This window comes from Paraburkholderia sediminicola (assembly GCF_046027825.1).
GTDB classification, from domain to species: domain Bacteria; phylum Pseudomonadota; class Gammaproteobacteria; order Burkholderiales; family Burkholderiaceae; genus Paraburkholderia; species Paraburkholderia sediminicola_D.
Genome location: NZ_JAQQDU010000037.1, coordinates 1 through 57,671, shown reverse-complemented (window position 1 = coordinate 57,671; position 57,671 = coordinate 1). Strand labels below are relative to the sequence as shown.

Sequence of the window (57,671 nt, the reverse complement as noted above, 5' to 3'; positions counted from 1 at the left end):
CCCAGGTAACCGAGCGCGACGCCGAGCGCGCCACCGATCAAACCCAATCCGACGAATTCAAGCGTAAACAGCGCGCGTAGCGTGGCCTGGCTGACACCCAGACAGCGCATCGCCGCGCAGCCATCCAGATGCCGGCGCATATACCGATGCGCGGCCATCGCGATCGCCACCGCCGCGAGCAGCGCAGTGAGCAGCGAGACCAGCGTGAGGAAGTGACTCGCGCGATCGAGCGTCTGACGCACTTGCGGCTGGCCGTCCTGCAACGATTCAAGCGCGACGCCGCGCATCTTGCCGCCGTCCACCTTGTCATGCGCGAATTGCGCGAAGCGCGCCACCGATGCATCCGTGCCCGCGACCAGCAACCGATAGGTCACGCGGCTGCCGAAGGTGATGAGGCCGGTCGACTGGACATCGTCGGCACGCAGCATCAACCGTGGTGAAAAATTGACGAACGAGAAGCCACGGTCGAGTTCGCGGGTGATGACCGCCCCGATCGTGAAGCTGCGTAATCCGACTTTAACGGTGCCGCCGACATGCAGCTTCAATGCGTCGAGCAGGGCCTGATCGACCCACACCGTACCCGGCGCCGGAATCGATTGCGTGGGATGGTCCGGTGCGCCCGGCGCCGACGCGATCCGCAACGCGCCGCGCAACGGATAACCCGGCGACACCGCCTTGACGGCGGCCAGCCGTGAGACCGGCTGCGCGCCGGTCGAGTTGATCATGCTGGGAAAGATCGCCGTGCTGGCGGTATTCAGACCGAGCGCCCGCGCTTGCTGCGCGAACTGCGGATCGACCGGATGATCGGCGCGAACGATAAAATCCGCGGCGATCATGCGCCGCGCATCACGCTCGAGCCCCTGATGCAAACGGTCAGCCAGAAAGCCGACACTCGACAACGCCGCGACGGCCAGCACCAGCGCCAACAGCAGCATCGTCAGTTCGCCTGCGCGCCAGTCGCGCGCCGTCATGCGAATGGCCTGGCGCAGCACATCCGCGCCACCCAACCGGCGCGTTGGCCGTGTGACCGCCCGCGCCGTCACACCCCTTACCGTATCGCTCAATCGTGCCTGCTCCTGGCAAACCGCGACACCATATGCGTCGCCATTCCGCGAAAACCGCCCTGCACCCCACGCCACAGCCGCGGCAACGCCCAGCCGGCCAGAATCAGGAAGCCCACCATCAACACCAGGAACAGGACCGGCACGAACAGCGCGAGCAGCATGCCGCCGAACACGAGACCGTCTTCAGCGGTCGAAGTCACGACATTCGACACCGGTTCCGGCGACAGATTGATCAGCGCGCGCGTGCCCGCTTTCGCCAGATGTGCAGTGCCCGCCAGCGTGCCGCCCGCGAGCGCCGCGACCGTCAGCAGCGCAGGATCGGCATGGCCGAGCGCGCCGGCCGCCAAGACGGCGCCGGCCGGAATGCGGATAAAGGTATGAACCGCGTCCCATAAGGAATCGAACGCGGGGATTTTGTCGGCGAGAAATTCAGTGACCGTCAGCACGCCGGCCACGCCGATTACCCACGGCGAAGACAGGGCGGACAGCGTATCGGGTAGATGGATGAGGCCAAGACGTGCGAACACGCCGGCCAGCAGGACTGTCAGATAGAGGCGCAGACCGCTGCCCCATGAGAGGCCCGCAGCGAGCGAAAGTGATTCAAGCATGGCCGCCTCCAGGCGCGCTGTGCGTGCCGGGCGCTTCGGACGGGCAAGGGGAAGGGAGTCGCCGCACCGAAGTCGTCAGACCCGCGCCAAGCCGGCCGCGCCAAATGGGCCGCGGGCAATTTCAGGTTGGATTCAATCCCATTATAGCCACGTTAATTCGCAGAACGCAGAGCGGCGAACAAATGGCGACCTCTAATGGCGAATGGTGCGGGTGTGCGCGGACACGATAATCGGGCCCACTAACGGGGCTCAATGCCCCGACGACAGCTTCAACCCGATCAACCCGATGACGATCAGCGATGCGCTCGCCACCCGCGCGACCGTCAGGGCCTCGCCCATCATGACGATACCGAAGATGAACGCGCCAACCGCGCCAATCCCCGTCCACACCGCGTAGGCCGTGCCTAGCGGCAGTTGACGCATCGCCATGGCGAGCAGAACAAAGCTGCCGAGCGCGGTCACGATCGTGAACACGGAGGGCCAGAGCCGGGTGAAACCTTCGGAGGTTTTGAGACCGGCCGCCCACGCGACTTCGAGCAAACCGGCAATCAGCAGAAGAATCCAGGACATGAGACAGCTCCATGATCAGATGGGGCCGTCCCCGTTTGTAGCAGATGCGCAAGGCCGTCCTTACGACCTGTAATTATAGCAAAATCGCGCGCCACCTTGCTGCGGCGAGCAGCCGCAAAGGCACAGCGGACGCCTCGGGCAGGCTCAAACCGCGCCCACCAGCCGGTACCCCACACCCGTCTCCGTGACGATATGCTCCGGTTGCGCCGGGTCGCGCTCCAGTTTCCCGCGCAGATGCGCCATATAGATACGCAGATAGTGATGGCTCTCGACATGCGACGGCCCCCATACGTCACGCAGCAGTTGCCGGTGCGTCAGCACACGGCCGGCGTGGCGCACCAGCGTCGCCAGAAGGCGGTATTCGATCGGCGTGAGATGAACGGCGACGCCGTCGCGGCTCACCTGGCGCAAGGCCAGATCGACCGTCACCGCGCCGAAGCGCACCAGCGGCGATTCATTTGCACCGCCCTGGTTGCGCCGCCGCATATGCGCGCGGATCCGCGCCAGCAGTTCGGAAACGCCAAACGGCTTGGTGAGGTAATCGTCCGCCCCGGCGTCGAGCGCGGCAACTTTCTCGGTTTCCTGGGTGCGCGCCGACAGCACGATGACCGGCAACTCACTCCAGCCACGCAGCTCGCGAATCACGTCGAGGCCGTCGGTGTCGGGCAAGCCGAGATCGACGATAACGAGATCGGGCTTGCGCGTCGCGGCTTCGACGAGACCTTGCTTGCCGGTCTCGGCGTCGTGCACGACGATGCCCTCGCCTTCCAGCGCGGTTCGCACGAAGCGGCGAATCTGCTTTTCGTCTTCGATCAGGACGACGGTGATGCTCGGGTCACTCATGGCTAGGCTTGGAAAGCAGGTTAGGAGTTGAATCGCGGTCGGGCAAAACGTCGGCGCCTTCGTCTTCCAGCGCATCCGGTGCTTCGGGCGGGGTTTCCACCGGCAAGGTGAACCAGAAGCGCGCGCCTTCGACGCGGCCGTCCGCGGACATCCGATTGAGCGCGCCGATTGTACCGCCGTGCGCTTCGACGATTGCGCGGCAGATCGCGAGGCCGAGCCCGATACCTGGCTTGGCCGACTCTTTCTCGCCGCGCGTAAATTTCTCGAACACACGCGCTTCCATGCCGGCCGGCAGGCCCGGTCCGTTGTCGTCGACCGTGACGCGTACGAATGACTTGCCGTCCGCGTCGAGACGTTGCGCGCCGATCGTCAAGGGTGTGTCCGGCGAGGTGTATTTGGCCGCGTTCTCGAACAGGTTCGAAAAGAGCCGCTCCATCAGCACGGCATCGAGGTGTAGCAGCGGCAAATCCGCGGGCAGCTTCACCTGCACCGGATGATTCGCCAGCACGCGTTTGCACGCCCGCAGCGCGGCGCCCACCGTTTCTTCGAGGAGCGTCCACTGCTGGTTCAGTTGCAGGCTGCCGGCCTGCAAGCGCGCCATGTCAAGCAGATTGGTGACGATGCCGGTCATGCGCAGCGCTTCTTCGTGAATCGCGTCGACCAGATCGTCGCCGGGTTGCGCACCGGGATGCGCCTCACGCGATTGCGCCAGCATCGACGAGAAGCCGACGATCGTCGTCAACGGCGTGCGCAGGTCGTGCGAAATCGCCGACAGCAGCGAATTGCGCAAGCGCTCCGATTCCATATTGACGAGCGCATCGCGCGCGATGTCGACGTAGTGCACACGCTCCAGAGCCAGTGCGATTTGCGCGGCGAATGCGTCGAGCATGCGCTGCTGCTCGGGCACATCCAGCTCGCGCTCGTCGCGCATCACGACCGCGAGTACGCCGCGCGTGCGCATCGGCGCCTTCAGCGGCAGGTACAGCGCGGCAGCGGCTGGCAGCGTATCGGTGCCGTGCCCGGCAGGCTTCTGCTGATCGTAGACCCATTGGCCGACGTCGATATCGAGCATCTCGCCTTCGAGCGTGATGGTCGCATCAGGGTCTTCGATCTTCTGCTTCACCTGATCGACGCTATCCGGCAACAGGATCGCGACGCGCGCGCCGAACACTTCGCTGACATGCCGGCTGCCGATGCCGACGATCTGCTCGGTGGTGAGCGCCGCCGCCAATTCACGCGCCATCGCGTACATCGCGCCAGTGCGTTGCTCGCGTCGCCGCGCCACACTCGCCTCGCGGCGCAGGCTCGAAGTGAGATGGCTGATGACGAGAGAAGTCAGCAGCATGCCGAAGAAGGTCAGCAGGTACTGCGTATCGGACACCGACAGCGACATGCGCGGCGGCACGAAGAAGAAATCGAACGCGGCCACGCTCATGAACGACAGCACGACGCCCGGCCCGCGCCCCAGCTTCACGGCCGTGAAAATCACGCCGAGCAGGTACAGCATGACGAGGTTGGTCAGATCGATATGGTCGATCAACTGGCTCGACAGCAGCGTGATAGCCGCGCAAATCGCCAGTGCGACACCGTAGGCGCGCGGCGGTGAACGGCGTTCGCGCGCCGTGCTCAGCGCCTCGCGCCACGCGTTGGCGGTCGTGTTCAGTAAGCGGCGTTGCTCAGCGCCGTCACGTTCCGACGACGCGCGAATCAGCGTGAGGTCGAGATCGCCCGCGCGTTCGGCAATGCGTTCGCCGAGCGGCCGGCGCAGCCAGCGCCTGAGGCCGGTGCGCGCCGAAGCGCCGGCGACCAGCTTCGAGACGTTGCGAGCCTGCGCGTAACCGATCAGTGCGGCGACCGCATCGGTAGCGGCGAGCGTCGCGGTTTCGGCGCCGAGTTCGGCGGCGAGCTTCAAGGCATTCAGCGTGCGTTCGCGGCGCGCGTCGGGCAAACGCTGCAGCGCGGGCGTTTCCACATAGACGGCGATCCAGTCGGCCTTCAGGCTGGCGGCGAGACGCGCTGCCGCGCGGACCAGCATCGGCGCTTCCGGACCTGGGCCGACGCACACCAGCAAGCGCTCACGCGCCTGCCAGATCCGCTGGATCGAACGATCCGCGCGATATTCCCGCATCTGCGCATCGACACGGTCGGCGGTACGACGCAACGCCAGTTCGCGCAGCGCGATCAGGTTGCCCTTGCGAAAGAAGTTGCGCACCGCGCGCTCGGCCTGCTGCGGCAAATACACCTTGCCGTCGCGCATCCGGTCGAGCAGTTCCTCGGCGGGCAGGTCGACCAGCGTGACTTCGTCGGCGCGATCGAATACGCGGTCGGGCACCGTCTCCCAGACACGAATGCCGGTGATCTGGCCGACCACATCGTTCAGGCTTTCGAGGTGCTGGACGTTGACGGTGGTGTAGACGTCGATGCCCGCGTCGAGCAGTTCGTAGACGTCCTGCCAGCGCTTCAGATGCCGGGCGCCCTGCACGTTCGAATGCGCGAGTTCGTCGACGAGAATCAGTTGCGGTTTGCGGGCGAGCGCGGCGTCGAGATCGAACTCGCCAAGCTTGCGGCCGCGATACTCGATAACCGCGAGCGGCAGCACGTCGAGCCCTTCGAGCAGCGCTGCGGTTTCGCTGCGGCCATGCGTTTCGGCGATGCCGACCACCACGTCCGCGCCTTCATCAGCACGGCGCCGCGCGGCCTGCAACATCGCATAGGTCTTGCCAACGCCCGCCGACGCGCCGAAGAAAATTTTCAGCCTGCCCCGCTGACGTTTTTCTTCGTCACGTTGCAGCTTGTCGAGCAGTTCATCAGGATCGGGGCGGTTCATGCTCAATGGTTTTCATAGTAAGGCGAGCGGCGGTGCTTGCATGGTGGCACGGCAGCAGCCGCACCGCAAATGGCAACGACAGCCACGCCGGTCACGCAAGCGATACAGGGTGCACCAGGCGGCACGCCGCAACAACAGCCGCGGACAAATGGCGAAGGCGGCACCGCATGGGCGCCGCCTCCCCGAATCACAGTCATCAACGGCGTTTATTGACGCTCAGCGACGCTCAACCGTGTTTCATCTCATCCAGTGCCAGGTTCAATTGCAGCACGTTCACACGCGGCTCACCGAGAATGCCGAACTGGCGGCCGCTCGTATAACGATCGACCAATGCCTGCACATCGTTCGTGGCGAGCTTACGCGCTTTAGCGACGCGTTCGATCTGGTACGCGGCGGCCGCCGGGCTGATCTCAGGATCGAGACCGCTACCCGAAGACGTCACCAGATCCACCGGTACCGGCTGCGACATATCCGTGCCGGCAGCCTTCAACGCATCGATGCGGCCTTTGATTTCGTCGGTCAGCGCCGGGTTGGTCGGGCCGATGTTCGAACCACCCGAGTTGGTCGCGTTATACGGGTTCGGGCTGGTGGCCGACAGACGGCCCCAGAAGTACTGCGGCGCATCGAACTGCTGGCCGATCAGCTTCGAGCCAACCACCTTGCCGTCCTGCTCGATCATGCTGCCGTTGGCCTGGTTGTTGAAGGCCGCCTGACCGACCGCGGTCATCACAGCGGGATAAGCAAGTCCGGTGACGGCGGTCAGTACCGCGAAGATCACGATCAGCGGACGGAACAGATTTTTCATGACAGGTAACTCCTTTTAAGCTGCCGCTTCTCAAACCCAGCCGAACGCGGCCAGCACCATATCGATCAGCTTGATGCCGATGAACGGCACGATGATCCCGCCCAGACCGTAGACCAGCAGATTGCGGCGCAACAGGATCGCCGCGCCCAGCGCCCGGTACTTCACGCCCTTGAGGGCCAGCGGAATCAGCAGCACGATGATCAGCGCATTGAAAATCACCGCCGACATGATCGCCGAGGCCGGCGTGGCCAGATGCATCACGTTCAGCGCGTTCAGTGCCGGATAGGTGGTCGCGAACGCAGCCGGGATGATCGCGAAGTACTTGGCGACGTCGTTGGCGATCGAGAACGTGGTGAGCGAGCCGCGCGTCATCAGCATCTGCTTGCCGATTTCGACGATCTCGATCAGCTTGGTCGGATTCGAATCGAGGTCGACCATGTTGCCGGCCTCTTTCGCGGCCTGCGTACCCGTGTTCATCGCCACCGCGACGTCAGCCTGGGCGAGCGCCGGGGCGTCGTTGGTACCGTCACCGGTCATCGCGACGAGCCGGCCTTCGGCCTGGTGCGCGCGAATCGTGGCAAGCTTCGCTTCCGGCGTGGCTTCGGCGAGGAAATCGTCGACGCCTGCTTCAGCGGCGATTGCTGCTGCCGTCAAGCGGTTGTCGCCCGTCACCATGATGGTCTTGATACCCATCTTGCGCAGTTCGGCGAAGCGTTCCTTGATACCGCCCTTCACCACGTCCTTCAACTCGATCACGCCGAGCACGCGTGCGCCCTGCTCGCCTTTCTCAGCAACCACCAGCGGCGTGCTGCCGCGACGTGCGACTTCGGCAACTGCGGTGCTGACTTCGTTCGGGAAACGGCCGCCATTCGCTTCGACGTAGTTCTTCACGGCGTCGGCTGCGCCCTTGCGGATTTCACGGCCCGGCAGATCGACACCGCTCATCCGCGTTTGCGCCGTGAAGGCGAGGAATTCAGCCTTCAGCGAAGCCATATCGCGTTGACGGATATTGAAGCGCTGCTTGGCCAGTACGACGATGCTGCGGCCTTCCGGCGTTTCATCGGCGAGCGACGAAAGCTGAGCGGCATCCGCCAGCGCTTCTTCGGTCAAGCCCGGCGCCGGCACGAACTGCGATGCCTGGCGGTTACCGAGCGTGATCGTGCCGGTCTTGTCGAGCAGCAGCACGTCGACGTCGCCGGCAGCTTCCACCGCACGGCCCGAGGTAGCGATCACGTTCGCCTGCATCATGCGGCTCATACCGGCCACACCGATCGCCGACAACAGCCCGCCGATGGTCGTCGGAATCAGACACACCAGCAGCGCGACCAGCGCGGTAATCGTGACCACATGACCGGCTTTTGCTGCTTCGACCGAGAACATCGAGAACGGCAGCAGCGTGGCGGTAGCCAGCAACATCACGATGGTCAGCGCGACCAGCAGAATCGTCAGTGCGATTTCGTTCGGCGTCTTCTGACGCTTGGCGCCTTCGACCATCGCGATCATGCGGTCGAGGAAGGCTTCGCCCGGATTAGCCGTGACGCGCACGACGATCCAGTCCGACAGCACACGCGTGCCGCCCGTCACCGACGAAAAGTCACCGCCCGACTCGCGGATCACCGGTGCGGATTCGCCGGTGATCGCCGATTCGTCGACCGACGCAACACCGTCGATCACTTCGCCGTCGGCCGGAATCACGTCGCCCGTTTCGACCAGCACAACATCGCCTTTACGCAGATCGGACGCCGTCAGAATGCGGATCGGCGACTTCGGATGCGGCTCGTTGAGCTTCTTGGCCATCACGTCTTTCTTCGCACTGCGCAGCGACGCTGCCTGGGCCTTGGAACGACCTTCGGCGAGCGCTTCCGCGAAGTTCGCGAACAGCACCGTGAACCACAGCCACAAGGTGACCGCAAGAATGAAGCCCGCGGGCGCCTCGGCCTGACCGCCGAGCGCGGCGATCCACAGAATGGTCGTCAGAATACTGCCGACGTACACGCAGAACATCACCGGATTGCGGAACTGCGTGCGCGGCGTGAGCTTCTTGAAGGAGTCCACGATCGCCGGGCGCACCAGCGCCGGGTCGAACATGGACCTGGTTGCATTATGTTCAGTCATTGAATCCTCGAATTTCCCGTTTGCGCCTATTCACTCGTTGGTTCGAACGGGCCGCCTTAATGGGCGCCCATCATCATCAGATGTTCGACACCAGGTCCGAGCGCGAGCGCGGGCACATAAGTCAGCGCGCCAACCAGCAGCACCGTGCCGAGCAGCAGCACGACGAACAGCGGGCCATGAGTCGGCAGCGTGCCGCCGGTCACACCGATGCGCTTCTTGGAGGCGAGCGAGCCCGCAATCGCCAGCACCGGGATAATCGTGCCGAAGCGGCCGAACCACATTGCGATCGCCGTGAGCCAGTTGTAGAACGGCGTGCTCACCGTCAGTCCGGCAAACGCGCTACCGTTATTGTTCGCGGCCGAGCTGAACGCGTAGAGGATTTCGGAGAAGCCGTGCGCGCCGGGGTTAGCGATACCCGCTTTGCCCGCATCGGTCAGCACCGCGATCGACGTGCCCACCAGCACCAGCAGCGGCGTGAGCAGCACCACGATCGACACCATCTTCATCTCGTACGCTTCGATCTTCTTGCCGACGTATTCAGGCGTACGGCCGATCATCAGGCCGGCTACGAACACTGCCAGCAGCGCGAACACGAGCATGCCGTACATACCGGAACCCACGCCGCCGAAGATCACTTCGCCGAGTTGCATCAGCAGCATCGGATAGAGGCCGCCGATCGGCGTCAGCGAGTCGTGCGTGTTGGCCACCGCGCCGCACGAAGCCGCCGTGGTTGCCACCGTGAAGATGCCCGACTGCGCAATACCGAAACGCGTTTCCTTGCCTTCCGCATTACCGCCCGACTGCAACGCATTCGCCGATTGATCGACGTGCAATGCGGCGATTGCCGGGTTACCGCCTTGCTCCGCGCTGATCTCGCCGAACACGCACACGGCGAACGCAATCGTCATCGCGGCGAGGACAGCAACGCCTTGCTTGCGGTCGCCGATCATGCGGCCGAACACGAGCGCCAAGGCTGCAGGAATGATCAGGATCGAGAAGATCTGCAGGAAGTTCGAGAACGGCGTCGGGTTTTCGTACGGATGCGCCGAGTTGCCGTTAAAGAAGCCGCCACCGTTGGTGCCGAGCATCTTGATCGCTTCCTGTGATGCAACCGGGCCCATCGCGATGGTCTGCGTCTTCACCGGCGTATCGACGGTGACTGCATTACCCTTGGCATCCTTCACCGGGTTGCCTTGCGCATCGAGCTTCGGTGCGGCATAGGTCGTGGTTTGCAGCGTCGGCACGTCCTGATACGACTTGAAGTTCTGGATCACGCCCTGGCTCATCAGCACCGCAGCGATAATCGCCGACATCGGCAGCAACACGTAGAGCGTCACACGCGTCAGGTCGACCCAGAAGTTGCCGATGGTTTGCGCCGTATGACGGGCAAAACCACGAATCAGCGCGATCACCACGACGATGCCGGTCGCAGCGGAGAAGAAGTTCTGCACGGTCAGACCGAGCATCTGCACCAGATAGCCGACGGTTTGCTCAGGCGTGTAATCCTGCCAGTTCGTGTTGGTCACGAAGCTGACCGCCGTATTGAACGCGCCGTCGACCGTCATCGGGCCGAACTGCTGCGGATTGCCCGGCAGCCAGCCTTGTACGCGCAGCAACACGTAAAGGAATAGCGCGCCGAGCGCGTTGAACGCGATCGTGGCGATGGCATAGTGCTTCCAGCCCATTTCCGTCGACGGATCGACGCCCGCGATGCGATACAACAAACGCTCGAGCGGGCCGCCGAAGCGGACCACGCGAGACGTGCCGTCCATCACGTTGGTCAAATAGCGGGACATCGGCACCGCGGCTGCCAGCAGCACGACGATGAAAAGGCCCGCTTGCAGGACATTGTTCGAGTTCATTCAATGTCCTCCGCGCGCAACAGCGCATAGACCAGGTACATAAACAGCAGCGCGGTAGCCGCGCCCGACAACCAGAGAATCCAGTTCATGAGCGAGCTCCCTGGCCACGCCGGAACTGCATCAACTTCTCGCAGCCGGCAATCAACGCAACGGTCAGCGCGAAAAACAGCACCATCCCCCCGACATACAGCACATCCATTTTTATTCCCCATTCACGGACTTTGGATAGGTGGAACGTTATGCCGATCCACGTAAAGGGCTGGTCAAAGGTTCGGGATGGGGTGTAAAAAACGCGTAAACGGAAAAGGCCGTTCCATCGTGAGATGGAACGGCCTTGTGTCGATGGGGCATGGGTTTGAGGGTTTTCGCGCCGGCCTCGCTACCACGCAACATAAACGTTATGGCGCTGTGGCGTTTACACCCGCACGATGCGCCGCCCTGCGCTCATGGCATGAGCGTTTACGGCAGCAAAACCGTCGAGCCCGTGGTGCGACGCCCTTCGAGGTCCGCGTGCGCTTTGCCGACGTCCGCCAGCGCATAACGCTGATTGATGCTCGTCTTCACCTTGCCCGACACCAGCACATCGAACAGTTCCGAGGACATCGCCTCGTAGTCGGTGCGTTTGGCGATATAGGTAAAGAGCGTCGGTCGCGTAAAGAACAGCGAACCGCGTCCGGCGAATTCCGACGAATCGATCGGCGGCAACGGTCCCGACGCATTGCCGAAGCTCACGAACATGCCAAGCGGCGCGAGACAGTCGAGCGAGCCTGTAAACGTGTCTTTACCGATCGAGTCATACACCACCGGCACACCCGCGCCGTTGGTGATCTCGCGCACACGCCTGGTGAAGTTCTCGCGTGTATAAACGATCGCATGGTCGCAGCCGTGCGCTTTGGCGATCTCGGCTTTCTCATCGGAACTGACCGTGCCGATCACCGTCGCGCCGAGTGCCTTCGCCCATTGGCAAACCAGCAGGCCGACGCCGCCGGCCGCGGCCTGGATCAGGATCGTGTCGCCGGCCTTCACCGGATACGTCCGGCGCAGCAGATACTGCGCGGTCAGCCCTTGCAGCATGACGGAGGCCGCCTGCTCGTCGGTCAACGCATCGGGCACCTTGACGGCATGCACCGCCGGCAACACACGCTCCTGGGTGTACGCGCCAGGCGGACGGGCCACGTAGGCCACGCGATCGCCCGCCTTGAGGCCGGTCACACCGGGGCCTATCGCGGTGACTTCACCCGCCGCTTCCATACCGAGGCCACCCGGTAACGGCAGTGGGTACAACCCCGTGCGGAAATACACGTCGATATAGTTCAGGCCGACCGCAGTCTGCCTGATGCGAATCTCGCCGGCGCCCGGCTCGCCCACTTCGACGTCGACCCATTTCATCACCTCCGGGCCACCGGTTTTGTCGAATCGGATTGCTTTGACCATCATGTCTCCCTGGTTCGTAATTTAGTTCGATCGTAAAGCACCGCTGCATGGGTCTAGACCTGCTGCGTGAGGCGTAAGGTCAGCACGTCGAGAATCATTCGCGCAGTCGAAATGTTAGTGGCACACGGAATGTTGTGCACGTCGCAGGCCCGCACCAGCGCGTTGATGTCCGGCTCGTGCGGCTGCGGCGTCATCGGGTCGCGCAGGAAGATCACCATATCTACCCGCCCTTCCGCGAGCTGCGCACCGATCTGCAGGTCGCCGCCATGCGGGCCGGACAACATGCGTTCGACCGTGAGGCCATGCGCGTCACCGATGCGCGTGCCAGTCGTGCCGGTCGCGACGATCTCGCAACGCCGGAGCGTATCGACGTATTCGCCGGCCAGTTTGACGATGTCGTCTTTCTTGTGATCGTGCGCGATCAGCGCAATGCGGGTGCTCATGACGTAAGACTCCTGAAACCGTTGTGATTGTCGTTGTTGTGGTGAGGGTGATGCCGGTGCTTAAAAACATGCTGTTTCAGAACGTACCGGGGTAAGCGCCGCCGTCGATCAGCCAGTTCTGGCCGGTGATGTAGCCGGCGTGCACGCTGCACAGGAACGCACAGGCACGGCCGAATTCATCGCGATTGCCGAAACGGCCGGCGGGGATCGTCTTCATGCGCTGCTTGCGCGCATCGTCGACGGAAATGTTTTGCGCCTTGGCTTGCGCCGCGAAGGTGGTGGCGATGCGGTCGGTGTCGAACAGGCCCGGCAGCAGATTGTTGATCGTCACACCCGTGGCGGCCACCTTGCTGCGCGCCAATCCCGCCACGAAGCCGGTCAGCCCCGAGCGCGCACCGTTAGACAGGCCGAGCACGTCGATCGGCGCCTTCACCGCCGAACTCGTGATGTTGACGATACGGCCATAGCCACGCTCGCTCATCCCGTCGATGGTCGCGCGGATCAGTTCGATCGGCGTCAGCATGTTGCTCTCCAGCGCGCGAATCCAGTCCTCGTGCGTGAAGTTGCGGAAGTCGCCCGGCGGCGGGCCGCCCGCATTGTTGACCAGAATGTCCGGCTGCGGACAGGCCGCGAGCGCTGCGGCGCGGCCTTCCGGTGTCGTGATGTCGCACGCCACCGTTTTCACTTCGACACCGCTTTGCTTGCGGATCTCGGCCGCGGTGGCCTCCAGCGTCTCCGCGGTGCGCGCGACGATCGTCAGGTTGACGCCTTCGGCTGCCAGCGCTTCCGCGCAGCCGCGCCCCAGGCCCTTGCTGGCCGCGCAAACCAGCGCGGTGCGTCCTGCGATTCCCATGTCCATGTGTAGCTCCTCTCGCCTAGTCGTAGCGCGGGGGTAGTCCCGCGGCGGCTCATTCGTTGCAAAGTTTCCCCCGATTCTAGAAGAATCGGTGCCGGACTGCGCCGGGCCACTGCAATCTCCGGTATCTTCTGGCGCCACTCTTTCGGTAAACTTGCGTCGTGGTGCGTCCGCCGGCCAGTTTCAGGCCCTGCGGACAACCAAACCGATCCCTCTAGCCGCCGCTTGCGCCCCCGCCATGACCCAGGACAGCCGTTTTCCCAATCTTTTCATCCTCGATCACCCGCTGATCCAGCACAAGCTGTCGCATATGCGCGACCGGGACACCTCGACTCGCACGTTCCGCGAACTGCTGCGCGAGATCACGCTGCTGATGGGTTACGAAATCACCCGCAACCTGCCGATGACCACGCGCCGGCTCACCACCCCGATGGTCGAAATCGACGCGCCGGTGATCGCCGGCAAGAAACTGGCGATCGTGCCGGTGCTGCGCGCCGGCATCGGCATGTCGGACGGCCTGCTGGAGCTGGTGCCGTCGGCACGCGTCGGCCATATCGGCGTGTATCGCGCCGAAGACCACCGCCCGGTCGAGTATCTGGTGCGCCTGCCGGATCTGGAAGACCGCGTGTTCATTCTGTGCGATCCGATGGTCGCGACCGGTTACTCGGCCGTGCACGCGGTGGACGTGCTCAAGCGCCGCAACGTAGCCGGCGAGAACATCATGTTCCTCGCGCTGGTGGCCGCACCGGAAGGCGTGCAGGTGTTCCAGGACGCGCATCCGGACGTCAAACTGTACGTGGCGTCGCTCGATTCGCACCTGAACGAGCACGCGTACATCGTGCCAGGTCTCGGCGACGCCGGCGACCGCCTGTTTGGCACGAAAAACTGACAGCGACCCGCAGAAAGCCGTGGCGGCGCGCGCAAAACACCGCCGCCACTCAATTTCCGCTCAGTTTCCGGCTACGCTCGTCTCTGCCGCGGCCCCGCGGCGTGATAAAATTCGAATCCGCTCAAAGAGCGGCTCAACTTGCACTACCGCCCGGCGCATCGCGCCTTGACGCGGGGTCTGCGCCGGGACCGGCGCGGTCGGGGCGCTACGGTGCTGCCCACTACCGCACGGCCCCGCTCCAACCGCGCTGCCGACCTTCGGTCCCGCTAGCCGGGCCTGGCTGGGCGTGATCAAGCTGAAACAGGTCTGAACCGGGCGGTCCGGTGCCGAGCGGTTCGACATCGAGGCGCAAGGTCGCAATCAGCAGCGCCGCGCGCCCGACATCGCAACGACAATTGCACAATGCGTGCGCCCCACTGGCGCGCGCGATGGAGAAAGGTATGGCGGGTCATAGCAAATGGGCCAACATCAAGCATAAGAAAGCAGCGGCCGACGCCAAACGCGGCAAGGTCTGGACGCGGCTCATCAAGGAAATTCAGGTTGCGGCCCGCATGGGCGGCGGTGACATCGACTCGAACCCGCGTCTGCGGCTCGCCGTCGAAAAAGCGTATGACGCCAATATGCCGAAAGATAACGTCAACCGTGCGATCCAGCGCGGTGTGGGCGGTGTCGACGGCGCAAACTACGAAGAAATCCGCTACGAAGGCTACGGCATCGGCGGCGCGGCAGTGATCGTGGACACCATGACGGACAACCGCACCCGTACGGTGGCGGACGTGCGTCACGCGTTCTCGAAGAACGGCGGCAATATGGGCACGGACGGCTCGGTGTCGTTCATGTTCGATCACGTCGGCCAGTTCCTGTTCGCGCCCGGCACGGCGGAAGACAAGCTGATGGAAGCCGCGCTCGAAGCCGGCGCTGACGACGTCGTCACGAACGAAGACGGCAGTATCGAAGTGCTGTGCCCGCCGAACGACTTCCCGAAGGTGAAGGCCGCATTGGAAGCCGCGGGCTTCAAGGCCGAACTCGCCGAGGTGACGATGAAACCTCAGACGGAAGTCGAGTTCACGGGCGACGACGCCGTGAAAATGCAGAAGCTGCTCGACGCGCTGGAGAATCTGGACGACGTGCAGGAAGTCTATACAAACGCCGCGATCGCCGACGAGTGAGTGTGCCCCGGCGGCGCCAAGTGCGTGGATTGGCATCGAACCACGCCCGCGCCGCCGCCTGGCCCTCGCGTTGCTGCTGAGCGGGCGTTGGTTGAGCATGGATTGGGCCCTTCCACACCGCCGCCACTCGGGTTCGCTATGTGCCCTGCGCCGCCACCTGGCTGCGGGCCCATTGCAAACCTCGCTGTTATTCCACGGCTGAGCGTGATGCTTCAGCCGTTTATGGTTTTTAAGTCTCGGGGATTCACATGAAGTTACTCGTCGTCGGTTCCGGCGGTCGCGAACATGCGCTCGCATGGAAGCTCGCGCAATCGCCGCGGGTCCAACTCGTCTACGTTGCTCCCGGCAACGGCGGTACCGCCCAGGACGAGCGTCTGCGCAACATCGACATCACCGATCCGGCCGAACTCGCCGATTTCGTCGAGAAAGAACAGATCGCCTTCACGCTGGTCGGGCCGGAAGGGCCGCTCGCCGCAGGCATCGTCAATCTGTTCCGCTCGCGTGGTCTGAAGATTTTCGGGCCGAGCAAGGAAGCCGCGCAGCTCGAAAGCTCGAAAGATTTTGCCAAGGCGTTCATGAAGCGCCATGCGATCCCGACGGCCGAATACGAAACCTTCGCCGACGTCGCCGCTGCGCACGCGTATCTGGACGCCAAGGGCGCGCCGATCGTGATCAAGGCCGATGGCCTTGCTGCCGGCAAGGGCGTCGTGGTGGCGCAAACGCTGGAAGAAGCGCACGCCGCGGTCGACATGATGCTGTCGGACAACAAGCTGGGCGATGCTGGCGCGCGCGTCGTGATCGAGGAATTCCTCGCCGGCGAAGAAGCCAGCTTCATCGTGATGGTGGACGGCAAGCATGTGCTGGCGCTCGCCTCGAGCCAAGATCACAAGCGTCTGCTCGACGCCGATCAGGGTCCGAACACCGGCGGCATGGGCGCCTACTCGCCCGCGCCGATCGTCACGCCGCAACTGCATGCGCGCGTGATGCGCGAAATCATCCAGCCGACCGTGCGTGGCATGGAGAAAGAAGGCATCCGCTTCACCGGCTTTTTGTACGCCGGCCTGATGATCGACGCGCAAGGCAACCCGAAGACGCTCGAATTCAACTGCCGGATGGGCGACCCGGAAACGCAACCGATCATGGCGCGTCTGAAAGGCGACTTTTCGAAGGTCGTCGAACAGGCCATCGCCGGCACGCTGGATACGATCGAACTCGAATGGGACCGTCGTACCGCGCTCGGCGTGGTGCTCGCCGCGTACAACTATCCGGACACGCCGCGCAAGGGTGACCGGATCAGCGATATTCCGGCCGAAACCGCGGATTCGGTCACTTTCCACGCCGGCACCACGCTGGCGGACGGCAAGCTGACTACCTCGGGCGGCCGCGTGTTGTGCGTGGTCGGTCTCGCAGATTCGGTGCGCAGCGCGCAATCGGTCGCGTACGAGACGATCAACCAGATCTCGTTCGACGGCATGCAATATCGCCGCGACATCGGCTACCGTGCACTGAACCGCAAGCACGACGCCAAGACCGAAGGCAAGCACTAAGCCATACCCCCTTGCCCGCGTGCGGCGCCAACGGCGCTACACTGCGGGTTTTCGCGGCCGTCGCGGCGCCCACCGTACTATGTGGGCTCATCCCGGTTGACCAGCATTTCATCCGGCGCGAATGACCGTAGCGCCGCGCCTTCCCAGCAACACCCTGGGTAATGGCCCGGCCCTCGCCCTTCACGAAGAACCCGCGGCACGACGAGCGTGCCGCCCTCAGCACCTGCATTCATGACCGATTCGAGCTATGACGCACAGGCCGTGCGCAGCTGGCTGCAAGGCCTGCAAACGCATATCGCGGACACGCTCGGCGCGTTCGACGGTAAGCCGTTCGCGACCGACGCATGGCAGCGCGCCCCCGGCGAAAAGCTGCGCGGCGGCGGCTGCACGCGGATTCTGGAAGGCGGCAACTTCTTCGAGAGGGCCGGCATCGGTTTCTCGGACGTTGCGGGCGACACCTTGCCGGGTTCGGCGAGCGCCGCGCGCCCGCAACTGGCCGGCCGTGGCTTCGAAGCAATGGGCGTGTCGCTCGTGCTGCACCCGCACAATCCGCACTGTCCGACCGTGCATATGAACGTGCGTCTGCTGATCGCGACCAAGCCCGGCGAAGCGCCCGTGTTCTGGTTCGGCGGCGGCATGGATCTGACGCCGTACTATGGCTACGAGGAAGACGCACAGCATTTCCACCGTGTGTGCCGCGACGCGCTGCAGCCTTATGGCGCGGACCTCTACCCCAGTTTCAAGCGCTGGTGCGACGAGTACTTCTTCCTCAAACACCGTAACGAACCGCGTGGCATCGGCGGGATTTTCTTCGACGACTTCTCGGCGCCGGGCTTCGATCAATCGTTCGCGATGCTCAAAAGCGTCGGCGAGGGATTCCTCAAAGCGTACCTGCCGATCATCGAAAAGCGCCGCAACATTCCGTACGGCGAAGCCGAGCGGGACTTCCAGGCATACCGGCGTGGCCGCTACGTCGAGTTCAATCTGGTCTTCGACCGTGGCACACTGTTTGGGCTGCAGAGCGGCGGACGCACCGAATCGATTCTGATGTCGATGCCGCCTGTGGTGAACTGGCGCTACAACTGGCATCCCGAACCGGGCACGCCGGAAGCGCGTCTTTACAGCGATTTTCTCGTGCCGCGCGAGTGGGTGTGAGGCTTTGAGCCCGCCCCGCACGTGACCACGACAAAGGATCTTCACCTGAAGCCGAACGCTCATCCTGTCGCCCTGCCTCGCCGGATCGGACTGCTCGGCGGCACGTTCGATCCGATCCACGACGGCCATCTCGCGCTCGCGCGGCGTTTCGCCAGCGTGCTGAACCTGACCGAACTGGTGCTGCTGCCGGCCGGCCAGCCGTGGCAGAAAACGGACGTGTCAGCGGCAGAACACAGGCTGGCGATGACCCGCGCCGCCGCCAGCGCGTTGGTGCTGCCCGGCGCGACCGTGCGGGTGGGGACCGACGAGATCGAACACGACGGTCCGACGTACACCATCAACACGCTGCAGTTGTGGCGTGAACGCGAAGGTCCGGATGCGTCGATTGCGCTTCTGATCGGCGCGGATCAACTGGTGCATCTCGACACATGGCGCGACTGGCGGCGCCTGTTCGACTTTGCTCACATCTGCGCGGCCACGCGCCCCGGTTTCGATCTCGCATCGATTCCGTCCGTGGTTGCCAAAGAAATCGACGCGCGCCGTGCCCGCGCCGACGTTCTGCAAGCCACCCCCTGCGGCCACTTGCTGATCGATACGACGCTTGCGTTCAACGTCTCGGCCACCGACATTCGCGCGTATCTGCGCGAACAGGTGACCCAGCGGCTTGCCCTCGCGGGCGGCGAACAGCAAGACCAGGCCGCGAGCCATGTCCCCACTGCGGTGTGGGACTATATTCTTCAACATCATCTGTACCACCGGTAACCCCATGGATATTCGCAAACTGCAACGCGTGATCGTCGACGCTCTCGAAGACGTCAAAGCGCAAGACATCAAGGTGTTCAACACCAGCCACCTGACCGCGCTGTTCGATCGCGTGATCGTCGCCTCCGGCACCTCGAACCGCCAGACCAAGGCACTCGCTTCGAGCGTGCGTGAGAGCGTCAAGGAAAACGGCGGCGACGTCATCAGCACCGAAGGCGAGGACATCGGCGAATGGGTGCTGGTCGATTGCGGCGACGCGATCGTGCACATCCTGCAACCGGCGCTGCGCCAGTACTACAACCTCGAAGAAATCTGGGGCGACAAGCCGGTGCGCATCAAACTGTCGACGCCGAATCCGTTCGGCGGCGCCAGCGCGAGCGAGCCGGACGACGAGGACGAAGAGGAAGAAGCGCCGGCTGTCAAAAAGCCGGCACGCAAGACGCCGGTACGCCGCAAGTAAGCACGTGGCTGGCAAACCGCTGAAGTCTGCGACGCATGGTCGGCACTTGCGTCCGCGATTGCAGCGCTTGCGCCCTCGATTCCATCCGTCATGAAACTGCACATCCTCGCCGTCGGCCACAAGATGCCGGACTGGATCGCCACCGGCTTCGACGAGTACGCGAAGCGCATGCCGCCCGAGCTGCGCATCGAGCTGCGCGAGATCAAGCCCGAGCAGCGCTCGTCGGGGCGTCCAGCCGAAAGCGTGATGGCTGCCGAGCGCCAGAAGATCGAAGCCGCGTTGCCGAAGAACGCGCGCATCGTCGCGCTCGATGAGCGCGGCAAGGATTGGACCACGATGCAGCTTGCCGGCGCCCTGCCCGGCTGGCAGCAGGACGGCCGCGACGTGGCGTTTCTGATCGGCGGCGCCGACGGGCTCGATCCCGATCTGAAAGCGCGCGCCGATATGCTGCTGCGTGTCTCCAGCCTGACGCTGCCGCACGCCATGGTCCGCGTGCTGCTCGCCGAGCAGCTTTACCGCGCGTGGACCATCACGCAAAATCACCCCTATCACCGCGCGTGAGCGAACGAGACGGCTGACAGACCGTGCGTTTTGGGGTCTCGTTGGCTGCGCTGGTTGACGCGCTTGCAGACGCGCTTATCGATGGGCTTTATCAACGCGCTCTTCATCGCGTCCTTTGATACGCTGCTGATCGACGCTTGATCGACAAGCTCATCGCGCGCTCCTCGCGCATTGACGCAATCCGCCTCATCGAGACCTGTTCATGCCAACGCCCACCGCTTCGCTGCATCCATTCGTCTATCTCGCCTCCCAGAGTCCGCGCCGCCAGGAGCTGTTGCAACAGCTCGGCGTGCATTTCGAATTGCTGCTGCCGCGTCCCGATGAAGATGCCGAAGCGCTCGAAGTCGAGCTACCCGGCGAGCGTGCGCGCGACTACGTGCAGCGCGTGTGCATCGCCAAAGCGCACGCCGCGCGTGCGCGTCTTGTGGCAGGTGGGCATGCCGCACGGCCGATTCTGGTTGCTGACACAACCGTCACGATCGACGACGCGATCCTCGGCAAGCCCGTCGACGCCGACGATGCCGTCGCGATGCTCACGCGCCTCGCGGGCCGCGATCACGAAGTGTTGACGGCCATCGCGGTGGTCAACGCGGAAGGCACGCTGCTGCCGGCGGCGCTATCGGTATCGAAGGTGCGTTTTGCTGCACTGCACGCGGACGCCGTGCGCCGCTATGCCGCAAGCGGCGAGCCGCTCGGCAAGGCGGGCGCGTATGGTGTGCAGGGACGCGCCGCGGAGTTTATCGAGCATATCGACGGGTCCTATTCAGGTATCATGGGTTTGCCACTTTTTGAAACCGCTGCCCTCCTGCGCGCAGCGCGCATCGACTTCTAAAATAACACTATGAATGAAGAAATCCTGATCAATGTCACGCCGCAGGAAACGCGCGTCGCGCTCGTCCAGCAAGGCGCCGTCCAGGAACTTCACGTCGAACGAACGCTGTCGCGAGGACGCGTCGGCAATGTCTATCTCGGCAAAGTCGTCCGCGTGTTGCCGGGCATGCAATCCGCCTTCATCGACATCGGTCTGGAACGCGCCGCGTTCCTGCACGTAGCCGATATCTGGCATCCGCGCATTGCCGGCGAGCCGCAGCATCAGACGCCGCATCAGCCGATCGAAAAGATCGTCTTCGAAGGCCAGACACTGATGGTGCAAGTCGTGAAGGATCCCATCGGCACCAAGGGCGCAAGGCTGTCCACTCAAGTGAGCATCGCCGGGCGCACGCTGGTGTATCTGCCGCAGGAGCCGCACATCGGCATCTCGCAGAAGATCGAGAGCGAAGCCGAGCGCGAAGCCGTGCGCGCGCGTTTGACCGCCGTGCTGCCCGCTGATGAAAAGGGCGGTTACATCGTCCGCACGATTGCAGAAGATGCGACCAGCGAAGAGTTGGCCGGCGACGTCGCGTATCTGCGCAAGACGTGGGCGACGATCATCTCGCAAGGTCAGCGCATGCCGCCGACCAGTCTGCTGTATCAGGACCTGAATCTCTCGCAACGGGTGCTGCGCGATTTTGTGAATGACGAGACCTCGCGGATTCAGGTCGACTCGCGCGAGACCTATCAGATGCTCGCCGACTTCGCGGCGGAGTTCACGCCAGCGGTGTCGTCGAAGCTGCATCACTACACAGGCGAACGGCCGCTCTTCGATCTGTACAACATCGAGGCGGAGATCCAGCGCGCGTTGTCACGCCGGGTCGAGCTGAAGTCGGGCGGGTATCTGGTGATCGACCAGACCGAAGCGATGACGACGATCGACGTGAACACCGGCGGCTACGTCGGCGCGCGCAACTTCGACGATACGATCTTCAAGACCAATCTCGAAGCCGCGCACACGATCGCGCGGCAATTGCGGCTGCGCAATCTGGGCGGCGTGATCATCATCGACTTCATCGATATGGAGAACGTCGAACATCGCGACCAGGTGCTCGGCGAGTTAAAGAAAGCGTTGTCACGCGATCGCACGCGCGTGACCGTGAACGGCTTCTCGCAGCTTGGGCTCGTGGAGATGACGCGCAAGCGTACGCGTGAATCGTTGGCGCATGTGTTGTGCGAGCCCTGCCCGGTGTGTCAGGGCAAGGGGCAGGTCAAGACGCCGCGTACGGTGTGCTATGACGTGCTGCGTGAGATTCTGCGCGAGTCGCGGCAGTTCAATCCGCGCGAGTTCCGCGTGGTGGCGTCGCAGCAGGTGATCGACCTGTTTCTAGAGGAAGAGTCGCAGCATCTGGCCATGCTGATGGATTTCATCGGCAAGCCGGTGTCGTTGCAGGTGGAGTCGAATCTGAGTCAGGAGCAGTACGATATTGTGTTGATGTGAATGGGCCCAGGCCTTACGCGACAACGCTCTCACGAAAACCGACCCGCGATGGTCGGTTTTTTCGTTAACGCGGATATCCCAAAAACATAAGCCGCCGACGATCTGCCAGGTTTACACCGTCACGAATGAAGCGGTCTTGCAGGGTCTTGATGCACCAAGCCGGGCCCGAAATCGCCTGTCATAACGAGCAAAGCGGGTTTGCCCATGTCGCAATGGAATACGCTTTCGGTCCCGCTGGAGACCGGTTTGCACGGGGCGCCCGGATCATGGGCTTCGAGTATGCCTGGAACAATGCCACAGTTGCGTCAGTACGGCCTGAACGGAACTCCGATGACGGATATCGACTTCGAAGCCCATCACGGGCACTCCAACCCACACGCTCACAATTGGGATGGCACGAGCCGCGACCAGGGCTGGCCGGTTTCAATACTTCCATAGAGCCACTCATGACGATTACAGAATCGCTAGAACCGTTCAGTCATTTCCACGATTGGTATCTGGACACTGTTGCGGTTGGACCAAACCACGAACCGCGCACGCTGACTCTCGGCCTGTACCTCGACGATAAGCGCGCGATGGTCACTTTCGAAGACGTGACCTGCGTTTGCCTTGAAAACTGGGGATTGTTGAACATCGTCTACGCGATCCAATTACTGCAACCGGACGACAAAGACTACACACGGGCACGGAACGTTCTGGCAAAGGCAGAGCGTCTAAGCGATCGAAGCGGAGCTAATTTGGCGTATATGTACTCCACCCTGGGCGCGGAAATTGTGGTTGAGTTCGCCTCGTTTCGGATCGAATCCGCCTGACGCGATGGCGTGCGCGGCAGGTGGCCAGCGTAAAGAATCAGGCGATTTTTGAGCGCTCATCCTTACGCAATATCCAGACCCTACCGAAGCCCTGCTCGCTTCACCGCGCAGATCGTAGCCGCAAGCGTGGTTTGAAATTGCCTCCGCTGGCTATTCCGCTCCCGTAACCGACTTCTTCGAGCGATTGCAAGACGGCCTTCGGCTAAACGGGCCCCGGCGGCACTAGCCTTCCGCTGTGACGCTCAACGCCGGCGTTTCCATCACAGTGGGCATGTCACCCGGGTTTTAATCGATTTGAAATGGAACACGCCCCACTACACTGAACATTGCTGTGCTGCCTGGATGTCTGGAACGAACTTCATAAATCGCCGGGTTTAAGGAGAGCAGCATGTTGACTTCGGAAGACCTCTACGAGAGCCAGCACTGGCGTGAACTCGACTTGCGCGACAAGATCGACTCGCGACTGCAGTCATCACTCACGCTTGTCACCGCGATTATCGGAGCGCTTAGTTTCCTGTTGACTAACGTCGATACCCAGCATAAGCACGGCCCGGTGGACTATGTGTTTTTTGCGCTTCTAGCGATTACCTTTGCGTTACTGTTTTTATCCGGATTTTACTTTTTCAGATCTTCAGTGGGTTCGCTCTTCCATAGAAACACGTACAAAACCCTTCCTGCGTCGATGGAACTGGAAAAATATAAGCTTGGATGGGATGCGGCGATAGCGAAATCGCCCCAGGCGGCGCGCGCACGCGGAATAACATCGGCAGACGAGGTTAAAAAACTATTAATAGAAAATTATCTGGAGCGCCAGGAAACTAATGCAAAAATCAACGATGAGCGCGCAAAAAATATTTCCAACATCAATCTCCTGGTCGTAGTTGAATCCTTGCTCACGGCAGCAGCTTTCTCGGCCTTCTATTTAGGCGGACTGAATAAAGCAGACCTCCCGAAAACCCAGGATGTGAAAATAACAGCGCCGATCGATATACGTAGCATGCCGTCTACCCAACAAGAGCCCTGTTTCTTCTGGTTTGCGCCCACGGAATACCTGCACCGGTCCCGGACCAACAAGGGGCATAGTAAATAGGCACTTTTGAGCACCCTGAACGTTCCAGTACACACGGAGGTTGCCATGCAAGTCGGGTTCAATCCGGTCAAGAACGATTCGCCTGTCGTGCACATGGCGAGTACGCCCACAGAGCCGCCGCTAGATCCGCCGAAAAAACCGCCCCCACGAGATCTGCCGTTTAGAGGTCCAGCCGATCCGCGAAAGCAGCCGCTCGTTGCCCTTGCTTGAGTCAGCATGCCGCTTCGAAGACGGCAACCACCGCTGGTCGTCGGCTGTTGACGTAGTTGCTCACGCCCCTCTACAAACGGCGCCTGCCACTCAAACAGCCCCGATTTCCACGCCTAAATCTCTACCGGCCCTCAATTTCCCGATTGACGCCACTCGAACCAGCCGCGTATAACCATCCCATTGGATGTTATTTGGATGGCGTGTGGATGCTGAGCGAACGCCAAACGGAAGAGAAATGGCCAACCTCACACTCATCGACACCTCCCGCCCCAAAGGCGGCGAGACCGAAAAAATTACCATCAACCTCGGTCCAGTCGACCTGGGCCAGATCGACTTACTCGTCGAAGAGGGTTTTTATTCGAACCGCACCGACCTGATCCGTACGGCGATCCGCAACCAGCTCGCCGTCCACGCACAGGTCGTCACGGAAACGGTGACCCGGCGCGCGCTGGTGCTCGGCTTGCAGCACTTCTCGCGGCAGGACCTCGAAGCCGCTCAAACCGCGAACGAACGACTGGACATCCACGTGCTCGGCCTCGCCAGCATCGCAGCCGATGTACCGCCAGAACTCGCGGCGGCCACGATCGCATCGGTGGCGGTGCTCGGTGCATTTCACGCGTCGCCCGCCGTCAAGGCCGCGCTCGCCGGCCGCATCAGGTAGGCCGCGCCTGGCGTGGCTAATCTCAGGCTTGAGCATGTGATTGAACACGTGGTCGAACCCGCGACGCTCGTCGCCTGACCGAGCCACGCCCTATGCAGGCCAACGCAACACCCCACGATCATGAAAATGAATGAAGATTTCCTGAAGTCGATGAAAGAAGCCTTCGACCTGTTGCGCACGAAAGGGCCGAAGGAAGCGACCGCAGCGGTTCAACGCGCGCTCGCGGGCAGCACGGCTAAAGCAGGCAATGCCCAAACGCCGCACATGCCGCACATGCCGCAGAGCGTCAACGGATGGGCGCAAGCGTGGACACAGGCGCAAGCTCAAGCACAAAGTCAGGCGCAATCACACGCCAACACCACGCCGCATGCCCCTGCCGAGCGCACTTTCGACGCTGACACGCCCGGCACCTTCAGCACCCACACCTTCACCAACAGCTCAGGCCAACGCCAATACAAGCTCTACGTACCCGCCGTCTACAGCAACGAACCGTTACCGCTCATCGTGATGCTGCACGGCTGCACGCAAAACGCCGACGACTTCGCGGCCGGTACGCGTATGAATGAAATGGCCGAGCGTCATGGTTTCATCGTCGTGTATCCGAATCAGTCTCAAGCAGCCAATCATTCGGCATGCTGGAACTGGTTCAAGCCTGGCGACCAGCAGCGCGATCAGGGTGAACCGTCGTTGATCGCGGGCATCACGCGTGAAGTGATCGCGCGGTATCGCATCGATCCGGCCCGGGTGTACGTAGCGGGCCTGTCAGCGGGCGGCGCAATGGCAGACGTCATGCTGAAAACCTCACCCGACCTGTACGCCGCCGCCTGCGTGCATTCCGGCCTCGCCTACGGAAGCGCGAAGGATCTGCCCTCCGCGCTCGCCGCAATGAAGGGCGGTAAAACGCACCGCAACCGCTCACGCGTCGAACCGCAACGCCCGCTCATCGTGTTTCATGGTGATACGGACACGACGGTGCATCCCTCGAACGCCATAGCGCTCGTAGCGGGCTTCGACGCCGACGTCACGACAGTCAGCACGCCATCGCATGCCACAGGCACGGCTAGCGGCCAGCGCGCTTGCACAGTGCAACGACTGGTCGCAGCGAATGGCGTCGAAGCGGAGCGCTGGTCGATTCACGGCGCGGGCCACGCATGGGCAGGTGGCAGTCAGCGCGGCTTCTATACGGACCCATCCGGCCCCAATGCGACGGCCGAAATGCTGCGCTTCTTTCTCGCCCATCCGCGTGCGTCAGGCACACACTGAGCGCCTTTCGACTGATGAATCATCTTGACGAAAACGCTGTACATCCTGCCGCAAAGGTATAGAGTGACTCATGTTGCAGCGCAGCAAAATCGCTGCGCTGCATCGACCTGCCGTCTCGCGTGAGACCTGGCCTCCGAAATCCTTTGGGCGCCTGCCCCGGGTCATTTTGGAGATCACCCATGCAAAGCCCCGCGATCGAACATAGCGCCGCCTTTGGCCAACGCACGCTCAACATCTTCACCGCCTTGCAACTCGAAGGGCTTGCGTGCCTGCAAAAACTCGGCGAGCTCAATCTCGCGGCACTGAAGGCGACCGTCACCGAAAGCAAGAACGCCTTGTCGGCCGGCCAACTCAACGTCGCGCCGTTCGCCGGCGCGGCCGATATGCAGCAGCAACTGGTTCAACGCACCGTGTCGTACGCGCAGCACGTCAAGGAAATCGACACGCAATTCACCGCGGCGTTGAACAAGGCCGGCGAATCACTGCGCGAAGAATTCGGCGCCAGCGTGGCGCAGTTCGGTTCGGGCTTCGGTCAAACCACGCCGTTCAGCTCGGATAGCGCGTTTGGCGCAATGCAATCGGTGATGGCGTCGATGATCCATTCCAGCAACGTGGTGCAGGACAGCATCAAGCGTGCATCGAGCATGGCCGGCACCGCGATCACCACCACGGACGGCGCTGCACGCTGAGTCCCACGCAGTAAAGCGATCCAACGAAAAGGGGCCAATCGGCCCCTTTTCTCTTTTCCGCATATTTGAGCGACACGCTGCAGCGCCTGAAGGACTGAGATTTTTAGCTGGCAGCGGAGTGTGCTGACGTCAATCGGATCATCAACCGGTACCCAACGGCTTCAGCAAATTGCGCAACGCCGCAATGGTGATCGGTCGCGAGAACCAGAATCCTTGCGCCTCGTCGCAGCCGAGCGCTTCCAGTTGCGCGGCCTGTTCGGCTGTCTCGACACCTTCGGCCGTCACCCGCAGCTTCAACGCATGCGCCATGGCGATAATGGCGCCGACGAGCGCCGCGCATTGCGGATCGGTACTCATGCGCATCACAAACGAGCGATCGATTTTCAGGCGGTTCAGCGGAAACCGCGTGAGATAAGCGAGACTCGAATAGCCGGTGCCGAAGTCATCCACCGCGACTTCAACGCCCAATTCGCGCAACGCATGCAGAGTCTGCAATGCCTGCTCGGTATCGCCCAGCAGCACGCCCTCGGTGATTTCCACTTCGAGGTACGAAGGATCGAGCGCGGCATCTTCGAGCGCGCTACGGATCGTCTCGAACAGATTCTGCCGCTGGAACTGCTGCGGGGATACGTTCACCGCGACCCGTGGCAAAGTACCCGTGAGTCGCAGCAATTTGCCGGCGTCGCGGCACGCGGTCCGGATCACCCACTCGCCGATCTGCTCGATCAGACCCGACTCTTCCGCTACGGGTACGAATTCGACGGGACTGATCAAACCACGCTGCGGATGATTCCAGCGCAGCAGCGTCTCCACTTGCGCGATGCGTCCATTGGCGAGCGTCACCTGCGGTTGATACACGAGATGCAATTGCTGACGTTCGAGCGCTTCACGCAGCATCGCCTCCAGTTCGAAGCGGCGCGCCGCCTGGCCTTCGAGTGCGGTGGAAAAACGCCGCACTGCATGGCCGCTCACCGCCGAAGCCGCCGACAGTGCCACGCCCGCGCGACGCATCAGCGTCGGCGCATCAGCACCATCTGCAGGATAGGCGACCATGCCGATACTCGCCGTGATGTTCAGCGCGGTGCCTGCGTAGTCGATCGATTCGGCGATGCGGCCCAGTGCCTCAGCAGCAAAAGCATCGGCCCCTGCGCCGGTTTCATTGATCAGCAGCGCGAATTGCGTGCCACCGATCGAGGCGATCGTACCGTCGTTGGGAAACAGACCGCGCAGGCGCTCACCGACAATCTGCAACACCAGTTCGGCCGCATGCAAACCGAGCGCATCGCGCAGTTTGCGCAAATGGTCGAGCTCGGCGATCAGCACCGTAAAACCATGGCCGCTGCGCTGGCAGCGCGCGATCGTGAGTTCAAGCCGTTCGGTGAAAAGCGTCTGATTGGGCAGGCGGGTCACGCCGTCATGATGCGCGACGTACCACAAACGCGCCTCGGATTGCGCGTAGCGCGTCATGTCGATGGCGATACCGACATAACGGGCAGGCCCCGTGGCGATACCACCAGGATGCGAGGGCTCGGCGGCGAGCGGCGCCAGTGCGAACACCACGCGAATTGAGGTGCTGTTGCGCCGCACGTAGGTCCATTCGCCTTCGTAACGTGAGCCTATCGCCGACAGCGGCGGCAATTCGGCGCGGCGCCTCGCGAGTTCGGCCGGGTCGTGCAAGGATTCAAAGGTGCGCCGGCCGATCAGTTCTTCGGCGGTAAAACCGGTCAGCTTCTCGAAAGCGGCGTTGACGGAGTCGAACGTGCCGTCGGCCGTGCAGACGAACATGCCATATGGCGCTGCCGCAAGCGCGGCGTCGCGTGGGCGCGCTTCGGCGTAGGGGTGATCTTGCATCGCGCCGGCCTTTGAATTTCCTGAATATTGAAAGCGAGTAAGCGTATTTCCCGACGCATTCGGCACAACCGGCGAAGCCCGCAGATTCGGTCCAATCCGCCGGGGTACCGTGCGTATGATAACGGCTTTCCTGCCACACCCCGCGCCGCGGTGGCACGCACTCCGCGCGGCAATCGTTTAACTCCGTGTATTCCCTGATTCCAGCGGCGAGGCGTCCGTCATCGCGCACATCATAAAGCGTTCGCTATGGCCGGGATACTCCGCGCCTCATGACTCAGTGCACACCGGCCTTCGACGCCTTCGCACAGGGCTTCGCCGGATTGACGATCGTTATATCCGTGGATATATTTCGCTCGCGATCCTTCCAAAAAACTGCCGCCTCACTGCATGGATCCGCACGAAACCGGGTCCCGCTTTTCATGTCCAAGGAAATCATCGATTCGCACCTTCTCAAGGTGCTGCACACGCTGCTGACGGAATCGAGCGTGTCGCGCACGGCAACGTTGCTCGGACAATCGCAGCCAACCGTCAGCGTGGCGCTGCGCAAACTGCGCGAGATGACCGGCGATCCGCTGCTGGTGCGCAGCGGTAGCCGGATGGTTCTCACCGCGCATGCACTCACGCTGATCGAACCCGCGGCGCAAGCGCTGAACAATATCGCGGCCATTCTGCACCCCACCACGTCGTTCAGCCCGGCCACCACCAGCCAGACCTTTCGCATCGGCTCGCCGGATTATCTCGATGCGTTCTTCGTCCCTGCCGTCGTCGATGCGTTCCATCGCGAAGCGCCTGGCGCGAAGCTCGAGTTCCGGCATCTGATGATGGTCGACGGCGGCTACGAGCATGGGCTGGAAAGCGGCTTTCTCGATCTGGTGATCGGCAACTGGCGCACGCCACCGGAGCATCTGCATTTGCAGCCGCTGTGCAAGGACGAACTGGTGTGCCTGATGCGCAACGGCCATCCGATTAAACCGGGGCGGCTTAGCAAGCCCGTCTACGAAGAAGCGGAACATCTGGCGGTGATGACCTACAACACGACGTCGTGGGGCACGGTCGATGTCGAACTCGCCCGCAACGGCCTGTCGCGCACCGTGACCACGACGCTGCCCTACTTCGGCATGGCGCCCTACGTTCTCGCGCGATCCAATCTGCTGTTCACCACCACCCGCGCGCTCGCCACGCACTACACCAAGCTGCTGCCACTGCGTATCGAGCCGATCCCCGGCGAGCCGCAGGCGCTCACCTACTATCAACTCTGGCACGACCGCACGCATCGCAGCGTCGCCGCGATCTGGCTACGCAGACTGATCGCCAACGTTGCCAAAGATCTGGTTTCCTAAGCTTTCTCTACCGGCAGGCACATCCTTCGAGAAGATAAAAAAACGCCGCAAGCAGAGCTTGCGGCGCGAATGCGATCATCGGATGTGTTCGAGGTGACAGGCCCTTTAAAACACCAAGCGATCACAAAGTGAGGTCGGTCAGACGGAAGATTGTTGTGGGTTAGCTAATGGCCCCCTCTGTCATGGCCTTGATCAACGCGGCCTTGCCCTCGATCGCCGCGCCAAGCAGTGCGAAGCCCAACGGTCGCTCGCTGGCGGCTTGCCGGCACACGGCACGCGCTGCATGTTTCGCCGCGTCGCCGGCAGTTTCGATCGACCACGCGCCCTCACCCTCGGGCGTCACGACGACCGCAGGACTCGCGGGTGTCTTTACGGTAATCGGCATCACCGGGAAGGTGACGCGCGTCGGCTGCCCGGCCAGGGTGCGCGCGAGCGCTCGCGCGGCGTGCATGATCGGCAAGACATAAGGCTGGACCTTGCCGTCGATCGCGGCACAGTCGCCGAGTGCGTAGATATCCGGCGCGCTCGTGCGGCACCATGCGTCCGTTCGAATGCCCTGATCGATTTCAAGACCCGCAGCCGCGGCCAGCGCCGTACGCGGCGCAAGGCCGACCGCCGATACAACCAGATCCGCGTCGATCGGCTCGCCTTCGGCGAACGTCAGGCGGTAACCGTTCGATAAGCGGTCGATACGATTCACGCTGCGGCCAGGATGAAAACGGATGCCGCCATCGTCAAGCGCCCGAGCGAAAATCTCGCCCACGTCTCGCGGCAGCAAGCGAGCCAGCGGCGTCGAAGCCGGATCGATCAGACTGACCGCATACCCGGCGGCCGCGAGATCGTTGGCGAACTCGCAGCCGATCAGACCCGCGCCCAGAATCGCCACTGAACGGCAACGCGTGAGCGCCAACCTGAAACGCGCGTAATCGCCGAGATCGTTGATCGACATCACGTCGCCCGCGCCGTCACCCTCCACCTTCAGGCGGCGTGGGTCCGCGCCCGTGGCCAGCACCAGCTTGCTATAGCCAAGCAACGCGTTGTCGACGACGAGCGTGCGTTCAGCCGGCAAGATGCGGTCGACGTGCTGATGCACGCGAATCCACGCGCCCAATTGCGCCGCCATCGCGATGGCGTCGAAACTCGCCAACGTCTGCGGCTCTTTCTTCATCGCCAGTGCATTCGACAACATCGGCTTCGAATAAAAGCTGCCGTCGTCGCGGCTGATCATGACGATCGCCACTGTGCTATCGAGCTTGCGCAATTCGCGCGCGACCGTATAGCCCGCCATGCCGGTGCCGACTATCACCACCGGCTGTCGTTTGTCCTCATGCCGAGCGTCCGTCATGCAATCACCTGCATATCAAAGTCGTGTTTGCCGGTCGCGCAGTCCGGGCACAGCCAGTCGTCCGGCACATCTTCCCAGCGCGTGCCCGGCGCAATAGCCGCTTCCGGCAGACCCAGTGCTTCGTCATAACGAAAGCCGCAGATCACGCATTCCCATACTTTCATGGCTTCTCTCCCGAATCACGAATCGCGTCGCGAACTAGCGCACATAGGCCTGGCCGAGACCGATCTCGGCCAACGCTCGCCGGTAGGCACCCGAGGAACGGTCGGCGAGAATCGGCGCTTCCGCCGCGCGGTCGATCGGCAAATCCTCCGGACGCTGCTGTTCGACGATCGCGCGATCTTCTTCGAACACCTGTCGGTTGAATGCGTAGACGTCCTCGAGCGGCAAATCCTTGTCGAAGTTGCGTACGATCGGCACAAACAGGCGTGTCTTACGCGCGGACACCGGGCTCGCGGCATTCAGGATCGACAGACGGCCGTTTTCGGGAAAATGCACGGTCAGACGTGCGAAGAACGGCACATCCACTTCGAAGAAGCGGTGCCACAGATACCCTTCAGGCGCGCGATGCTGCATCGACTTCGGGAAATTGCTGACCGTGCTTACGTACTCCGCGTGCATGCCACCGTCGCGCCGCTCGACCGAATACTGCGGCACCACCGGGTTATGCCGGTCGGCAAAACTGTCGTGGTGAATCCACGCGAAATGCGCGACGTCGATGAAGCCTTCGGTCTGACGACCCGCCGAAGCGTTAATGTCGATCGAGGGCGGCAAGATCTGCTGGAAGTCGGGATCGTCCCAGCCGGGAAACGCGGGCAATGCTTCGGTGCCGCCGCCCAGCGAGACCCACACGAGACCATAGGCTTCCTGCGTCGCATACGTAACGAGATGCAGGCGCTCAGGAATCGGGCCGTCCGTCTGCGAGGGAATGTGTTTGCACTTGCCGTCGCTACCGTACGCGAGGCCGTGATACGGACACACGATGTTGCCGTTGTCGACCCATCCCTGGCTGAGCGGCGCGCCGCGATGCGGACAGATATCGCGCGCGCTCACCAGTTGACCGTTCGAGCGGAACACGACCAACGGTTCGTCGAGCAGCGTCACGCTGATGGGTTTGTCGGTCACGTCGGCGGCGAACGCCACCGGATGCCAGTAGCGGCTGAGAATTTCCCAGTCGTGACTATCGAACGTGCAATTGCAGGGTAAAGCGGGGGAACGTTGGAATGTCAGCGGCGCAGTAGTGGCAGAAGCCGTGGCAGAAGCGGTGGCGGAACTCATGCATGTCTCCAAAACCTGGTGGGGGTTCGTCGCGCTCATGTACTTTCTTGAGCGCGTGGAGAGAACGATAGCGGGATGAGGTCCGCCGACCCATCCCCTGAAGTGCATCTAGTCTATGTACGAAAAAGCATAGGCTGGCGCCGCACCACTGAATCGGCGCTGCTTGAAACGCCTACGATGCGCGCGGCAACGCGGCTTCGATAAACACCGCGCAGAGCGCTTCCATGCCCTTCGCGTCTTCTTCGTCGAAGCGCGCGACGACCGGGCTATCCACATCCCACACGCCGATCAGGGTGCCGTCCGGTGCGACGAGCGGCACGACGACTTCCGATTGCGACGCCGAATCGCAGGCGATATGACCGGGGAATTCATGCACGTCGCGCACCACTTGCGTCTGACGGGTTTGTGCCGCTGTGCCGCACACGCCCTTGCCGAGCGCGATGCGCACGCAGGCGGGCTTGCCCTGGAAGGGCCCGACCACCAGTTCGCGGCCGTCGTGGAAATAGAAGCCGGCCCAGTTCAGATCGCTCAGCGAATGGAACACGAACGCGGAGAAATTCGCGGCGTTGGCGATCCAGTCGGTTTCGCCGGCGAGCAGCGCGCGCGCCTGGGCGACCAATTCTTCGTATTGCGCGGCTTTGGGGAGATGCGAGGCAGAGGAAACTTCGAACATGACGGCGTCCGTAATGAAAGCGGAAAGAGGAACAGCGAGGCGTGCAGTGTAAATCAAGCCGCCGTTTCCTTCACGGCACGCCCTGCTGCGCATGCTGCCCTCTTTACGTCCGATCTACGTACGCCTGATGGCGTCATCCAGACGTTAAGTCTGCGAACAACGCCATGCGTCGATCGTTATTCGACGCCGATGATCACGCTCGATGCCTTGAAGATCGCCGTCGCCGCTTTGCCGCTCGCGAGCCCGAGGCGGTCGACGCTTTCGTTGGTAATGATCGCGGCGATCTGCGCGCCGCCCGCGCTGATGGTCACTTCCGAATTCACCGCGCCCTTGGTCACTGCCGACACCGTACCCGCGATGCAGTTGCGTGCCGACACCTGGCTCTTCGCCACGTCGACCATCACGATCACCGACGACGCCTTGACCAGCGCGAATGCCTTCTTGCCGGCAGCGAGGCCGAGCGACGTTGCGCTGCCATGCGTGATGATCGCGACGATCTCAAGACCGTCCTGGGTGCGCAACGTGACTTCGTCGTTCACGGCACCATGTTTGACTTCGGTGACTTCGCCGGTGAATTGATTGCGTGCGCTGGTTTGCATGTTGTTCTCCTGGTTGTAGCGCCTCGTGAAAGACGATTCGAGGCGATGTGTCGAGTGTAACGAAGCACCCGGCCTGTCCGGCCGCTTGTGCGTGAAGTGCGGTATGGCACAGCCGCTATTGACGATTCGAACTCCAATGAAAACACATAAGCGTTGTGTAAATACACTCATAGCGCGGTGAAGGCACGACGCAGGCGATGGGCTGCATGCCCCTGTCATGTCGTGAAGAATCGCGCTCATGTCCGCGAGACGCCTGTAGGCGCGAGAAAAAACCGTTTGCTCGTCCCGTGTGGGTGCGGCAGGCATTCACCACCCTGCCCGTCGCGCGACACCGTATCATCGTGCCCTTGGCACCATTACCGTCGAACTCCATGCCTGTCGCCGTCCTGTCCCGCATTGCTACACGCTTCGCCACCCGATTGCCGCGCGCCCGCCGTGCCGCCGCGCTATGCGCCGCCCTCGCAGCCGCCGCGACCCTCGCCGCCTGCAGCAATCCGTCGCCGACGCGCGATGTCCACACGAGCGTCGACACGGTCGCCCTGTTCCCGATCGCCAATTACGACCAGAACGTTGACCATTGGCTCGAACCGGACAGCCCCGGCTACGACCAGCCGTTCCTGAGTCCTGCGGATCAGCAGGCACACTTCAGCGCCTTGTATGCGCGCTATTTCGGCACCGGCACGACCGCGCCGTCACCATGGAATTCCGCGTACGTGGCGATGCGCGTCTATCGCCAGCAAGGCGCGGACATTGTCGCGCTGCAGCAGCGCCGCATCGGCAAGTTCGACAATACCGGCAAGAGCGGCGCGGCGATCGGCTACGGCGAGAATTTCCGGCCGCACGACAAGGCGTGGATCGATGCCATCGCGCAAAACATGGACGTCGATCAGTTCACGGGGGAGGCCCACTACAAGCCCGAACGTCGCGCGATCGCCACCAGCAACCTGATGGTGCGCGAACTGCCGACCACGGACCCATCGTTCTACGACCACCACCTGGCCGGCGAAGGCTATCCGTTCGACAACCTGCAGATTTCAGCCGTACGCCCCGGCACGCCGTTGTATGTGCTGGGCAGCAGCGCCGACGGCGCGTGGCGCTACGTGCAGACACCCGACGTGCAAGGCTGGGTGCGCAGCGACGGCGTCGGCCTGACCGACGACACCTTCGTCGACACCTGGCGCGCCGCCACCGCGAAGTCGCTGGGCGCGGTCACGGTGGCCTCGGCGCCGGTGCGTGACAGCCGCGGCGTGTTCCGCTTCGACGCACCCGCCGGCACGCTGCTGCCGCTCGCCCCAGTCAACGCCACGCGGCCTGCCGCAACACAGGCCAATCAAACGGCGGGCGGTGCAGCCGACGCCCCCGCTTCGCGCAAACTCTTCGTCCCGGCCCGCGATGTGGACGGCCAGGCGATCATCCGCACCGCCCAACTGAGCGATGCGCAGATCGCCCCGATGCCGCTCGCCGCCACCCCGCGACATCTGGCGATGCTGATGAAAACGCTGATCGGACGGCCATACGGCTGGGGCAATAGCGGCCTCTACAACGACTGTTCGTCGGAACTGCAAAGCATCTTCGCGACGTTCGGCGTCTGGCTGCCGCGCCATTCGTCGACGCAGATGAGCGCGGGACGCATGATCGATCTGTCCGCGTCGACGCCGGCACAACGGCTCGACTACCTCGCCCAGCACGGCGAACCGTTCCGCACGCTGATCTACATCGGCGGCCATGCAATGCTGTACATCGGCAACACGACCCGCAACGGCAGCGCGGTGCCGGTGGTCTACCAGGACGTGTGGGGCTTACGCCCGGCCGACAATAGCCGGCGCGCGGTGATCGGCGGCTCGGTGATCCTGCCGCTGTTCGAACACATCCCGGAAGACGCGACGTTGCAATCACTCGCGGCGACCCCGACTTTCCAGATCAGTATCCTCGGCGCACCGGGCGGTGGCGCGGCGACGCCTTCGACACCCGCTGCACCCACTGCACCCACTGCACCGCCGGACGACGACAATCCGGCCGGTTGACCTACCGTCGGGAGATGTCTGTCGGCGGGTCAGGCTCGTAGCGCAAGCCGTTGCGGCAATGAATGACCGGCTGGGTCCGCCGACTGTTAATGGTTGAACCTGCCCGGCGTCCCCACGCGACGCTCTCGCCGCACGGGCGTGCTAAAAAATATTTTTCCCGGAGTGTCGATTCAAAGACGATGCACTCGTCGTAACGTTGAAGACCTGGCTCACACAGTCGGTCTTTCAATTCACGAACCTGTTACTTCAAGGAGTCGCCGTCATGTCCAGCCCCGCTGTCAAACCGATCCCGGACGGGATGCATTCGCTGACCCCGTATCTGATTTGCGCTAACGCCGCGGACGCCATCGCGTTCTACGCGAAAGCCTTCAACGCTGTCGAGCAATTTCGTATGCCCGGCCCCGGCGGCAAGGTGATGCACGCCTGCCTGAAGATCGGCGACTCCATGCTGATGCTGACCGACGAGTGGCCCGATCACAATGCGCTAGGCCCGAACGCGCTGAAAGGCACGCCGGTCACGATTCACCACTATGTGGAAGATGTCGACGCCAGTTTCAAGCAGGCCGTCGATGCCGGCGCGAGTGTCGTCATGCCGGTTGCGGATATGTTCTGGGGCGACCGCTACGGCCAGTTGAAGGACCCGTTCGGCCACAGCTGGTCGCTCGCCACGCACAAGCGCGACCTGAGCCCGGAACAGATTCAGCAAGCCATGCAAGGTATGGAGTGCGGCCAGCCATAAGCCTTGCACGCCTTTCAGCACGAGGAGGTCGTATGCAAAAGATTTCGCCATGCCTGTGGTTCGACGGTAACGCGGAAGAAGCCGCACGCTTTTACACGTCGGTGTTCCCCGATTCGCGCATCACCACCACGATGCACTACTCGGATGCCGGCCCCGGGCCGAAGGGGGACGTGCTGTTCGTCACTTTCGAGCTGGACGGTCAGGAGTTCTCGGCCTTGAACGGCGGCCCGCAACACAAGTTCACGCCGGCTATTTCGCTGTTCGTGCACTGCGCGTCGCAACAGGAGGTCGACGGCTATTGGGCAAAGCTCCTGGACGGCGGCGCGCCGATGGCATGCGGCTGGCTTCAGGACAAGTTCGGCGTGTCGTGGCAGATTGTGCCGGACGCCCTTCCCCAGATGCTGCGCGACCCGGATGCCGCGAAAGCGAGCCGTGTGATGCAAGCCATGATGAAAATGATCAAGATCGACCTCGCGCTGCTGGAACAGGCTTATCGGGGCGAGTGACGCGAACTTTGATAGGATCGGTCTCGACCCATAAACGGCGAGACATGAACGGTGCGCGTCAACCATCAGGCTTTCTTCTGCTCGCTGTTTGTCGCGCGTCTTGCCGATCAGGTGCTGCTGTTCCTCGTGCCGCTCGTCGTGTTTCAGACGACACACCAGGTGTCGTGGTCAGGTCTCGCGTTCTTTATCGAAACACTGCCGCGCTACCTGGTCTTTCCCCTCTTTGGCACCTTGTGCGACCGCATCTCGCCGCTCAAGCTGATGCGGGTGAGTCAGACCGTGCGGGCGGTGGTGTGCTTCGGCGGCGTGCTGGCTTATGTGCTGTTCGGCGGCATCGGCTGGCTGATCGCACTGTCGGCATTGTGCGGCGTACTCACGAGCCAGGGGCTGGTCGCGCGCGAAGTGATGCTGCCGCAAATATTCAGCACGCAGCAGTTCCAGCGTGTGCTCGCTTACTCGCAGTTGGCGGACCAACTGGGTTTCGTACTCGGCCCGATGCTGGCCGCCGTGCTGCTCGGCTTGTGGCGCTGGGAGTGGGTGGTCGGCGCAACCGGCGCGCTGTTTCTGCTTGCCGATGCGGCGCTGCTGCTATGGCAACGCACCAGCGGGTTCCGCGCCGGTGACCCACCGCCCGTTGCGCCGGGTCACTGGACGATGCCCATGCGAATCGCGCTGCGCCATGTGCTCGTTCTACCGGGCCTGAAAAAAGTCGTGCTGCTCGCCGCCGCCGAAAATCTGGTGATCGGCGTGACCCTCGCGACATCCGCCGCGATGGTGACCGGCTTTCACGCGCAATCGAGCCGCTACTATGCCGGCCTGCAGACCGCCGGCGCCGTGGCCACGGTGCTGATCCTGTTGACGATCGCGCGCAACGCATGGCCTGCTCAGACACTCGGCCGGGTCGCGTTTATTTCAATCTGTGCGGGTGGCGTGATCGCCGGGGTGAGTTCGGCGCCTTGGGGCTATGCGCTCGGCTTCCTGCTGATTGTCGGCTTCGACAAGATGTTCAACGTCTACATTCGCAGCGCACGGCAGAAAATCATTCCGCCCGAGGACTACGGCAAGACAACCGGCGTGGTGATCCTGTTGAACAACATGACGCAACCGCTGGCCGGTTTGCTGGTCGGCGTGTTTTCAGCACGGGCACAAACCGGCTGGCTGATCGTGATTCTCTCGATGGCGATGGGCTGCATCGGCGCGGCGGTATCGATCGGCACCTCGTTGATGCGGCGCAAACGCGCGCTGGCGCTTGGGGAATGAGGCCGTGCGCCAGCGCCAGAAAGCCGTGACAGCGCTTGCCGGCATGTCAGACTGGGAGCGTCAGGTTTTTTCAGTGGCAGAAGAAACCTGAATTGCCTCGCATACCACGTCGAACTTCAGCAGTTCTGTAGATCCGAACGCATTGCTGATCGCGACATCCGCAGCATCTCTCCCCCGCGCCATCAAAACCCGCCCCGTACGGGGCACGTTATTCCGTGGATCGAAGGTCTGCCAGCAGCCGCCAACATACGCCTCGAACCACGCCGCAAAGTCCATGGTCGCATAAGGCGGTGGCGTGCCGACATCGCTGATATATCCCGTGCAATACCGCGCCGGTATATTCATCGCCCGGCACAAAGTCACGGCCAGATGCGCGAAATCCCGGCATACGCCCTTCCTCTCCTGCCACGCCTGCCAGGCGGTCTTGGTCGGCCGCGCGAAATCGTAGCCAAACACAATGTGTTCGTGCACGTAGTTGCAAATCGCATCCACCCGCCCACGACCGAGCGGCATCTTGCCGAACGTCTGCCACGCGAATTCGGATAGCAAATCCGTTTCGCAATAGCGGCTGCCCAGCAGAAATACCAGCGAGTCATCAGGCAATGCCTCCACGGCATGCTGCTCGGTAAACGGCGGCCGCCTCTCCGGCTCTGACGACACCTCGAGCATCGCACTCGTCGACAACGCGAACCGTCCCTGCGGCGCCACGACACGACTGCATAAATTGCCAAAGACGTCGCGATACTGCCTGATCGGTACCGGCGGATCGACCGCCAGCAAATCCGCGCTCAGCACGTCCGCCGCGTGCGAATAGTGCGTGTTCAACATCAACATCATCGGCGTCGGTTGCACGCACTCATAGACCAGCTCGTAGCCAACGCGCAGTTTCATCACAACACCCTCTTTCAGTTGAAACGTTCAATTGACGCGCCCGGCGAGCAACCTGAATTGACGCTCCCAGCTAACACGTTCGATGGGTAGCGGCCCATTCACCCGGCTCGCCCCTCATTCGCCTTCAGTCACACTCACATCGACCTGCAAACCGCGAAACGAATGCGACGCGCCATGCCATGTGCCCCACAACGGCAACGCCTGATAGTAGTTCCACGCCACCGCCACCCGAATCAGATGGCGATTGCCGACGATGCTATTGGTCGGATCGAAATCGATCCAGCCGGCGCCCGGCAAATAGATCTGCACCCATGCATGCGTCGCACCGCCGCCTTGGGTTGCGTCGTGCTCGGGCACGAACAGATAACCGCTGACAAAGCGCGCTGCGAGGCCGAGCGAGCGCACCGCGTCCATCATCAGCACCGCGAAATCGCGACAACTGCCGCTGCGGTTGCGCAAGGTGTCGCCAGGGCGGTTCACGCCCTTCTCCGTGCGGCGCACATAGAAAAACGTGCTTTTTATTTCGAGCGTCATCGCGCGCAGTAGCGCCATCGTGCCGCCTGTGCCGTTCTTGCCGCTCGCACCGCCGCTGCCCTGCACGGGAACGAAGCGGCGCGCCCACTCGTCCACGTCGCTGTCCGGATACTGGCGGCTGCGCGCGTTCACGAGATCGGACGCTTCCTCGTTGGTGTACGCGAACGGCCAGTTCACCGCATACGGTTCGAGCGCGTAGTCGGGCATGGGCGTTTCGAAGTGTTCGAGCGTCGCTTCGCTGTCGAAGCGTAATTCGCTCGCCTTGCCCGCGAAACTTGCGACCGCCACCGAGTTGTCGAACACGTCGTGCAGCCAGTGCAATCGCGACGGCGTCGGCGTAATCACCAGCCGGGTCGTGACGAGGCGCAAATCGTGGCTGGCGCGCGGGCGGAACATCATCCTGTGCTCGCCGAACCGCACAGGCTCCGAGTAACGGTAGACGCTGACGTGACGTACCGTGAAACGCTTTGGCTCAGTCATCTGACAGGCCGATGGATGCAACTGGATTCGTCCTGAGCATCACGTTCACGCTGGTAAAACAGCTGCCGCAGCTGGCGCTCAGCGCCCGGCACGGTTTGATCCTGAATGAGCCACAACCATGGTTTGGCGTGGTGGAGCGCCGTCATCGATAAGTTTTCGATTTCAGCATACACCCGCCATATTGGTTGAAATCACTCATTTGGCGGCTGCGCCGTTGCGTACAGAAGTTATCAACAGAATCTGTTCGCAAATCTGTGCATAACTATCCGGCAAAATCGGCAAGCTCTTGATACGTCTGCTGTTTTTACCGCTAGGTCGAAGTTGGGCAAGCCGGGGGGCCTGGGTGTGTCGTGCGGTAGTTGTGGCTGAGTGGTGGTTCAACCTCGGCTGGGACTGCACCTTCGCCGTCGGATCTCCGCCGCCGCCCGCCAGCGTCCAGTGTCAGTCACGCACCGCGCCCGCAACATCCTCGCGTCCGGCTTCTGGTGTAGTCGGCGCGCCGCGCGCTTCCTCACGCCATTGCTGCCGCGAACGCACCATTCGGCGCACGGCGAGGCGCGCCATCTTCACCCACCCCGACGGACGCGGGTCTGCGAGCATGCTGAGCGCGCGGGCATAGTCGAGCGTGAGACCGGGTGTCCACGCCATCGTCGCGGCGCGTTTGCGCAGTTGCGCGGCCACCCACAATTCCGGCGTCGTAATCACGCGCAAAAATGGCCGCCAGCCACCAAGGTCGCCCCATACGCGCGCCGACGCGCCTTCGATGGCCGCTTCCAGCGCGCGCGATACACTGCTTGAACAGTTACGGTGCGTCAGGTTGTAAGTCGTGTCCTGACGATAGGTGTCCCAGAAGCGGCGCAGCCGCGCCGGATCGTAGTTGCGAATGCGCACCTGAACCGTCGACGGACACCATGCCTTCGATTCGGTCGGGTAATCGGGCTGGAACACGCCGGGGACGTCGTTCTCGCGCGTCGCGCGCAGCAGCCGCGCAAAATCGTCGGGTGAACGATCGATCTCTACGCCCGGATACAGGCTGACGTAGATGCCTTCAGGCGATTCGAGCGCGGCATGTCCGGTCGAAATCACACCGTTACGATCCACCGCCGCGATGTAGCGATCGACGATCAACTGCCGTCGCGCCTCGCCCTTGGACGAGCCCACCGGCGTCCACACGTGGACGGTCAGCGCGTCTTCATCGGCGGTGGGCGGGCCGTCCCATTCGACTGCGCTTAGTCGACCCGGAGCGATCGCACTCGCGGCGGAGTTGGCCGCATCAGCGCTGGCATCATCCGAAGCAACCGCGGGATTCGACACGAGACGCCGCACGCGCGTACTCAGCAAAATCATGTTCCAGCCGCCGAACATCAAGCCGAGGCCGAGGCAGTACGGCACGGTGCCTACATAGTGCGTCGGATACGGTTGATAGAAGAAAACCGCCAGCGCGATTTCAACGCCCCCGCCGATCATCGCGAGCCGCCATGTGCGATAGCGGACGACCTTCGCGGAGGCGATCTGCAGCAGACCATCGGCCAGAAAGAGCGTGCCGAAAATCATCGACAGAATGAAATTGCCGTGATGATGGCCCGCGAGAATCAGCGCCGCCGCAAAGCAGAATGCGAAGCCCTTCACATAGCGCAGCGTGCGTTGCCCACCCATGCCGGTCCAGGCAACGGCCAGCGTGGCAAGCCCTTCGAGCAGCAGCAATAGCGCAAACGGCGTGATCGGGAAATAGAGCGCGCTATCGAGTGCGTCGATGAACACCACCACGCCGAGCACCAGGCTCACCCAGCCGATCAACTGCAACGAGCGCCAGCGTGTGCGCAGGTAATCGACACCTAGCAGGATCATGACCAGTCGAACCATCGTGGGCCCTCCGTGATTGATGCGCCTCTCTGAACGCAATCTTAACCATATTCACGGCGGCGGCGTAGCAGGGCTCGCGGTAGCGGTCGTTTGCGCGTGGCGACGCTTTCACGCAGCGCCGCTTCGCGAATGCATTTTGAATCGACGCCGCACGTTCGCAGCGAGATCCTCAGACGTACTTATGGCGCTCATGCCGATGAGCCTTTGACGACGGACGCGTACCGCGCTTGCCCGCACTCGCGGCTGCGTGCGGTTCATCGTGCGGCATGACGCGTGGGGCGGCATAAGAACCCTTCTGCAGCACGGCGGCGCTTTGCAGGGTGTCCGCGCTTTGCGGTGCGGCCGATGAAGGTTGTACAACGGGCAATGGTCCCGTTGCGGCGTCGATCACCTTCTGCAGTTCATCCTGCGCGTAAGCAGGCAGCGGCGCGGGCGGATACGTCGCGTCGGCAGCCATGGCAGTGGAAGTGGTGAAGGCAGCGCAAGCAAGGCCGAGGGCGAGCATCAAGTGAGCGATTTTCATGTCGAGTCCTGGTCAGGATGACGCGGTCCGCATGATGGGAAGCGTGGCGCGCGTCGAGGGATCGGAAGGTTCCTGACGGCTTGAACCGTCAGCACAAGCAGTGTGACGGCCGGGACATGAGAGGTAAATTTTATTAAGTCAGATTCAGATATGCATAATCTGGCTTAACAAGAGCCGGCGCGAAGCATTCTCGACGCGCCGGCCTGCAACGGATAAACGCAGATCAGGCGAACTTCACTCAGACAGACTGAGCCCGCGAAACGTCATTCAGGCAGCCGCGGCTTGCGGTATTTCCACGCCCTGCTCGCCGCCCAACGCGTCGAGCAGATCGCACAGCATGCGGTCGAGTTCGGCGGTCATCAGCGTGACGTCGGAGTCGAAACGTTCGTCGTCGTTCTGCGCAGTGGGGTCGCTCGCTTCCTTGAGGACGTCGAGCGGCGCGATGCGCTTGATCGTCAACGAGGGCGTCAGCACGAACGACACGCGATCGTTCCACGTCATCGCGAGCCGCATGCATTGCTTGCCGGCTTCGATATGGCGGCGCATATCTTCGGCGTCCAAAGTATGTCCGACGTAGCGTACTGTCGCGTTGCCTTCCGTCGGCGAACGCAGTTCGGTGTCCTGGTCGAGCGTGAAGCCGGCGGGACCTTCTCCGGAAAGTAGCCATTCGGTCATCGCCGCAACCGGCGATTGCGTGACGCGCACGGTGCCGAGCGGCAGTTGATCGATCGACTTCACCAGCAGACCGCGCACTTCGTCGGCGACCGCTTGCGAACCCGCGTCGATCACGAGCCAGCCATTTTTGGTGTCGATCCACACGCGCGTGTCGCGGCGGATGCTGAAGGCGCGCGGCAGCAGTTCGTCAGTCACCTGCTCCTTGAGTTCGCGCATCTGCTTGCGGCCGGGTTTGAAGCCCTGTTGCTCTTCAAGTTCGAGCGCGCGCGCCTTGGTCACTTGCGTGACGACCGAGGCCGGCAGGAGTTTCTTTTCGGCGCGAAACACCAGCAGCATCTGACCATTGAGCGAATACGCCAGCGAGTCGTTGTCGCGCGGCGAGGCCCAGCCGTGGCTTTGCATCTCGACGCTATTGCCCGGCGCGAACGCGTACGGCGCGAGCCATTTCTCCATTTGTTCAGGGGTGACGGACCACGGAGCGGGAAGACGGTGCAACTGAAGGTTTTTGAACCACATGGGCGGGGTCTTGTTCGGGCAAAGCGCGTCATTCTATATGACGGCGAAGATGATGCGGTCGGGCGCATACCCGCACGCTCTGTACTGAAGCGATGCCACCGCCAGGTCCCGGCGGCCCACTGCAGGCATCGAAGGGATTGCGCGCGGCGGTGCCCGTAGTGGTTTTCCGCAACAGTCATAGGGCACGCTTTACGTTCAAATCACCTAGACTTTTTGACAGGCGCGCGACATAGACGGAGGCGGCCATGGCCGATGAAACCGCACCCTGGCAGGTGGTGGAGTACGAGGGTTTCGAAATTCACGTGGCACCCTTTCTGAAGAACCCGCCCGACGCGGCGAAGCCGTCAGCGGTACCTGACAACCGCTGCACGTACGTCGGTTACGTGTGCCATCCGGGCGCCGATCCGACCCTTCCTGGGCATGCGGTGCCCTTCCATGCAGACGGCGAAGAGAGCTTCGCCGGCGTGGAAGAAGCGCTCTATGAAGGGGTGCACGTGGGGCGCAGCATCGTCGACGGCACACACCCGGATTTGACGGTGCTGCCGCTGGTGACGGGCGGCGTGTAACGCGCGCGCCTGTTTCAGCTAAACGCGCGCTTGATGCGCGATTTGAGCAGCGCGCGGCGCAAACGGCCGGTCCGCCCGGGTTCGCTGACCGCTTGACCGCCTTCCATCGCCGTGCCGTGCTGTGCTGTGCTGTACCGCAAAAAATAGCGGTCGAAGGTGGCCTGCGTCATGCCCCACCTGGTAAGGCTGCTTGTTCCAGGCCGGGATGATGATTCAGAACATCGAATTGAATTCCGTGGTGATTGTCCGTGTGAGCGGATCAATGACCGTCGGCCTTGTCGTCGGCCTGCTTGCCGAACGGCTTCATGAACGTCAACTTCGCGGGAAGATCAGGCTCCCAGCCCTCCAGGTCCTCGAACGGATAACGGCCGAGTGCATACAGCACGCGCTTCACGCGGCTTTTGAACGGCGCACGCGGAACATTCGGCAGAGACTCGCGCGCAGCGGAAGCCGTCCGCCGAATATACTCGCGATCGAAATCACGCTGTGAGATGCCCCACTTCATCAGGAACTCGCGGCCGCCACGGTTGCGGCGGATCCGGCCGGTCGATTTGCAGCCGAAGTGATAGATGCGGCTCGCGCCGACCGAGCGGAACACACGGCAGCCGACGAGCCACAGCTTCATCAGGAAGTCGTTATCGCTGCTCATGCCCGGCCCGAACTCAATGCTGTAGCCGCCCACCGCATGCCACAACTGGCGGCTGATCAGCATCGGCTGCAAAGCGACGCCATCGCGATCGGCCGACTTCATGCCGGCACTGAATGCGAGCAGGCCTGCTTCGTCGAAATTCTCTGGGCCGGTGCCGAAGTTGGCAGTGACCACGTTCGCATCGCCGGTGGGCTCGATCAGTGCTGAAGACAGATACGCGCACGAATGGCCAAGCCCGCGCAAGCAGGTATCGAAGGCGCGGTCCCAGCCCGGCGTGCAAAACATATCGTCGTTCAGGAACAGGATCCAGTCGCGCGTGGCGAGTCGCGCCACATCGTTCAATGCGAGACAGACGCCGACGTTTCCCGTGCTCCACGTGTGCAGGATGCCTTCCGAGCGGACCCATTCGAGCGTGCCGTCGCTGCCGTCGTTCACATGCACGATGATTTCGTGATCGAACGCCGAATGACGGCGGATACTGTCGATACACAGCTTCAGGTACGGCAGGTTGTTCCAGCTTGGGATCAGGATACTGAACATGAGGTGGTGACGATTCTCATTGAATGGGAGTGCGCGGCGCGCGTGCCGCGACACGGTCCGCCTGCCTGCCGGAATGGGGGACGCCGACGCCATTCCCGTCCGCATACGCGGACGCAGCCGCCAGGATCGCGATGACCATGGCATAGAACGATACGGTCATCTTCAGATCGAACGTTTCGACCGTCAGACCGAAAATCCAGAACGCCACGACAAACGTCAACCCCATCAGCGCGGCCCGGCTCGCCGGGCCGGCCGGGGCGGCGAGCCGCCGCCAGAAGAGCGCGCCCGGCACCACGTAGATAGCCAGCACAGCAAGCCCGCCGATGATGCCGTAATCGGTCATGTAGGCAAGCATCTGGTTATGGACTTCGCCCCTGCCCAATTGCGCAGCGACAGGTGTGAGCAGCCCCGAATTGGCGAACGACTGCATGCTGTTGCGGAAGCCATCGCCGCCAAGACCGAGCAGCGGATGGCTCGCTACGATGCGCGCCGCCGCCTCGTAGAGTTGCAGACGGATACCGAGCGACGTGTCCTTGTTGCCATGCGTGTATTGCACAAAGTCCGACGAAAGATCGCCGACGCGCTCGCGAGCGGTCTGAGAAAACACGTACACGCCAGCCAGAATCGCGACGATCGCAAGCGGCAGCAGCACCTTCCACTTGCGTGACTTACCGCGGCTGCGCAAGTAGAGAATCATCGCGGCGACCACCGGGATCGCCACCCACCCGCCACGCGAGCCGGTGATCAACGATGCGGACAATCCGGCAAAGAGGCCCGCCACCTTGACGATGCGCACAGCCAGCCGGTCCTTGCGCCACCAGTTCAGCGACAGGACAGACAGCGCGCCCATCACCAGCGCAATATCGCCGAAGTGAATCGGGTTCAGAAACTTGCTACCGAGCCGACCGAGGCCCCAGTCACGCGGCGCGATCAGCAGAATGCCGAGCGATATCAGACCGGCGAACGCAAACGACAGATCGCTCCACACAAGCAAGCGCGGCAAACAGCGACGCAACACGAGGAAAAGCGGCGCGGCGGCAAAGAAACGGGAAGGCGAATCGAGTGTGCTGGCTACCACCGTACCGTGCCACGCGCCGCCGAGCAGCACGGCAAGAAACGGACACGCTGTGGCGACGCACAGCGCGATATCGACACGGTCCCACTGGAGCGGCGGCAGGCCGGTCCAGGAATTCGGTAAGGCCAGCAAGACAATCGAAATGACTGCGGCAGCGATTGACAATGCACTACCAGCACCGTGTATCAGCAAGGTGGCCGACGGATACGTGAGCAGGAATAACGCTGGCAGCAGATTTCGTGAGTTGACACTCAGGGAAGATTTTTTCGCGGGCGTCGACATGTCTGATGAATTTAGCCGGCCGTTGCGGCAACTGGCGCGCGTCACCGGATATGTTGGCGCTATTGTACCGGGTTCGCGCCCCTATCCGATTAATAAGCGCGGGCGCCCCTGCCGCGGACAATCATGCCGGCTTCGACGCGTTGACGCCCGAATGGGAATCAGCCTCAAAGCATGTAAGAGTGTGCTGGTACCATACGGGCCACACGCTCCGCCGCGGCGAGTGGCCGGCCTTGGTGCACCGCAACGCCCCGCCCCGCCCCGCCCCGCCAGCAGAGAAACCCGGAATTTCCTCACCATCCGAGCAATGAAACGATTAATGTGCGCGCTCTATCGCAGCGCACCCGCCGCCGTGAAAAGAACCGTGGACACGGCCATCAGCCGCTCCACCCGCATTCCCTTTGCGGGCGTGGCGCACGAACCCGACGTGTTCCTGCGCAAGACGTCCCGGGCGAAAATCGTGAAGAAGTATTTGCACAAGCATCTGCTGCTCAAATGGCACGGGCAGACGCGCCTGCAACTCAGTAACGCCTCCGGGGTCAAGCGCTTGCTGTGGATTTACACCGGCAAACGCAATTTCGGAGACGCAACGATGGACCTGTCCGGGCGGGCGCTGCTGAAGGACACAGGCGTCGAAATCGACCTTTTCACCTTGCCGAACCTGCACAAGCTGTTCGAGGAAGACAACATCTTCCAGAACGTTTTTTCCGACTTAAAGGATCTGTCCGAGCGTCGCTACGACGCGATCCTGATGTCTGAGTACAACCTGCCGTCGATCAAGCTGAAGACGAAATACTTCAACAAGCTGCCGTACGCGTGCCTATTCCAGTATTTCTACGGTCCGGACCGCAATCAGACCACCTTCAGCCATGCCGCGGTCAACCACGTGTTCTCGCTCGGTTACAGCGACGCCGAAGTCGTTTCAATAAGCAAGCCATATCTGGCGGCAAACGCGCACACGCAGGATTCGGTTCGCCCGTTTCTGCCAGACGACCGGTTTCTGGCGATTGCGGTCGGCGGGATCGATGCGAACCGCACCTACCGGCAATGGGGAGCGTTGCTCGAACTCATCGATCGCTCGGACGACCAGAACATGCCAAAGCAGGTGGTTCTGCTCGGCTCGGACAACGGGCTCGCGATGGCGGAGGAATTGTTGAACCGAACATTCAGCAAGCTGAAGATCACTTCATGCGTTGGCAAGCTGACATTGCTGCAGTCGCGCGAAATGGCTGCAAAGGCAAGTCTTTTTCTGGGCGCGGACGGCGGTTTGATGCATGTCGCGCACTCCACGCCAACGCCGAGCGTCTCGCTGTTTTCCGACTGCGAACCGCCCTACCTGCGCCTGACCGGAAAATGCCACTCGATCGGCATTCAGAGCCACGGCGACGTCGACGAGATTACGCCGGCCGACGTGATGAGCGCCATCGAAACGCAGTTGGCCAGGGCGGCCAACCGGACTTTCGCCGCTTAGGCGGGAAGCGACGTCGCAGACATATGCCTCCGATCGCCCGCGCGCATGTCACGGCTCAGGCTGCGTCCTGCTGGAACTGGATGCGATGCAGATGCGCGTACAGCCCGCCTTGCGCCAGCAGCTCGCGATGGCTGCCGCGCTCGAGGATACGCCCTGCTTCCATCACCAGAATCCGGTCGGCGCGTTCGATGGTCGACAATCGGTGCGCGATCACGAGCGTGGTCCGGCCCTTCATCAAGGTTTCCAGCGCCGCCTGCACATGGCGCTCGGATTCCGAATCCAGCGCCGAGGTGGCTTCGTCGAGGATCAGGATCGGCGCGTCCTTGTAAATCGCGCGCGCGATCGCCAGACGCTGGCGTTGGCCGCCCGAGAGCATCATGCCGTTGTCGCCGACCAGCGTATCGATGCCATTGGGCATCGCCTCGACGGTTTCCCACAGGTTCGCCGCGCGCAGCGCCGCCTTGACCTTGTCCGGATCGGCCACCTGCCCATAAGCGACGTTGTTGGCCACTGTGTCGTTGAACAGCACCACGTCCTGGCTCACCATCGCAATCTGGCTGCGCAGCGCGTGCAGGCCGTATTCCGGCAGCGCGACGCCATCGACCAGAATCTCGCCGCCGGTCGGATCGAAAAAGCGCGGCAGCAAATTCACCAGTGTGGTCTTGCCGCTGCCCGACGGGCCCGCGAGCGCCACCATTTCGCCCGGCGCCACCTTGAACGACACGTGGTCGAGCGTGTGACGGTTGTGCGTGGCGTTGCTGCCGTAGGTGAACGATACGTCGCGGAATTCCACTTCGCCGCGGGCGCGATCAAGCGGCTTGCCGCCGCCCTCTGGTTCAGACGGCTCGTCGATCAGGCCGAAGATCAATTCACACGCCGTCATGCCGCGTTGCAGCGGCTGGTTCACGTCCATCAGGTGCTTGAGCGGCGAGATGATCAGCAGCATCGAGGTGACGAACGCCACAAAGCCGCCGACGGTGGTTTGATCCGACGACGACTGCACAACCGCGATCGTAATCACCACGGCAAGCGCAATCGACGCGAGGAACTGCGTCAACGGCTGCGCGAGGCCGCCGGAGACGGTCATGCGCATGGCATAGCCGCGCAGGCGCTTGCTCATCGCCGTGAAGCGGTCCGTCTCGTACTGCTCGCCGTTGTGCACCTTGACGACCTTGTAGCCACCCACCGTCTCTTCGACGATGTACGACAGTTCGTTGGTCAGCAGCTGATGCTCGCGGTTCAGGCGCCGCAAACGGCGGTTGATCTTGCCCACGAGCCAGCCGATCCCCGGCAGCAGCACCGCGACGATCAGCGTCAGGCGCCAGTTCAGATAGAACAGATAGCCGAGCAGGAAAATGACGGTCAGCGAATCGCGCACCAGCGTGACCAGCACGCTCAACAGCACGTTGAGAATCTGGTTCACCTCGAAGACGATCGCGTTGATCACCGTGCTCGCGGTCTCTCGCTGGAAGAACGCCACGCTCGTGTGGATCATGCGGTCGAACATCTTCAGGCGCAGTTCGAGCAGAATCTTGTTCGACACGTAGGCGAGCAGATAGCCGGACGCGTATTGCGACACGCCCCGAACCAGCGCAAGACCGATGACCGCGCACGGCACGAACCACTTGGCGTTGTCGCTGGCGTGCGCGCCAAAACCCTTGTCCAGCAGCGGTTTGAGCAATGCGGGGATCGCCGCGTCGGTGCCCGCGCTGATGGCCATCGCGAGGATTGCGCCGACCACCACCCACAGGAGCGGCTTGATGTATGGCCACAAGCGTCGAAAGACGACGGCAGGCGACGATGCCTCACCTGAACCGATGGGTTTGCTTAACGTTGGCTTCGCGCTCAAGGAATCCTCTGAGAATGCGGGACAGCATCCGCGCAACGGGCAGAATGCCTGACGCACGGAACATCAAAAAACAGCATTGTAAACGGTTGCGGATCACGGCCGGGGTTATGGAGCGACCGGTTTCGTACGTTGCCAATGCGCTGTGTATACTTGCGCGACCTAATCCCTCTCCCTGTCCCCTCCACGCGACTCAGGTATGCAAGAAACCACCCTCGGCGTCGCCATCATCACGAAAAACGCGGCGGCGCGACTGGCCGAATGCCTGCAGGCCGTGGCTTTCGCCGATCAGATCGTCGTGATCGACGGCGGCAGCACCGACGGTACCGCGGACATCGCCCGGGCGCACGGTGCACGCGTGCTCGAGCAAACCGACTGGCCGGGCTTCGGCCCGCAAAAAAATCGCGCCGTGGCTGCGCTCACCACCAGCTGGATTCTCTCGATCGACGCCGACGAGATCGTCTCGCCGGAACTGGCGACGGCGATCCGCGCCGCGCTCGCCGCTCCCACCGCCGATGTCTACGCGGTGGACCGGTTGTCGAGCTTTTGCGGCCACTGGATTCATCACAGCGGCTGGTATCCGGACTGGATTCCGCGCCTGTTCAAACGTGGCGCCGCGCGTTTCTCCGACGACCTCGTGCACGAGCGCCTGGTGTTCGACACGCCGTCGCAGCGACTGACCGGCAAATTAATGCACTACTCGTACGAGGACTTCGAAGGTGTGTTGCGCAAGCTCGAAGCCTATTCGACAGCGGGCGCGCAGCAACGTCATACGGCAGGCAAGCGTGGCAGTTTCGGCAAAGCGCTCGGGCGCGGCGCATGGGCCTTCGTGCGGACCTACGTACTGCGGCGTGGATTTCTCGACGGCCGCGCTGGATTCATGATCGCGGTGTTTAACGCGGAGACGGTGTACTACCGGTTTTTGAAGCTGGCACGGCTGGGAGAGAAAACGCGGCGGTAGCGGCCAAGGCTCGTTGACGCGAGCGCGCCGCTCATTGCCGACGCCCTGCATTCGTTAGCCACGTGCAAGTGGGAACAGGCAACTGGCATGGTCTGAACAACCCCACAACGTCATGGTCACAGCTCGCCAGCAGTTTTGCCCACGCAACCGCGCGGGCAAACCAGACATCAATAAACGATTTCGATCGAGCTTCCGGCAAACTCGCCGCGCAATGCCGCGAGCAGTTCGTCTGTAGGCTTGACGCGCCACGCGTCGCCCAGACGCATTTCGCCTTGCGCATTCTCGCTGCGATAGACCACCTGCACGGCGAGGCCGTTCGGAATCTGCACAGCCTGTCGCTGGCCACCACCGCCATAGCCACCGCCGTTGCGGCCACCACCTCCGCCATTGCCACCACGCGATGACGCCGCCGGCGCCGGTGCAACTGGTGGTTCATCCTTGCCCGCGCTATGCGCTTCGAGCACGCGCCGCAATGCCGACGCGTCCGCATTGCCGTTCATCTGCACCTTCACGGCTTCTGCGTAACGGCAGCGTGCTCGGCCGAGATCCATCACGGTATCGACTGTGAAGCGGATGCCGCCCGTAAACGCGTCGTTACGCGCCGAGCCTTGCACGACCAGCAGTTCGTCTTCCTTGAACAGTTGCTTGTGAGCCTCGAACGTCTCGTTGAAGACGGTCACTTCGCATTGGCCGGTGCCGTCGTCGAGCAGCGCGATCAGCATCTTGCCGCGCTGGGTCATCTGCGTGCGCAGCGACGCGATCACCCCCGCGACCAGCTTGTCGCGCCCTTCCTTCAGTTCGCCGATCTTCTGGCGCACGAAACGGCGCACTTCGCTCTTATAAGCATCGAACAGATGGCCCGACAGGTAGAAGCCTAGTGCGGCCTTCTCTTCCTGCAGCTTCTTCTTTTCCGGCCATTCCGGCTCGTCGACCAGCTCGTGACCTTGAGACGGCGCATCGCCCATATCGAACAGGCCCGCCTGCATCGCGTTGGCGCTTGCCTGCTCGGCGGCTTCCATTGCCAGCGAGACCGAGGCGATCAACTGTGCGCGATTCGCATGCAACGTATCGAACGCACCTGCGCGGATCAAGGCTTCCACCGTCCGCCGATTGACGATCCGGCGGTCGACCCGGTTGCAGAAGTCGAAGATGTCGATGAACGGACCTTCCTCGCGTGCGCGCAGGATTTCTTCGATCGCGTTCTGGCCGCTGCCCTTGATCGCGCCGAGACCGTAGCGGATCGTTCTGGACCGCTTGCCGTCCGCTTCCGCGACCGGCTCGAAACGGTACGCCGACAGATTGACGTCCGGCGGCAACACGTCCATCTTGTTCGTGAGACAGTCCTCGAACAGGATCTTGACCTTGTCCGTGTCGTCCATGGCGAGCGACATATTCGCCGCCATGAATTCCGCCGGATGATGCGCCTTCAGCCATGCCGTGTAGTACGCAAGCAGCGCATACGCCGCCGCGTGCGACTTGTTGAAGCCGTAGCCCGCGAACTTCTCCATCAAGTCGAAGATTTCGTCGGCTTTCTCGCCGGTCAGCCCGTTTTTCGAGGCCCCCTGGCGGAACAGCTCGCGGTGCTCGGCCATTTCCTCGGCCTTCTTCTTACCCATCGCGCGGCGCAGCAAGTCGGCGCCACCGAGCGAGTAACCGCCGATGATCTGCGCCATCTGCATCACCTGCTCCTGATAGACCATGATGCCGTAGGTCTCTTTCAGAACAGGTTCGACGCGAGGATCCGGATACTCCACCACTTCGCGGCCGTGCTTACGCGCACAGAAGCTCGGGATCAGGTCCATCGGGCCCGGACGGTACAACGCGACCAGCGCGATGATGTCCTCGAAGCGGTCAGGCTGGGCGTCTTTCAGCATGCCTTGCATGCCGCGGCTTTCCAGCTGGAACACAGCGACTGTGTTCGCTTTCTTCAGGATCGAGAACGACGCCGCGTCGTCGAGCGGCACCTGCGCGAGCGACCAGTCTTTCTTCGACGGATCGAGACGGCGGATATAGCGCTCGGCCCAGTCGAGAATCGTCAGCGTGGTCAGACCCAAAAAGTCGAACTTCACGAGGCCGACGGCTTCGACGTCGTCCTTGTCGTACTGGCTCACCACGCCGCTTTCGTCGCCCTGCGTATAGAGCGGACAGAAATCGGTCAGCTTGCCGGGCGCGATCAGCACGCCGCCGGCGTGCATACCGACGTTACGCGTCAGGCCTTCCACGCGCTGCGCAAGTTCGAGCAACTGATGCACTTCGTCTTCATTGTCGAAGCGCTCCTGCAGCAGCGGCTCTTCCTTCATCGCGTCCGCGATGGTGACGTGTTTGCCCGGCTTGAACGGAATCAGCTTGGCGATGCCGTCTGTGAACATGTAGCCGAGATCGAGCACGCGGCCGATATCCCGCACCGCTGCCTTCGCCGCCATCGTGCCGAAGGTGGCGATCTGCGACACGGCGTCCGCGCCGTACTTCTCCTTCACGTACTGAATCACACGGTCGCGGCCGTGCTGGCAGAAGTCGATGTCGAAGTCGGGCATCGAGACCCGTTCCGGATTCAGGAAACGTTCGAACAGCAGGTTGTAGCGCAGCGGATCGAGGTCGGTCACGCCGAGCGCGTACGCCACCAGCGAACCGGCACCCGAGCCCCGGCCCGGACCGACCGGCACGCCGTTGTTCTTGGCCCAGTTAATAAAGTCCGCAACGATCAGGAAGTAGCCCGGGAAGCCCATCTTGATGATCGTGCCGCACTCGAATTCGAGGCGCTGGTAATACGTTTCGCGCTGCGCCTCGCGCTCCGCCTCAATCGGATACAGTTGTTCGAGGCGCTTTTCGAGGCCCTCTTTCGACAATTGCACGAGGTAGTCGTCGAGCGACATACCGTCCGGTGTCGGGAAGAGCGGCAGCTTCGGCTTGCCGAGTTCGAGCGTCAGGTTACAGCGCTTGGCGATTTCGACACTATTGGCGAGCGCCGACGGCAGGTCCGCGAACAGCCCCGCCATCTCTTCTTGCGTGCGGAAATACTGCTCGGACGTAAAGCGCTTCGAGCGGCGCGGATTCGCCAGAATGTCGCCTTCGGAAATACACACGCGCGCTTCGTGCGCGGTGAAGTCGTCCGGCGTCATGAACTGCATCGGGTGCGTGGCCACCACCGGCAATTTCAGCGACGCCGCGAGCGCAACCGCCTGCTGCACGTACTGCTCGCCGCCCGGCTGACCACTGCGTTGCAGTTCGATATAGAAACCACCGGGGAACACCTTCGCCCAATGCAACGCGTTGCGTTTGGCCGCCTCTTCATTACCGGCGGCGAGCGCGAGGCCAATGTCGCCCTGTTGCGCACCCGACAGCGCGAGCAGGCCCTCACCCAGCCCGGATTCGAGCCAGCCGGCTTCGACTTCCGCCCGACCGCGATACTGGTTGGTGAGCGAGGCCTTACTGAGCAGCTCGCATAGATTCAGGTAGCCGCGCCGGTCTTTGACCAGCAGCAGCAGACGCGAAGGCTTGTCGCGGTCGTCCGGATTGGTAATCCAGACGTCGCAGCCGGCAATGGGTTTGACCCCTTTGCCACGGGCTTCCTTGTAGAAACGGACGAGGCCGAACGCGTTGCCGAGGTCGGTAAGGGCGAGCGCACCCTGACCGTCTTTGGCAGCGGCCTTGACGACGTCGTCAAGACGCACGATGCCATCGGCAATCGAGAATTCGGAGTGGACGCGGAGATGAACGAAGCGGGGATCTGACATGGGCGACATTGTAACTCCACCCTCCGGGAGTTTTCAGGCCAAAGCCGCGCGTTAGCCATCCGGCTTAGGAGCGAAACGCGAGAGCACCGCACACCGGCGTCGTGCAGGCCGTGGACGGTTTCGTTGGCCGGGCGCGAGCGAGGCGCTTCATGCGCTCGAACCGACCTGCCGGAGAAAATTCGGCGGTATTTCACTCGCCAGAGCGCGTAGCCCAGCGCAAGTCCCGGTGCAAGCGCGATGCGAGTTTGCTAGCGGTTTGCGCTGCCGCAAGGGGTTGGCCATTCGGCCGAGTCGGACGAAGCGTCAGCTTGAGGGATAATACGGGTTTCGCCCTTTTCGACATGGTCGCGCCGCATGGAGGCTAGTGCGGGCAGCTCAATGCGCCCCATTTTCCGCGCCGCCGGGCATTTCTTACCGCTGGACACACATGAGTATCGTTAATCTCGCCGCGTATCATTTCGCGACTATCGAAGACACTGCCGCATGGCGCCCGCTCGTCACCGAGCGCTGCAACACGCTCGGCTTGCGCGGCACAGTCCTGCTGGCGCCAGAAGGCATCAACCTGTTCGTCGCCGGCACGCGCGAAGCCACGGACGCGTTCATCGACTACATCCGTCACGACGCGCTCTTCGAAGGCAAGTTCGTCAATCTGCAGTTCAAGGAAAGCCTGTCGGACAAGCAGCCGTTCACCCGCATGCTGGTCAAACTCAAGCGCGAGATCATCACGATGAAAAAGCCGGCGATCCGGCCGGAGCTTGGCCGCGCGCCGTTCGTCGATGCCCCCACGCTGAAAAGCTGGCTCGACCGCGGCCATGACGACGAAGGCCGCCCCGTCGTCATGCTCGACACACGCAACGCATTTGAAGTGGCCGTCGGCACGTTCGACGACGCGCTCGACTACCGCATCACGAAATTCAGCGAATTTCCGGAAGTGATCGAGCAGAACCGCGCCGATCTCGAAGGCAAGACTGTGGTCTCGTTCTGCACGGGCGGGATTCGCTGCGAGAAGGCGGCGATCCATATGAAGGAAGTCGGCATCGAGAACGTGTACCAACTCGAAGGCGGCATCCTGAAGTATTTCGAGGAAGTCGGCGGCGCGCATTATCACGGCGACTGCTTCGTATTCGACTACCGCACCGCGCTCAACCCGCAACTGGAGCCCACCGCGACCGTGCAATGCTTCGGCTGCCGCGCGGTGGTGACGCCCGAAGCGCAGCAATCGCCGATGTACGTGGCGGGCAAGACGTGTCCGGAATGCCATCCGGACAGCAAAGCGGCGTGCGCCGCGTGATAAGCGCGAGCGCCTTTGCCGCGGCGCCGCATTTAGCGGCTGCATGGGCTTCGAACGAGGCCGAGCCGTGCGAGGTTGCCGCCATGCACCGCGGAGACACGCAAGACAGCCCGTTCTTTCCGCACTAATCCATCGGACCCATGACCTATCGTGGACGCTTCGCGCCGTCGCCTACCGGCCCCTTGCATTTCGGCTCACTGGTGAGCGCGCTCGCAAGCTGGCTGGACGCGCGCGCGCATGGCGGAGCGTGGCTTGTGCGCATCGAGGACATCGACGGACCTCGCACCGTCCCTGGCGCGGCAGAGGACATTCTGTCGACCCTCGAACGTTTCGGCATGCATGCCGACGAGCCGCCCGTCTGGCAAAGCCATCGTATTGCGCGTTATCAGGAAGCGCTCGAGCAACTGAAGGCTACCGGCATGCTTTATCCATGCGGCTGCACGCGCAGGGAGATTGCCGACTCGCTGCTGCATGCGCACGCACGCAACACCACGCTCGCCTACCCTGGCACCTGTCGCACCGGCCTGCATGGCAAACCGGCGCGCGCATGGCGCCTGCGCGTACCTGATGGCGACGCGGCGGTGGTCACATTCGAAGATCGTTGGCAGGGCACGCAGACGCAGAACCTGGCCACTGAGGTCGGCGACTTCGTCCTGAAGCGCGCCGACGACCAGTGGGCGTATCAACTGGCGGTGGTAGTCGACGATGCGGACGCGGGCATAACGCACATCGTGCGAGGCGCCGACCTGATGGACTCAACGGCCCGGCAGATCTACCTGCAGCGTTGTCTGGGTGTACCGACGCCGACGTATTTGCACGTACCGGTGGTCACCAACGATCAAGGCGAAAAGCTAAGCAAGCAAAACGGCGCAACGGCGCTGGACAATGACAAACCGCTCGCAGCGCTGACAGCCGCTGCGCGACACTTGGGACTTGAGATGGGCGGCGACGAACACGCGACGCTAGAACGTTTCTATGCAGCCGCAACGGCGGCGTGGGCAGAACGCATGGGCGTGCGAGCGCACCACAACTAGCGCACCGAAGGCGCTGAAGACAAACGAACAAGTCGACACCCCGAAGGCGCTAGCGAAGAGCGGGAAGCAAAGAGCAGAAGCGAAAAACGGGAAACTGGTAGCTGTAGCTGTAGCTGTAGCTG

53 protein-coding genes (1 of these 53 running past the window's edge) are annotated in these 57,671 nt (G+C 62.5%); 24 read left to right on the top strand and 29 right to left on the bottom strand.

Annotation, left to right across the window (positions count from 1 at the left end; translation table 11 throughout):
• The 13 genes from PQQ96_RS20860 to PQQ96_RS20800 all read right to left on the bottom strand — a co-directional run.
• Nucleotides 1-1,064, bottom strand: partial view of an ABC transporter permease gene (locus PQQ96_RS20860; protein WP_408295893.1) — the 5' portion only. 1,519 nt of this gene lie to the left of the window's left edge; only the first 1,064 of its 2,583 coding nucleotides appear in the window; the start codon lies at nt 1,062-1,064; the stop codon falls past the left edge of the window.
• Nucleotides 1,061-1,672 (bottom strand): DUF4126 domain-containing protein, encoded by a 612-nt coding sequence (locus tag PQQ96_RS20855; protein ID WP_408295890.1) that lies wholly within the window; start codon nt 1,670-1,672, stop codon nt 1,061-1,063. Before PQQ96_RS20855 ends, PQQ96_RS20860 begins: the two co-directional genes overlap by 4 nt.
• A gap of 249 nt (nt 1,673-1,921) precedes the next feature.
• The gene (gene sugE / locus PQQ96_RS20850; protein WP_408295887.1) at nt 1,922-2,242 is read right to left on the bottom strand and encodes a quaternary ammonium compound efflux SMR transporter SugE; all 321 of its coding nucleotides are present in this window, start codon (nt 2,240-2,242) and stop codon (nt 1,922-1,924) included.
• A 144-nt stretch (nt 2,243-2,386) separates the two neighbouring features.
• Complete coding sequence (gene kdpE / locus PQQ96_RS20845) at nt 2,387-3,085, bottom strand: two-component system response regulator KdpE (RefSeq protein WP_063495267.1); 699 nt, start codon at nt 3,083-3,085, stop codon at nt 2,387-2,389.
• Entirely contained in the window at nt 3,078-5,912 is a 2,835-nt protein-coding gene (locus PQQ96_RS20840; protein WP_408295884.1) for a DUF4118 domain-containing protein, read from the bottom strand. The genes kdpE and PQQ96_RS20840 overlap by 8 nt, the downstream gene beginning before the upstream one ends.
• 226 nt (nt 5,913-6,138) lie before the next feature.
• A complete protein-coding gene (gene kdpC, locus PQQ96_RS20835) occupies nt 6,139-6,717 on the bottom strand; it encodes a potassium-transporting ATPase subunit KdpC (RefSeq protein ID WP_408295881.1) in 579 nt (192 codons plus the stop codon).
• A 30-nt stretch (nt 6,718-6,747) separates the two neighbouring features.
• Nucleotides 6,748-8,832 carry a potassium-transporting ATPase subunit KdpB gene (kdpB, locus tag PQQ96_RS20830; RefSeq protein WP_408295878.1) on the bottom strand — a complete coding sequence of 695 codons (2,085 nt, stop codon included), beginning with the start codon at nt 8,830-8,832 and terminating at the stop codon, nt 6,748-6,750.
• Nucleotides 8,833-8,888: 56 nt separating this feature from the next.
• Nucleotides 8,889-10,694 (bottom strand): potassium-transporting ATPase subunit KdpA, encoded by a 1,806-nt coding sequence (gene kdpA / locus PQQ96_RS20825; RefSeq protein ID WP_408295876.1) that lies wholly within the window; start codon nt 10,692-10,694, stop codon nt 8,889-8,891.
• Complete coding sequence (gene kdpF, locus PQQ96_RS20820) at nt 10,691-10,783, bottom strand: K(+)-transporting ATPase subunit F (RefSeq protein WP_200564436.1); 93 nt, start codon at nt 10,781-10,783, stop codon at nt 10,691-10,693. Before kdpF ends, kdpA begins: the two co-directional genes overlap by 4 nt.
• Nucleotides 10,780-10,893, bottom strand: a complete 114-nt coding sequence (locus tag PQQ96_RS20815) for a potassium ABC transporter ATPase (protein WP_408295873.1) — start codon at nt 10,891-10,893, stop codon at nt 10,780-10,782. Before PQQ96_RS20815 ends, kdpF begins: the two co-directional genes overlap by 4 nt.
• Before the next feature lie 260 nt (nt 10,894-11,153).
• A complete protein-coding gene (locus PQQ96_RS20810; protein ID WP_408295934.1) occupies nt 11,154-12,128 on the bottom strand; it encodes a quinone oxidoreductase family protein in 975 nt (324 codons plus the stop codon).
• 53 nt (nt 12,129-12,181) lie between these two features.
• Nucleotides 12,182-12,571 carry a methylglyoxal synthase gene (locus PQQ96_RS20805; protein ID WP_074284944.1) on the bottom strand — a complete coding sequence of 130 codons (390 nt, stop codon included), beginning with the start codon at nt 12,569-12,571 and terminating at the stop codon, nt 12,182-12,184.
• A 76-nt stretch (nt 12,572-12,647) separates the two neighbouring features.
• Nucleotides 12,648-13,430 (bottom strand): SDR family oxidoreductase, encoded by a 783-nt coding sequence (locus tag PQQ96_RS20800; RefSeq protein WP_408295870.1) that lies wholly within the window; start codon nt 13,428-13,430, stop codon nt 12,648-12,650.
• Between the two features lie 235 nt (nt 13,431-13,665).
• Here PQQ96_RS20800 and upp point away from each other — a divergent pair, with 235 nt between their 5' ends.
• From upp to PQQ96_RS20730, 14 genes are all read left to right on the top strand, one after another.
• A complete protein-coding gene (upp, locus tag PQQ96_RS20795) occupies nt 13,666-14,316 on the top strand; it encodes a uracil phosphoribosyltransferase (protein ID WP_408295868.1) in 651 nt (216 codons plus the stop codon).
• A 440-nt stretch (nt 14,317-14,756) separates the two neighbouring features.
• On the top strand, nt 14,757-15,485 hold the full coding sequence (locus PQQ96_RS20790) for a YebC/PmpR family DNA-binding transcriptional regulator (RefSeq protein ID WP_408295866.1): 729 nt from the start codon (nt 14,757-14,759) through the stop codon (nt 15,483-15,485).
• Between the two features lie 248 nt (nt 15,486-15,733).
• Nucleotides 15,734-17,032, top strand: a complete 1,299-nt coding sequence (purD, locus tag PQQ96_RS20785) for a phosphoribosylamine--glycine ligase (protein ID WP_408295863.1) — start codon at nt 15,734-15,736, stop codon at nt 17,030-17,032.
• Between the two features lie 231 nt (nt 17,033-17,263).
• A complete protein-coding gene (gene hemF / locus PQQ96_RS20780) occupies nt 17,264-18,187 on the top strand; it encodes an oxygen-dependent coproporphyrinogen oxidase (protein WP_408295860.1) in 924 nt (307 codons plus the stop codon).
• 21 nt (nt 18,188-18,208) lie between these two features.
• Entirely contained in the window at nt 18,209-18,949 is a 741-nt protein-coding gene (locus PQQ96_RS20775) for a nicotinate-nucleotide adenylyltransferase (protein ID WP_408295857.1), read from the top strand.
• Between the two features lie 4 nt (nt 18,950-18,953).
• The gene (rsfS, locus tag PQQ96_RS20770) at nt 18,954-19,409 is read left to right on the top strand and encodes a ribosome silencing factor (RefSeq protein WP_408295854.1); all 456 of its coding nucleotides are present in this window, start codon (nt 18,954-18,956) and stop codon (nt 19,407-19,409) included.
• Nucleotides 19,410-19,499: 90 nt separating this feature from the next.
• Nucleotides 19,500-19,970 carry a 23S rRNA (pseudouridine(1915)-N(3))-methyltransferase RlmH gene (gene rlmH / locus PQQ96_RS20765; RefSeq protein ID WP_063495252.1) on the top strand — a complete coding sequence of 157 codons (471 nt, stop codon included), beginning with the start codon at nt 19,500-19,502 and terminating at the stop codon, nt 19,968-19,970.
• 202 nt (nt 19,971-20,172) lie between these two features.
• The gene (locus PQQ96_RS20760) at nt 20,173-20,802 is read left to right on the top strand and encodes a Maf family protein (RefSeq protein ID WP_408295851.1); all 630 of its coding nucleotides are present in this window, start codon (nt 20,173-20,175) and stop codon (nt 20,800-20,802) included.
• Between the two features lie 9 nt (nt 20,803-20,811).
• A complete protein-coding gene (gene rng / locus PQQ96_RS20755; RefSeq protein WP_074284953.1) occupies nt 20,812-22,281 on the top strand; it encodes a ribonuclease G in 1,470 nt (489 codons plus the stop codon).
• 446 nt (nt 22,282-22,727) lie between these two features.
• Entirely contained in the window at nt 22,728-23,093 is a 366-nt protein-coding gene (locus tag PQQ96_RS20750) for a hypothetical protein (protein ID WP_408295848.1), read from the top strand.
• A gap of 388 nt (nt 23,094-23,481) precedes the next feature.
• Nucleotides 23,482-24,183, top strand: coding sequence for a hypothetical protein (locus PQQ96_RS20745; RefSeq protein WP_408295846.1), 702 nt, complete (start codon nt 23,482-23,484; stop codon nt 24,181-24,183).
• A 445-nt stretch (nt 24,184-24,628) separates the two neighbouring features.
• On the top strand, nt 24,629-25,054 hold the full coding sequence (locus PQQ96_RS20740; RefSeq protein ID WP_408295843.1) for a ribbon-helix-helix domain-containing protein: 426 nt from the start codon (nt 24,629-24,631) through the stop codon (nt 25,052-25,054).
• A gap of 120 nt (nt 25,055-25,174) precedes the next feature.
• A complete protein-coding gene (locus tag PQQ96_RS20735; protein ID WP_408295840.1) occupies nt 25,175-26,317 on the top strand; it encodes an extracellular catalytic domain type 1 short-chain-length polyhydroxyalkanoate depolymerase in 1,143 nt (380 codons plus the stop codon).
• 179 nt (nt 26,318-26,496) lie between these two features.
• Nucleotides 26,497-27,006 (top strand): phasin family protein, encoded by a 510-nt coding sequence (locus tag PQQ96_RS20730; RefSeq protein ID WP_408295837.1) that lies wholly within the window; start codon nt 26,497-26,499, stop codon nt 27,004-27,006.
• A 141-nt stretch (nt 27,007-27,147) separates the two neighbouring features.
• Here the strand turns inward: PQQ96_RS20730 and PQQ96_RS20725 are convergent, their stop codons facing one another.
• Nucleotides 27,148-28,857: a putative bifunctional diguanylate cyclase/phosphodiesterase gene (locus tag PQQ96_RS20725; RefSeq protein WP_408295834.1), complete on the bottom strand. Its 1,710-nt coding sequence runs from the start codon at nt 28,855-28,857 to the stop codon at nt 27,148-27,150.
• Nucleotides 28,858-29,276: 419 nt separating this feature from the next.
• Between PQQ96_RS20725 and PQQ96_RS20720 the strand changes: the two genes are divergently transcribed.
• A complete protein-coding gene (locus PQQ96_RS20720; RefSeq protein ID WP_408295831.1) occupies nt 29,277-30,197 on the top strand; it encodes a LysR family transcriptional regulator in 921 nt (306 codons plus the stop codon).
• Nucleotides 30,198-30,357: 160 nt separating this feature from the next.
• Here the strand turns inward: PQQ96_RS20720 and PQQ96_RS20715 are convergent, their stop codons facing one another.
• The 5 genes from PQQ96_RS20715 to PQQ96_RS20695 all read right to left on the bottom strand — a co-directional run bounded on the left by PQQ96_RS20715 (nt 30,358) and on the right by PQQ96_RS20695 (nt 34,092).
• Nucleotides 30,358-31,542: an NAD(P)/FAD-dependent oxidoreductase gene (locus PQQ96_RS20715; RefSeq protein WP_408295828.1), complete on the bottom strand. Its 1,185-nt coding sequence runs from the start codon at nt 31,540-31,542 to the stop codon at nt 30,358-30,360.
• Complete coding sequence (locus PQQ96_RS20710) at nt 31,539-31,706, bottom strand: rubredoxin (protein ID WP_408295825.1); 168 nt, start codon at nt 31,704-31,706, stop codon at nt 31,539-31,541. Before PQQ96_RS20710 ends, PQQ96_RS20715 begins: the two co-directional genes overlap by 4 nt.
• A gap of 34 nt (nt 31,707-31,740) precedes the next feature.
• Nucleotides 31,741-32,820, bottom strand: coding sequence for an aromatic ring-hydroxylating dioxygenase subunit alpha (locus PQQ96_RS20705; protein WP_408295822.1), 1,080 nt, complete (start codon nt 32,818-32,820; stop codon nt 31,741-31,743).
• Between the two features lie 172 nt (nt 32,821-32,992).
• Nucleotides 32,993-33,493 (bottom strand): free L-methionine (R)-S-oxide reductase MsrC, encoded by a 501-nt coding sequence (gene msrC, locus PQQ96_RS20700; RefSeq protein WP_408295819.1) that lies wholly within the window; start codon nt 33,491-33,493, stop codon nt 32,993-32,995.
• Between the two features lie 176 nt (nt 33,494-33,669).
• The gene (locus PQQ96_RS20695; protein ID WP_408295816.1) at nt 33,670-34,092 is read right to left on the bottom strand and encodes a TOBE domain-containing protein; all 423 of its coding nucleotides are present in this window, start codon (nt 34,090-34,092) and stop codon (nt 33,670-33,672) included.
• A gap of 371 nt (nt 34,093-34,463) precedes the next feature.
• Between PQQ96_RS20695 and PQQ96_RS20690 the strand changes: the two genes are divergently transcribed.
• From PQQ96_RS20690 to PQQ96_RS20675, 4 genes are all read left to right on the top strand, one after another.
• A complete protein-coding gene (locus tag PQQ96_RS20690) occupies nt 34,464-36,116 on the top strand; it encodes an SH3 domain-containing protein (RefSeq protein ID WP_408295813.1) in 1,653 nt (550 codons plus the stop codon).
• Between the two features lie 262 nt (nt 36,117-36,378).
• A complete protein-coding gene (locus PQQ96_RS20685; protein WP_408295810.1) occupies nt 36,379-36,855 on the top strand; it encodes a VOC family protein in 477 nt (158 codons plus the stop codon).
• A 32-nt stretch (nt 36,856-36,887) separates the two neighbouring features.
• On the top strand, nt 36,888-37,361 hold the full coding sequence (locus tag PQQ96_RS20680; protein ID WP_408295808.1) for a VOC family protein: 474 nt from the start codon (nt 36,888-36,890) through the stop codon (nt 37,359-37,361).
• A gap of 51 nt (nt 37,362-37,412) precedes the next feature.
• The gene (locus PQQ96_RS20675) at nt 37,413-38,621 is read left to right on the top strand and encodes an MFS transporter (protein ID WP_408295805.1); all 1,209 of its coding nucleotides are present in this window, start codon (nt 37,413-37,415) and stop codon (nt 38,619-38,621) included.
• A 60-nt stretch (nt 38,622-38,681) separates the two neighbouring features.
• On the opposite strand, the gene PQQ96_RS20670 is transcribed toward PQQ96_RS20675, so the two are convergent.
• The 5 genes from PQQ96_RS20670 to PQQ96_RS20650 form a co-directional block, all read right to left on the bottom strand.
• A complete protein-coding gene (locus PQQ96_RS20670; protein WP_408295802.1) occupies nt 38,682-39,512 on the bottom strand; it encodes a transglutaminase-like domain-containing protein in 831 nt (276 codons plus the stop codon).
• Between the two features lie 114 nt (nt 39,513-39,626).
• Nucleotides 39,627-40,526, bottom strand: a complete 900-nt coding sequence (locus PQQ96_RS20665) for a transglutaminase family protein (protein WP_408295799.1) — start codon at nt 40,524-40,526, stop codon at nt 39,627-39,629.
• A 441-nt stretch (nt 40,527-40,967) separates the two neighbouring features.
• Nucleotides 40,968-42,389, bottom strand: coding sequence for an HdeD family acid-resistance protein (locus tag PQQ96_RS20660; protein WP_408295797.1), 1,422 nt, complete (start codon nt 42,387-42,389; stop codon nt 40,968-40,970).
• 169 nt (nt 42,390-42,558) lie between these two features.
• Nucleotides 42,559-42,912 (bottom strand): superantigen-like protein SSL4, encoded by a 354-nt coding sequence (locus tag PQQ96_RS20655; protein ID WP_408295795.1) that lies wholly within the window; start codon nt 42,910-42,912, stop codon nt 42,559-42,561.
• A gap of 267 nt (nt 42,913-43,179) precedes the next feature.
• Nucleotides 43,180-44,103: a recombination-associated protein RdgC gene (locus PQQ96_RS20650; RefSeq protein WP_408295793.1), complete on the bottom strand. Its 924-nt coding sequence runs from the start codon at nt 44,101-44,103 to the stop codon at nt 43,180-43,182.
• Between the two features lie 245 nt (nt 44,104-44,348).
• On the opposite strand from PQQ96_RS20650, the gene PQQ96_RS20645 reads away from it, so the two are divergent.
• Nucleotides 44,349-44,669, top strand: coding sequence for a hypothetical protein (locus PQQ96_RS20645; protein WP_408295790.1), 321 nt, complete (start codon nt 44,349-44,351; stop codon nt 44,667-44,669).
• A 14-nt stretch (nt 44,670-44,683) separates the two neighbouring features.
• On the opposite strand, the gene PQQ96_RS20640 is transcribed toward PQQ96_RS20645, so the two are convergent.
• From PQQ96_RS20640 to PQQ96_RS20630, 3 genes are all read right to left on the bottom strand, one after another.
• On the bottom strand, nt 44,684-44,839 hold the full coding sequence (locus PQQ96_RS20640; protein WP_408295787.1) for a hypothetical protein: 156 nt from the start codon (nt 44,837-44,839) through the stop codon (nt 44,684-44,686).
• A gap of 89 nt (nt 44,840-44,928) precedes the next feature.
• Nucleotides 44,929-45,858: a glycosyltransferase family 2 protein gene (locus PQQ96_RS20635; protein ID WP_408295784.1), complete on the bottom strand. Its 930-nt coding sequence runs from the start codon at nt 45,856-45,858 to the stop codon at nt 44,929-44,931.
• Nucleotides 45,859-45,874: 16 nt separating this feature from the next.
• On the bottom strand, nt 45,875-47,098 hold the full coding sequence (locus tag PQQ96_RS20630) for an O-antigen ligase family protein (RefSeq protein ID WP_408295780.1): 1,224 nt from the start codon (nt 47,096-47,098) through the stop codon (nt 45,875-45,877).
• Here PQQ96_RS20630 and PQQ96_RS20625 point away from each other — a divergent pair.
• Nucleotides 47,076-48,683, top strand: a complete 1,608-nt coding sequence (locus PQQ96_RS20625; RefSeq protein ID WP_408295777.1) for a glycosyltransferase family 9 protein — start codon at nt 47,076-47,078, stop codon at nt 48,681-48,683. The genes PQQ96_RS20630 and PQQ96_RS20625 overlap by 23 nt on opposite strands.
• A 55-nt stretch (nt 48,684-48,738) precedes the next feature.
• Here PQQ96_RS20625 and msbA read toward each other — a convergent pair whose 3' ends face one another.
• Complete coding sequence (gene msbA, locus PQQ96_RS20620) at nt 48,739-50,532, bottom strand: lipid A export permease/ATP-binding protein MsbA (RefSeq protein ID WP_408295775.1); 1,794 nt, start codon at nt 50,530-50,532, stop codon at nt 48,739-48,741.
• A 196-nt stretch (nt 50,533-50,728) separates the two neighbouring features.
• Here msbA and PQQ96_RS20615 point away from each other — a divergent pair, with 196 nt between their 5' ends.
• Entirely contained in the window at nt 50,729-51,490 is a 762-nt protein-coding gene (locus PQQ96_RS20615) for a glycosyltransferase family 2 protein (RefSeq protein ID WP_408295772.1), read from the top strand.
• Nucleotides 51,491-51,657: 167 nt separating this feature from the next.
• Here PQQ96_RS20615 and dnaE read toward each other — a convergent pair whose 3' ends face one another.
• The gene (dnaE, locus tag PQQ96_RS20610; protein WP_408295769.1) at nt 51,658-55,233 is read right to left on the bottom strand and encodes a DNA polymerase III subunit alpha; all 3,576 of its coding nucleotides are present in this window, start codon (nt 55,231-55,233) and stop codon (nt 51,658-51,660) included.
• Nucleotides 55,234-55,651: 418 nt separating this feature from the next.
• Here dnaE and PQQ96_RS20605 point away from each other — a divergent pair, with 418 nt between their 5' ends.
• Together PQQ96_RS20605 and gluQRS are read left to right on the top strand one after the other, a co-directional pair.
• A complete protein-coding gene (locus PQQ96_RS20605; protein ID WP_408295766.1) occupies nt 55,652-56,515 on the top strand; it encodes a sulfurtransferase in 864 nt (287 codons plus the stop codon).
• A gap of 140 nt (nt 56,516-56,655) precedes the next feature.
• A complete protein-coding gene (gluQRS, locus tag PQQ96_RS20600; RefSeq protein WP_408295763.1) occupies nt 56,656-57,549 on the top strand; it encodes a tRNA glutamyl-Q(34) synthetase GluQRS in 894 nt (297 codons plus the stop codon).
• The last annotated feature ends 122 nt before the right edge of the window (nt 57,550-57,671 follow it).

Bases quoted from the DNA above. Each gene is read 5' to 3' on its own strand.
- PQQ96_RS20855 (WP_408295890.1), bottom strand. From the start codon at position 1,672: ATGCTTGAATCACTTTCGCTCGCTGCGGGCCTCTCATGGGGCAGCGGT.
- sugE (WP_408295887.1), bottom strand. From the start codon at position 2,242: ATGTCCTGGATTCTTCTGCTGATTGCCGGTTTGCTCGAAGTCGCGTGG.
- kdpE (WP_063495267.1), bottom strand. From the start codon at position 3,085: ATGAGTGACCCGAGCATCACCGTCGTCCTGATCGAAGACGAAAAGCAG.
- PQQ96_RS20840 (WP_408295884.1), bottom strand. From the start codon at position 5,912: ATGAACCGCCCCGATCCTGATGAACTGCTCGACAAGCTGCAACGTGAC.
- kdpC (WP_408295881.1), bottom strand. From the start codon at position 6,717: ATGAAAAATCTGTTCCGTCCGCTGATCGTGATCTTCGCGGTACTGACC.
- kdpB (WP_408295878.1), bottom strand. From the start codon at position 8,832: ATGACTGAACATAATGCAACCAGGTCCATGTTCGACCCGGCGCTGGTG.
- kdpA (WP_408295876.1), bottom strand. From the start codon at position 10,694: ATGAACTCGAACAATGTCCTGCAAGCGGGCCTTTTCATCGTCGTGCTG.
- kdpF (WP_200564436.1), bottom strand. From the start codon at position 10,783: ATGAACTGGATTCTCTGGTTGTCGGGCGCGGCTACCGCGCTGCTGTTT.
- PQQ96_RS20815 (WP_408295873.1), bottom strand. From the start codon at position 10,893: ATGGATGTGCTGTATGTCGGGGGGATGGTGCTGTTTTTCGCGCTGACC.
- PQQ96_RS20810 (WP_408295934.1), bottom strand. From the start codon at position 12,128: ATGGTCAAAGCAATCCGATTCGACAAAACCGGTGGCCCGGAGGTGATG.
- PQQ96_RS20805 (WP_074284944.1), bottom strand. From the start codon at position 12,571: ATGAGCACCCGCATTGCGCTGATCGCGCACGATCACAAGAAAGACGAC.
- PQQ96_RS20800 (WP_408295870.1), bottom strand. From the start codon at position 13,430: ATGGACATGGGAATCGCAGGACGCACCGCGCTGGTTTGCGCGGCCAGC.
- upp (WP_408295868.1), top strand. From the start codon at position 13,666: ATGACCCAGGACAGCCGTTTTCCCAATCTTTTCATCCTCGATCACCCG.
- PQQ96_RS20790 (WP_408295866.1), top strand. From the start codon at position 14,757: ATGGCGGGTCATAGCAAATGGGCCAACATCAAGCATAAGAAAGCAGCG.
- purD (WP_408295863.1), top strand. From the start codon at position 15,734: ATGAAGTTACTCGTCGTCGGTTCCGGCGGTCGCGAACATGCGCTCGCA.
- hemF (WP_408295860.1), top strand. From the start codon at position 17,264: ATGACCGATTCGAGCTATGACGCACAGGCCGTGCGCAGCTGGCTGCAA.
- rsfS (WP_408295854.1), top strand. From the start codon at position 18,954: ATGGATATTCGCAAACTGCAACGCGTGATCGTCGACGCTCTCGAAGAC.
- rlmH (WP_063495252.1), top strand. From the start codon at position 19,500: ATGAAACTGCACATCCTCGCCGTCGGCCACAAGATGCCGGACTGGATC.
- PQQ96_RS20760 (WP_408295851.1), top strand. From the start codon at position 20,173: ATGCCAACGCCCACCGCTTCGCTGCATCCATTCGTCTATCTCGCCTCC.
- rng (WP_074284953.1), top strand. From the start codon at position 20,812: ATGAATGAAGAAATCCTGATCAATGTCACGCCGCAGGAAACGCGCGTC.
- PQQ96_RS20750 (WP_408295848.1), top strand. From the start codon at position 22,728: ATGACGATTACAGAATCGCTAGAACCGTTCAGTCATTTCCACGATTGG.
- PQQ96_RS20745 (WP_408295846.1), top strand. From the start codon at position 23,482: ATGTTGACTTCGGAAGACCTCTACGAGAGCCAGCACTGGCGTGAACTC.
- PQQ96_RS20740 (WP_408295843.1), top strand. From the start codon at position 24,629: ATGGCCAACCTCACACTCATCGACACCTCCCGCCCCAAAGGCGGCGAG.
- PQQ96_RS20735 (WP_408295840.1), top strand. From the start codon at position 25,175: ATGAAAATGAATGAAGATTTCCTGAAGTCGATGAAAGAAGCCTTCGAC.
- PQQ96_RS20730 (WP_408295837.1), top strand. From the start codon at position 26,497: ATGCAAAGCCCCGCGATCGAACATAGCGCCGCCTTTGGCCAACGCACG.
- PQQ96_RS20725 (WP_408295834.1), bottom strand. From the start codon at position 28,857: ATGCAAGATCACCCCTACGCCGAAGCGCGCCCACGCGACGCCGCGCTT.
- PQQ96_RS20720 (WP_408295831.1), top strand. From the start codon at position 29,277: ATGTCCAAGGAAATCATCGATTCGCACCTTCTCAAGGTGCTGCACACG.
- PQQ96_RS20715 (WP_408295828.1), bottom strand. From the start codon at position 31,542: ATGACGGACGCTCGGCATGAGGACAAACGACAGCCGGTGGTGATAGTC.
- PQQ96_RS20710 (WP_408295825.1), bottom strand. From the start codon at position 31,706: ATGAAAGTATGGGAATGCGTGATCTGCGGCTTTCGTTATGACGAAGCA.
- PQQ96_RS20705 (WP_408295822.1), bottom strand. From the start codon at position 32,820: ATGAGTTCCGCCACCGCTTCTGCCACGGCTTCTGCCACTACTGCGCCG.
- msrC (WP_408295819.1), bottom strand. From the start codon at position 33,493: ATGTTCGAAGTTTCCTCTGCCTCGCATCTCCCCAAAGCCGCGCAATAC.
- PQQ96_RS20695 (WP_408295816.1), bottom strand. From the start codon at position 34,092: ATGCAAACCAGCGCACGCAATCAATTCACCGGCGAAGTCACCGAAGTC.
- PQQ96_RS20690 (WP_408295813.1), top strand. From the start codon at position 34,464: ATGCCTGTCGCCGTCCTGTCCCGCATTGCTACACGCTTCGCCACCCGA.
- PQQ96_RS20685 (WP_408295810.1), top strand. From the start codon at position 36,379: ATGTCCAGCCCCGCTGTCAAACCGATCCCGGACGGGATGCATTCGCTG.
- PQQ96_RS20680 (WP_408295808.1), top strand. From the start codon at position 36,888: ATGCAAAAGATTTCGCCATGCCTGTGGTTCGACGGTAACGCGGAAGAA.
- PQQ96_RS20670 (WP_408295802.1), bottom strand. From the start codon at position 39,512: ATGAAACTGCGCGTTGGCTACGAGCTGGTCTATGAGTGCGTGCAACCG.
- PQQ96_RS20665 (WP_408295799.1), bottom strand. From the start codon at position 40,526: ATGACTGAGCCAAAGCGTTTCACGGTACGTCACGTCAGCGTCTACCGT.
- PQQ96_RS20660 (WP_408295797.1), bottom strand. From the start codon at position 42,389: ATGGTTCGACTGGTCATGATCCTGCTAGGTGTCGATTACCTGCGCACA.
- PQQ96_RS20655 (WP_408295795.1), bottom strand. From the start codon at position 42,912: ATGAAAATCGCTCACTTGATGCTCGCCCTCGGCCTTGCTTGCGCTGCC.
- PQQ96_RS20650 (WP_408295793.1), bottom strand. From the start codon at position 44,103: ATGTGGTTCAAAAACCTTCAGTTGCACCGTCTTCCCGCTCCGTGGTCC.
- PQQ96_RS20645 (WP_408295790.1), top strand. From the start codon at position 44,349: ATGGCCGATGAAACCGCACCCTGGCAGGTGGTGGAGTACGAGGGTTTC.
- PQQ96_RS20640 (WP_408295787.1), bottom strand. From the start codon at position 44,839: ATGACGCAGGCCACCTTCGACCGCTATTTTTTGCGGTACAGCACAGCA.
- PQQ96_RS20635 (WP_408295784.1), bottom strand. From the start codon at position 45,858: ATGTTCAGTATCCTGATCCCAAGCTGGAACAACCTGCCGTACCTGAAG.
- PQQ96_RS20625 (WP_408295777.1), top strand. From the start codon at position 47,076: ATGACTGCGGCAGCGATTGACAATGCACTACCAGCACCGTGTATCAGC.
- PQQ96_RS20615 (WP_408295772.1), top strand. From the start codon at position 50,729: ATGCAAGAAACCACCCTCGGCGTCGCCATCATCACGAAAAACGCGGCG.
- dnaE (WP_408295769.1), bottom strand. From the start codon at position 55,233: ATGTCGCCCATGTCAGATCCCCGCTTCGTTCATCTCCGCGTCCACTCC.
- PQQ96_RS20605 (WP_408295766.1), top strand. From the start codon at position 55,652: ATGAGTATCGTTAATCTCGCCGCGTATCATTTCGCGACTATCGAAGAC.
- gluQRS (WP_408295763.1), top strand. From the start codon at position 56,656: ATGACCTATCGTGGACGCTTCGCGCCGTCGCCTACCGGCCCCTTGCAT.